The organism is Alteriqipengyuania abyssalis (assembly GCF_019857185.1).
Classification (GTDB): domain Bacteria; phylum Pseudomonadota; class Alphaproteobacteria; order Sphingomonadales; family Sphingomonadaceae; genus Alteriqipengyuania; species Alteriqipengyuania abyssalis.
Genome location: NZ_JAHWXP010000001.1, coordinates 170,264 through 226,442 on the forward strand (window position 1 = coordinate 170,264; position 56,179 = coordinate 226,442).

Sequence of the window (56,179 nt, forward strand, 5' to 3'; positions counted from 1 at the left end):
TCGCAGGGTTAGGAGAGATGGGTATTCCCGATCGTTCTGCACCTCATCTCCATTCGATCTTGGGACAGTCCGGTGATGGCTATCTGGTCCCTATGATCCTCTCAAACGACCGGGCAATTGGCCCGCCTGGGGAATGACCCGCCGAGGGGGATTCTCACATAACTAAGGCCAGTTGGTAGCCCACCGGCATTTTCGCCCTGAATCTCGCTTTTCCCTACGAGGACACAATTGCTCGCGCTCCAAGAATAAGGATTAGAATTCAACCCATTGAACGGAACTCAGGGCCTCCTGAAAAGCCCCGCACACATTGGAACTTGACAGGCACACCGTACGCAGCGGGTGCTGCAATGGAAGGCGCGGATTTGCTTCGCGAATTCGCCAGAAATCGCCGGTGACATCTTCTGTGCCGGATACGGTCCACTTGCTCGCCAGTCCGTGCCGAGTCGGCACAGATCCATGTAGTTTTCTGAAAAGCGATGTGAATTTTTCGTTTTCCTACACCCCTAGCGGCGGCCTAGAGTGGCACTTGCCTTTCGAAGGGTGAGCCAGGTTCTTTGAACACAAGGAACTTGGAAAAATGCAAAGACACCACCGGTTCGTGACCTACGTCACGCCCCTGATCGCCGAATGGATCAGGAAACAATCCGATGAGCGCAGGGTCAGCGCGAGCATCGTCATTGGCGATTGCATTTTCGACGCCTGGCACCGCGCAACTGAAGCCGATCTAAGGACTCCGGCGACCGATCCGGTGCGCCAGAATATCTTCATCACGGTCGCGCTCGACGCCCTGCTCACGCACCATCCGCATGCCGACCTGCGCGAGAAAACGGTCGCTGCCTATCAACGCCGGCTGGAGCGCCTCGGGATCGTTGCACCCCGGCCGCAGGGAGGCGACGATGAAGCATAATCTCGTCAACTTCACCCGCGGCAGCCAGCTTCTTGGCCACTTCGGTTTCATGTTTGCGGCGGGTCTCAAGGGACCGCTTATCGTCACCGTTCTGGTCGCCCTGGGCCTTGTCTACTGGGAAGTGAGCGGAGCGCTCGACGACCACCAGATCTACCTTCTGTGGATGCATGTATATGCTTCGGCCTATGGTTTCATGGAGTTCGATCCCGACAAGCTCGTGAACCTCAAGCTGGCCGATGGCAGCATGGTTGCCTTCCCCATTTCGGTGGTCACCGACTACCCGCCAATGCGCGAGGCAGTCGCGCTCTTTCGGTCGACAGCTGTCGGCGCGCTCTGGCTTGCTGCTCTGATCCTTGCCCCGCTGTTCCTGCTCTTCTGGTGGGTCGCCGAGCGCTTCGGTGAGCGCTCGAAACAGAAGAAGCATGTGCGCGGCGCGGAGCTTGCAACCCTCCCCGAACTGAAGCGCGAGATCGAACGGCACAACCGCGATGCACGTTCGCGCGAATACGGCGAAACCATGGGCTGGAAATGGCGACTTGCCGGGTCCAGTTACCTTCGCGATGCAGGCTTCTATGCTCCTGCGCATCTGGCCCGTGTCAGCTGGCCCTGGCGGCTCGAGCAGAGTCACGCGATGCTGGTCGGCACCACCGGGACGGGCAAGACGGTGGTGCTCACCGAGCTGGCAGACGAGATCCGGCAACGCGGTGAACGCGCGGTCATCTTCGACCTTACCGGTGCCTTCATCGAGACATTCTACGAGCCCGAACGCGACATCATCCTGAACCCGCTCGACGCACGCTGTCCGGCCTGGAGCGTGTTTAACGATTGCACGACCCGCGCCGAATTCCATGCCGCAGCGGAGTCCCTGGTTCCTCATGACGGAGGTGGCGCCGAACAGTTCTGGGTGCTCGCTGCGCGCACGCTGTTCGTCGAGACCTGCCTCAAGCTCGCCGAGGCTGGAAGGGGCACCAATGCCGCGCTCGCGCACGAATTAATGAACGCCGATCTCTCCGACCTGCACCAGCTGCTCGAAGACACGATGGCAGGACCGATCAGCACGCCGAGCGCGGCGCGCATGGCGGAATCGGTGCGCGCGGTCTTCAACGTCAACGCCAAGGCTTTGCAGATGCTGCCCGAGGACGGCGTGCCCTTTTCGGTCCGCGAATGGGTCAACGGAGCGGGCAAACCCGGCTCGATCCTGTTCCTCTCGGCGCGCTACATCGACATGAGCGTGCTCTCGCAGTTGCTTACCCTGTGGCTCGATACATCGATCAACACGCTGATGGCGGGCGAGCGTTCGCGCGACCTCAGACTATGGTTCCTGATCGACGAGCTGGGCGCGCTCCATCGCCTGCCTTCGCTCGAGAAGGGCCTCCAGACCGCGCGCAATTTCGGAGGCGCGATCGTCACCGGCATCCATGCCTTTGCCAAGCTCAAGGACGTCTACGGTGAGAACATGGCGAAGACCCTGTCCTCGCTTGCCCGCACCAAGCTGATCCTCGGCACGGCGGACCGCGAGACCGCCACTTGGTGTTCGGATGTCATCGGCCACCGCGAGGTGCGCGAGATGGAGGAAGGCTACAGCTACGGCTACAACAACGCACGCGACGCGGTCAGCCTGACGCCGCGGCGTCAGGTGGTCCCGCTGCTGCTCCCAGACGAACTGATGAAGCTCAAGAACCTCCACGGCTTCATCAAGTTTCCGGAAGGTTTTCCCGCAGCGCCGGTCGTCCTTCAGCCACGAAATTGGCCCCGGGTAGCGGAAGGCTTTATCGCGCGAGAGATCCCCAAGACGACCAAGAAGACAGCGTCCGCAGGCGGCGAAGCGGGAACCACGACACAGCCAACCGGAGCTTCCGAAACGAGCGACAATGACGGTGATCCGCGCCGGATGAAGGACAAGCACGATCCGTCCAATCGTCCTGCAAAGAGGCCCCGCAAGGACCAGCAAAAGGATCCAAACCGGGGTCGTCGGACAACCAAGGTCGAGCAGGCGCGGCCGGAACAAACCAAGGTGCGAAACCCTCGCGTTCGAGCACAAAGGGACGCGCTTCCAGCCCAATCCCGGCCCGCGCAATCCGAGCTCCTCTTGGCCTCCAAGACCGACGAGGATCGTGACAGGGAGCAGGAAACTGTACAGGCGCGGCGGTCCGACATTCCCGATCCTGCGACCCACCAGCGAGCACAGGACGCTCGCGGCAAGGCCGACCAGAAGATGCAGGAGGAGCAGCAGAAATCGCTCCTGGGCGGCGCCGCGAAGCAAGGACGGAGCGCTGACGAAGGCCAAGACCACGACCATGATCTCGGCGACTACGATCCCGATATGTGACGCCGACCAGGGGAGGGGCGAGAGCTTGCGAAAGGTAATCCTGCCCCATGCTTTCCGTCGCCAATGTCCGTTCGCCATCGGCGGCGGCAAGCTACTTTGCCTCAGACAATTACTACGCCAGTGCCGATGCCGATCGTTCGGGTCAATGGATCGGTGACGCCGCGAAACGCCTCGGTCTTGAGGGGAAGGTCGAGGCCAAGGCGTTCGACGCGCTGCTGCGCGGTGAGCTGCCCGACGGGAGCAGCGTCGGCAATCCCGGCCAGGCGCACAGACCGGGCACCGATCTCACCTTTTCGGTGCCCAAGAGCTGGTCGCTGCTGGCACTCGTCGGGAAGGACGACAGGATCATCGCCGCCTACCGTGAAGCCGTCGTCGAGGCGCTGCACTGGGCCGAAAAGAACGCGGCCGAGACCCGGATCGTCGAGAAGGGCAAGGTGGTCACTCAGGCGACGGGTAATCTCGCTGTCGGCCTGTTCCAGCATGACACCAACCGCAACCAGGAACCCAACCTTCACTTCCACGCGGTGATCGCCAACGTCACGCAGGGGAGGGACGGTAAGTGGCGAACGCTCAAGAACGATCGGCTCTGGCAGCTCAATACCACGCTCAACTCGATCACAATGGCGCGCTTTCGAGTTGCGGTCGAAAAGCTTGGCTACGAGCCGGGTCCGGTGCTCAAGCACGGCAATTTCGAGGCGCGCGGGATCTCGCGCGAGCAGGTCATGGCGTTCTCGACCCGCCGCAAGGAGGTGCTCGAGGCGCGGCGGGGTCCGGGCCTTGAAGCCGGCCGCATCGCTGCGCTCGATACCCGCGCGAGCAAGGAGGTGATCGACGACCGCAAGACCCTCGGCAAACAGTGGAGCGAGGCGGCAAAGTCGATCGGCCTCGACCTCCCACCGCTGGTCGATCGCGCCCGGACCAAGGCGCTCGGGCAAAGCGTGGAAGCGACGCGGATCGGCTCGCTGGCCGAGCGAGGTCGGGCGTGGCTCAGCCGCCTCGCCGCGCATGTAAGGGGCGATCCTGCCGATCCCCTGGTGCCCCCTTCGGTGCTGAAGCAGGACCGCCAGACTATCGCCGCAGCGCAGGCTGTTGCCTCGGCGGTGCGCCACCTCTCGCAGCGCGAGGCGGCGTTCGAGCGGACAGCGCTCTACAAGGCCGCGCTCGATTTCGGGCTGCCGACCACGATTGCCGATGTCGAGAAGCGGACCAGGGCTTTGGTGCGTTCAGGTGACCTGATTGCGGGCAAGGGCGAGCACAAGGATTGGCTTGCTTCGCGCGATGCTGTCGTGACCGAACAACGAATCTTGTCCGAGGTCGCCGCCGGAAAGGGCAACAGTTCGCTGGCGATTGAACCGCAAAAGGCCGTCGCATCTGTCCAGGCGGCCGCGCTCACGGGGCAGGGGTTCCGGCTCAACGAGGGGCAATTGGCAGCGGCGCAGCTGATCCTTACGTCGAAGGATCGCACGGTCGCGGTCCAGGGCATCGCGGGTGCCGGCAAGAGCAGCGTGTTGAAGCCCGTTGCCGAGGTGCTGCGCGATGAAGGACACCCGGTCATCGGACTCGCGATCCAGAACACGCTCGTACAAATGCTCGAACGCGATACCGGGATCGGATCGCAGACACTGGCGCGCTTTCTCGGAGGCTGGACAAAACTGCTCGACGATCCGAGCAGTGTCGCTTTGCGCACCGAAGCGCAGAAGAGCCTCAGGGATCATGTGCTGGTGCTCGACGAGGCCTCGATGGTCTCGAACGAGGACAAGGAAAAGCTCGTTCGCCTTGTCAATCTGGCAGGCGTTCATCGCCTTGTCCTTATGGGGGATCGCAAGCAGCTGGGCGCGGTCGATGCGGGCAAGCCGTTCGCGCTGCTTCAGCGGGCAGGGATCGCGCGGGCACAAATGGCTACGAACCTGCGCGCCCGAGACCCGGTCGTGCGCGAAGCGCAGGCAGCAGCCCAGGTAGGCGACGTGCGCAAGGCACTTCGCCATCTGAAATCGCATACCGTCGAGGCCAGGGGCGATGGTGCGCAGGTCGCTGCTGAAACCTGGCTGGCTCTCGACAAGGAAACGCGCGCGCGGACTTCGATCTACGCTTCGGGACGCGCAATTCGTTCCGCGGTCAACGCGGCGGTCCAGCAGGGCCTACTCGCCAATCGCGAGATCGGTCCTGGCAATATGAAGCTGGAGGTCCTCGACCGCGTGAACGCGACCCGGGAAGAGCTACGACACCTTCCAGCCTACCGGGCGGGCCGGGTGCTCGAGGTCTCCAGGAAGCAGCAGGCCCTCGGCCTTTCCGTAGGTGAGTACCGCGTCATCGGGCAGGACCGGAATGGGAAGCTGGTCGAAATCGAGGACAAGCGTGGCAAGCGGTCGCGGTTCGATCCGGCTCGGATCAAAGCTGGAAAGGGTGACAACAATCTCACTTTGCTCGAGCCGCGCAAACTCGAAATCCACGAGTGCGACCGGATACGGTGGACCCGCAATGATCACCGACGCAGCCTGTTCAACGCCGACCAGGCGAGGGTTGTCGCAATAGTCGGAGGCAAGGTCACCTTCGAAACTTCCAAGGGCGACCAGATCGAGCTCAAGAGGGACGATCCGATGCTCAAGCGGATCGACCTCGCCTATGCACTCAACGCCCATATGGCACAGGGCCTGACATCGGATCGCGGTATCGCGGTGATGGACAGTCGCGAGCGCAACCTGTCGAACCAGAAGACGTTTCTGGTGACGGTCACGAGATTGCGCGATCACCTGACGTTGGTGGTCGACAGTTCGGACAAGCTCGGCGCCGCTGTCGCCCGAAACAAGGGCGAGAAGGCATCCGCCATCGAGGTCACGGAACGGCTCAAGCCGACTAGCAAGAAGGGCAACGAGGCCATTGAGCCGAAACCGGAGGAGGCTAGCAAGGCCGAGAAGGAGCTGACCCTGAGCAAGAGCAAGACGCTGGATTTTGGGATATGAACGGCAAGCTTGCGCCCTCATCTTCGTCATCAAATCCGATTGGTGATATACCAAAAGTGGACGATATTCACCCATAGCTCTCGCGTGTTGCTTTGGCATACCGGTTCGACAACTCTCGCCGCGCGTTAGTGTGCTAATTCCCAAAAAGCTAAGTTTGTTGGGTCGACTTGGCCATCGGAGGTTTGAGGCAAACTAGTGCAAATAGATCGACTTATGGATGAAAAAATGTTCGAATGGCCTTGGCCGGCGGGCGCTGGCGCCGATCATATTCTAAAGCGCCAATGGGAACTCGTCGATTTGCTGTCGAGCAGGTCGCCGATCTTTCTCGACACCAATTTCTGGGTCATGGCGCGCCAAGCGGCATTCGAAGAAAGCGAAGAACCGGAAAAAATTTCTCTCCTCGGCGCGCTGAGGCTGGCGGTGGAGTCCGGAAAATTCTTCTTCCCGATTACAAGCGATCTCATCGCAGAATTCAGCAAGCAAACTCCTGAACGCCTTGAGCGAACGATGCTGCTTGTTGACCGGCTGAGTCTCGGTGTTGTGATGGTGCCGCACCACGAACGTACGGCGATCGAGATGGAAGCGTTCAACGCAAGGGCGTTTCCGGACCATCCGCCAGCTCCACGCCCTCTATGGACCTGTTACGCCTTTGCGCTTGGCTATGAGGATATGTGTCCCCCTAACGTGGAGGCAAACGACGCGCTCTTGGTTGCGCTCGCTCAAGAGGCCTGGATGGGGCAGCCGTCGATGCTCGCGAAGATGGTGCCGCCCGAGCTCTTCGCGTCTCGGTCGGAGAGTGAACGAATGGCGGCATATTTAAATGAGCAGGAAGCGCTCCATGCTCATGAGATCGACAGCCACGCCACCGCATTGCGAATTGAGATTGCGGGTGCGGCGAGCATGCTTACGGGCATCGCTGCCCGCGAATATCGGCGCATGGCGGCGGCAGCCGGACACGACCGTGAGGCAGGCGACATAGAAGACAGCATTAGGGTTGGCAGACGCGTCACTGGCATGCTCGCTCAGGCGCTAGAGAAGGACGAACATCGGCGCGCCTTCGGCAGCCTCTACGTACCCGCAATGCTGCACGCGGCTGTGCGATCGGAAAGGAAACGCAAAATCAAACCTAACGACATCTTCGACTTTCGCCACGCGGCCGCGGCGCTTCCCTACTGCCGCGCCTTCATGACAGACGGCCCGCTGCGTAGTCTGATCACGAGCGGCCATGTCCGTCTCGACCGGCTCTACGGTTGCGAGGTCGTGGCGACGCCCGCCGAGGCGATAGAGCTAATCGGCCGCCTGGCCCTCAGCTGATGTCAAGGCTGCGCTACGCCGAAAATTGCAGTCGTGCAGACCCGGAGGTATCAGGATGTATGACCATACGTACTGGAAAACCTTCCGAGTTCGTTCCATCGGATAAAGCCGCTTTTGTTGAGTTCGTCGCCGCGGCTGGCGAGGTCGATCGGGCCATCCTGCCAAGGTTGGTCGACGATGCAGTGGCGCTGGTCATGCTCTTCGAGCGCGACGAACTGATCGGCACGGCAGCGATCAAAACCCCCTATTCTGCACACCGGCGCGGCGAATTCGCGAAGGCAAACGTCGCGGACAACGCCGACGCGTTTCCACTCGAACTTGGCTGGGTCGTCGTGCACCCCGCGTACCGGAAACGTGGTCACGCGCCCGAATTGGTGCGCGCCGCAGTGGGCCTTGTGGCCAATCAGGGAGTCTATGCAACCACCAAGACGCCGCGGATGCTGACTATCCTGAGCGAATGTGGCTTCAAGTCGCTTGGCAAACCATATCCGTCTTTCCTCAAACCTGATGCGCTCTTGACATTGTTGGTCCGGCTGGCGGGGAGCTAATCACGACAGAAAGGTCAGCGCGCCGCGATAGAGCTGGTCGAGTTCTGCATCGGTAAAAATGCGTTGTGGCTGGTAGTCGAGCTGATCGTTGCGGCGTGCGGCGTCGGGTGTGGCGATATAAAGCCTTTGAGTGGGTTTCATTCGCGGCGCTATGTGGCTTGCGAGCAATTTTGGCGCTCCTGGTGAATAGGCGGTCGTCACTAGCGAGACATCGGCGATATATTCGCCAAACCGAACCCAAGCGTGCCCGTCCCAGTCGAGGTCGGTCTTAAGCCTGCCACCCACTGGAGCGTAGCCGAAGACCGGAGAGCCTGTGATTAACAAGGCGCCGCCAACCAGTGTAGCTGAAGTATGGCCGAGATGGCGTAGCCTGCCAGTATAAAGCGCGCTCATCATCACACAAGCACCCGCCTTTCGCGGAAATGCACGCAGTACATCGTGGCCGACCGACACAAGAGCGTCGAATTGTTCGTCACTCAAATCGGGTGGGCTTTCCGTCGGCATCAGGTCAGCGTAGCCGTGATCCGGTTGAGTGTCGCAACGAAGCTCTGGAGCAATTGACGACCCTGCATGACGGGAGGCGAGCTATCGTCGACTGCAGCGCGCGCCTTGCCGCTCGCGATCTTGCTTGATCCGATGTGCGCATCGGCGAGACGGAGGTCGTATATGCCGAAGAGTGGTGCCATCATTGTTCTTGCGGCGGCGTTGGAGCCGTGATGCGCGGCAAGCTTCTCAAGCGCTTTCAGGGACCCCGGTTTCTTGTCGGTCTTCGGCAGGGCAATTGCGGCAATGATCGCGTCGATGTCGATGCGCTCGATGAATAGCCGGGTTAGTTCTTTCGACAACTCGAGCAATCCGTCCGGCTCGGCGGCAACAAATCGGTGCGCCCGCCGGAGCAGCCCCTGAAGGCAATCGTGCTCACGCAGCAGCCGAGCGCCGTAGCGCGAGGAAAATGCAACATCGAGCGCGTCCATTGCTTGAGGCAGTCCCATCTCCGGCGCGATGGTAGCGGCGGGATTGACTTCCATCTGCGCGGCGAAGAGTTCGCGCGAAACGCCACCGTCCGGCGTGACGTTATGTGCACTCCACAATCGCTGTTCCCATGGTTGCAAGCTCCCGATGTCCTTGGCGAAAACGGTGATCAGTCCAATGTCATTGATTCCAAAATGCACACCATGGTTGGTCGCGCCGAGCGAACCAGTTTCTTCGGTCGCCCAGCGAAGTGTTGCACTGCGATGCCTAAGCAATGCCGAGGCGATCGTCGGCTCGAAATACAACCACGTCATCGCCCCCGCCAATTGATTGGCCGCCGCGCGCGTTCCGTCATTTTCGAGCGCGAAAGTGGTGGTATGCGGATCGGCGTCGCCGCGGACGCGCGTGCTAAGCGTTCCTGGTTCGACCCATTCAGTCCGCCAGAGGGCACCCCTCGTCCAATAGTGATCAGTTGGATCGGGATAATCGGCCGCGACGGTCATGGCTTCGCGCCGATCTCGGTCTTGCTCATCGGCGAGGCGATCAGCGGGCCAGTCGTAAGGCGGCTTGTTTATGGTGACGGCAATTCGCTCGCGATAGCTCGAGCAATACAGCGCCATGCCGCGTGCGGCGAGATAGTCGCGCAGGAATTCCGCTTTGATCTCGATGAGAAATGGCTCGCCATCGTCGTTGCGCTTGAGCCTGACGACCTCGATCCATCCTTCTTCGGGGCGAAACCAGCTATCCCCTTCTTGAATCAGCGCAAGCGCGACGCACAAATCCGGGTGCAGGTGCCAGATATTGCGATTGCCCTGTTCAAGGTGCTGGTCGATCACGAGATTGATGCCGAGCGTCTTGTTCAAGCTTCGGAAGACGTCTGCGGCACTATAGCCCCAACGCTCAACACCCGAGCGGTGCGGATTCACATCGAGATCTCCGGTCCACCCGAGCGTCTCGGCGGCCGCACGGTGTCCGTCTTCGACCGCTGCGGTAGCGATCCCGATCCATTCCTCGAGACGATAAACATCGGGCTGGTCGGTTTCGAAAGAAGCGTCGGTGATCTTTCGCAACGGAATCCAGGACTTGCTCCGCAGCGGCAGAACGTCTCGCAGTTCAAAGTACGATTGAGGTATGGGCACGGTCAGAAACTCCTTGCCGATCCTATACCGGCAAGACCGCCGAATTCACCAAATGGCTCGAGCGCTAGGTCGGGAGCTGCCCTCAATCGAAGTCTGGCCGGTTGCTTTCTCGCCCGCTGCTCACAAAATCGGCTCGCGCACAGCCATAGGCAAGGGATCGGCATGACCCCAAAAGAGTATGATTGCGCGGGCGTACCGCTTGAGATCGTCGACCCGGATGCATAGCGACTCACTGGCGGGGGTGGATCCAGGTGCAAGGTCGACAAAATCGTTCGTCTCGATGGCCCACAAATCGGGGGCGCGCGCCTGGAGGTCGGCGCTTGATCGGCCTTCGCCATGGCGAACGACATTGGCTACCAGATGCAATTCGTGAAGATCCTGCGAAATACCAATCGCATCTAGGTCGATAGACGCGATCTGGGCACACGCGGCGAGAAGCTTTTCGAGCCCTTGAGTGTTTCTTCCGTGCGCAACAGCCCAGCGACTGAGCTGCCGCTCGAAGAGACCATCGAGCGTCAGCGCGAAGGCCTTGGCGGCTTCGTCAGCGGTATGATTGTCGACCTGCGCCGCGCAGTGATCGAGAAACGCATCCATCGAGGCCGCTTCTCCCACGGTCAACACCCCGTGCCGGCGATGACCGGCAAGTGTGGGAACGATCACGCGTTGATAGAAGCGATCGATATTCGCCTGAAACACGCGTGGCATTTGATCGGCTTCAACCATCATGATCTACCGATAATTCATCAGGCCGGAAGCGATCGTAGCTGCCGCTCGACACAATGATACACCGGGGGCGCCCATTGATATCCCCATCGCTGCGCCTGCACCTTGCGAAAGGCCGCTGCGACGGCACCGCTGTCGATTCCGGGCGACAGGGCCTCGATACGGCCGCGTAGCTCGTCGCGCGCGGCTTTCGCCGGCTTGTCGTCAGAGCGGTTGCTGATCGTGCCAAGCGACATTCCGATGCCCAGCGCGTTGCCTTCGACGACGTCCAGAAATGTCGTCGCGGCACGCACGCGAGTCGCGATCCGCTTGGCATGGTCCTCGACGTGGTCCCAGGATTTGCGGTCCTTTGACTTCTTGTTACAGCCGGTACGGATCTTGGCGAGGCTCTGTGCGATCACTGCCCTGTCTGCCTCGTCGAGCAGCTGAAACACGCGCCGCTCGACGATGCGCAGAATGACCTCGAGCTGGTCGGTATCTTCCTGTGCCATCCAGCCGAATTCGCCGTAGAGCAGCTCGACGTAGTCCCACAGAAAAGGCCCGTAATAACCGAGCTCAAGCGATGCGAGCAGGCGTTCGCGATTGACCGTCGCGGGGGGGGAAGATGGATCTGAGGATAGAAATTCCGCATGAGCTGGAGGTTAAGGGCAAGCCCCTCGACGATTTCGTCCCAGAAGATCATCGCCACCGCGAACTTGTCGGCCGCCACGCGTTTCTCCGACAGGAGGCGTACTTCCTGCTGAATCTTCGCGTCGTGATCGGCTGAAGTTGCGATAAAAAGGGTATTGAGCTTGCCTTTGTAGTGTTCGGCATTGGCGATTTCGCTTGCGACGAGGGCGAGCTTGGGCGCCTGCGCGAAGTTCTTGCACTGGATCGCGACCGGGCGGCCGATCTCGTCAGCCCCGTAAATGTCGACCCCTGACTGCTTCTGCCCCGGGCGGCCGTTTTTCTGGAGATTGGGCGATCGCCAGCGCTGCGCCAAGGCCGCGAGGGTCATGCTCTCGAACTCCTGGAAGTCGTCGGGGCGGGGCAGAGTCATCGAAGAGATTGTCGGCATTGGGATCCTATAGCGACGGATCCGCAGCTTTTTCATTTTTTATCATCTTCGCCGGCCTATGAGACGTTCTATGCTTCAGCTCACCAATCGCGACTACGCACATTTCTATTTCGAGGACTTTGATCTCGATGCGCAGCTGATCGCTATCCGCGGCGCACTCGCTGCCGCGCGATCCGCGGCGAGCCAGGAAACCGACGAAATCGAAGCGCTTGCCAAACGCGCAAATGATATCGGCAGCGATCACCTTGTCGGCATGTGGACCGACGAAGTCCATGCCTCCGTCTATCACGATGCAGCGCGGAGTGCCGCCGCTGTCGGCATGCTCGCACCCTTCATCGAGAATCTCTTCGTCGGTATCTTTCGGGGCATCGGCAAGATGAGTGATGACGTGTTGGGGCACGATTCAGCATCTGAACGCTCGGTCCGAGCAGTCGCCGGGTTTTGGGATCCGCACTTCGCCTATGCAAAGAGGGAGATCCGCGACGATCTCGTCACGGGCATTCTTCAACTCTCGGCGGTATCGAAACTCGAACCCCATCTTCCCGCTGATTTGAAGCCTGTGCTCGAGGCTCTCTTTGGTTACCGCAACAAGGTTCTCCATAACGGGTTTGAATGGCCGATCGACGAGCGTGAGTCGTTCGCCAATCGAGTCAAAACTTGGCCTGCTGGCTGGTTCGAGTCTGCGACGAGCAACGGACGGCCTTGGGTTTGGTATTTGTCGGACCCCTTCATCGAACGGGTCGTGGAACTTATCGACGAGGTGCTGGATGCCGCCGGACAGCACGTGCGGCTCCACTTTGCACCAGAGATCGGTTCGAAAGAGAATGACGCTTGAGCCTTTACTGTTTTGACCGTGGCATACCGGCGCAGCAGCTCTGCGTCCGAAGGTCAGATGTGGAGACTAGAGGTCCCGTATGATGGACAGTGCTTGAGGCCAGAATCTAATCGGGCGTGTCGACCTCATGGCCAATTTGCGTGTCATTCTGGTCCGCCCTTAGCTGGATATCGAATTTCAAGTCCTCGTTGCGGAGCAGTGTAAGGCGACTGCACCTTGCGGCATTTGCAGGCCAATCCACAGGCGCATCAAGCTCGGGGGCCCGATCGACAAGGGCGTCGCGAAAGGCTTCAATCCAGCTGCTGGCCGGCATGTCGGGGCGAACAATTGTGACAGCGTCGGCAAGTAGCAGCGAAACGCACCCGGCTTCGCCCTCGATCGAGAGGGTGGTCAAGACGCCTTCGGCTCGCCAGCTGATCGAAAGCGCGATTCGTTCAAGTAGACCGGTGTCGAGATCATCGGATATTGCTCTTGCAAGCGGTTCGGCGACAGCGATCCATTCCGTTTCGCTCGGTGGGTCACCAGGGAGAAGAATTCGCGCAAGGTTGGCTCGCGTGCTCCTTGCGGCAATCCATGAGGTGCTGCTGTCCACCCATTGACGCATCAGGGCTCCTACTTCGCCTTGAGCGACTTCGGCTACTTGCACTGGCCTGCCATCCAGCTCGATAGTTTGATCGGCGACCACTTGCGTCTGAACTGTCGAGAGCGGGGACGCTTTTTCAAGACAAAGGAAAGCGCCAAGCGCAGGTAGACTCCTTTGTTTATGGCGACCCGGTGGCGTGTACGCTTCGGCGAGGTCCTCCTCGGGCGCACCAAGGTACTCTGGGATCAGACGGTTGCCACGATACCAGTCTGTGAGAACGCGTTTCCACATTGAGACTGGCAGCGCACCATCCAGTCGGAACAGTTTGGTGTAGTCGGAATGTTTGCCGGCACGGTCGATCCTGCGCTCAATCCGCTCCAGGTAGGCCTCGCTCGGATAGGCGCGGATAGCGCCGTCGAAGTGGGCTAGGTCACTTTTGGCTAGGTCATATTCTGCATGCGCATAGCGGCACCCGTACATCCCATCGGGTAGTCCCGGGCTCTCATCGTCGATCAGCTCCTCAATCTCGAACGTGCGAATTTCGGAGAGGAGGCCGGGCGTTGAACGAGTTTCGGGGTCTTTCCACCAGATCTGAGTCTTGTCGATGCGCGAGTAGTGGCGATCGCCGTCATTGCTCTTGTGCTCTGCCACGCCTGCCGGAATAGAAGCGATGTCGTCATCGTATTTGGGACCGTGCCAATATTCGAGTTCAATCCGCGAGTGCGAGCTCTCGGGCAACCCAATGACGTCCGGATCCAAGCGCAGGCGGGCAGTCATGCCTTCCAACGCGGCGGCATCAGAGAAACTTCGCAGCACATACGCGTTGAGGCTGTTGCGGAGCGATAAGCTGCGTCGAAAGTAGCGATGCGCGAACAGCAATATGTCGCGTTCGGGCTCGTGAAAAACTCCCGGCTGTACCTCGCGTGTCCGTTCCCGAAGATAGTTGAAGTTGACCAAGCCGTCCTTGTCGACATGCTCGCTGCCGAGCGCAAAGAATTCGGGGAACATTGCGGACGCAAGGCCGGGCTCGATCGCGCCTGCGGCCTCGCCGTGCCAGAGCCGCATTGCCGAGGTTGCATGATTCGCCACCCTGGCTTTGATGCCATCAGCGAAGGGTTCGATCTGGCGGGCCTGGGACCAATTCGCAAAGCCTTGGATTAGCGCGCCGATCCTTTCGTGATCTTCCTCTGTTTCGGGCAGAAACACACGACCGAGTTGGCGCGCCATGTCCCGGGATAAATAGATGCCGCGTGGCTCGCTCCAACCGACTGGTCGGCACAGGTCGTGCGCCAGATTAGCGGGCATTCCATACGGGATATTCGACGCGATTGCGGCAGCGAGCGGGGTTTCCATCGACTCTACCAACGTCGCCAGCGGCAACAACATGTTTTGCCGGTTGACGCCGTCGGTGACGAAAACAGCGACATCGGTCTTCATTTTACTCCCTCTACGAACATCGGAAATGGGTCACCGCTTCAGTCTGACCAAGTCCTGTTGGAGATGCGCAGCGCCCTTGATACCAAGTTCAATCAGAAGGTCTGCCGCCCTGATCACAATCTCCCTATTCTTTCCCACGACCTCATGTTGTTGGACCAACTTGCGCAGCAAGAGGACTAGTAGCTCGCCGTTCGAATTTCGGTGCCAGAAGTCACCGTCCGACTTGCGCACCTGCAAAACGCGCTCGATCCAAGCCAAACCTGGCTGAGGCAGCAGCTGGGCCGAGCGGCGCTCAAGCATCGACAGCATAGCGGTGAAGGCGGTCCTTTCAGTGGCAAACGTTTCGGCTGCGCGCTGAATAGAGGGAAGTAGCGCAGGAAGGTTCGGCCAATCGTCATCGATCACACTGATGAGCCCTTGATGCGGAACACTGAGGAACGCCGAGATCGCCATTCCGCGATCGTGCTGGCGTGCGTCTTCCGGCGTGAAGGCCCAACCCGGCCGTGCGATGGCCCAGTCTATCAACACGGTCCACTTCTCGAGCGTGTCGGCATCGATAGGTGATTTGTCGATCAGGATATTGAGCATGAAACGCTGCAGAGTGCCGTCGACAAGTTCTGCCGCCGCCCGGGATTCGGCAGCGTCGACACGTGCTATCAGTAGCGCGCGCAACTCGTCAGGTGAGATATAAGTAATGAGGTCGCCCAGCCATCGGTATAGTGCGAACAGCCACTCATATGGCGTGTCGCCACGATTCCGTTTCTCGTCGAGAGACACGAGCGCCCAGTCGATCAGCGATGCCGCATGGTCGATCATAGCACCTCGCGTCGTCGAGCCCATGAGTGGCCCCACGGGAATTTGCATCGCGTTCTCGTGGAAGTCCGAACGGTAATATCCATCGCCGCGGCGCGTTCCGGCGGTTGAGGGTGCCGGGTGCGCGCTCGGCATGGTTCCATTCGCCATCATCTGCTCAGCCTCGTCGGCCAGGGCCGACTGCTCCTGCGCTTCGGCTGGCGACCAATGCAGGCTGCGCCCAGTGGCAGCCGTGCGCGCTGCCCGCTGTGTAGCGAGGCAGAATAACCTCCAGAGCATGTCCGATGCACAATCGGATAGAAGCGATGCTGACTTGTACACGGCTTCCACAACTCCCTCGATTGGATCGACAGCGAGTTGCAGAAGCGCGGCTTTCCACTCGTGGCGCGCGGGGACCCGGCGAACGAGTGCAATGTAGGCGTGGGCGGCCATGACTGGTGGGTGGCCGTGAACCTTGGAGCCGCGGTAGGACAATCCGTCCTCCTGCTCGACCATGGTGGCTGCGCGCTGAATAACATTCACTACAGCTTCTTCGACTTCAGGCCAGAGTTCATCGGCGTGGCGAGCCAGGACAGCAGCAGTTCCCGCGACACCAGATTGCGCGTACCTACGCTTCATATCGGCCAGAGGTGCCACTTGATCGAGCAGGTCGCTCTGGTCGAGCGCGATCATCTCCTCGAAGGCTGCTTCAAGGGTGAACTCTTCGCCCGGCTGGCCGCTTTCGATGGCCTTCTGCGCCCAGAGGTCAAGCTTAAGAACACGATTGAGACTTGCCTGTTCTTCCAGAAACGCCTGGTGTTTCTCGTCGTCGACATATGGTGGGCGCATCGAGATGTACGTCTTACCATCCACCACCTGGGTCACGAGGTTGGCAGGATCAGCCTGTTGGCGCAGCGGCTCGAATGCGGCGCGGGTGGCGTTTGCCTCATCGGGATCGTCGCGCTGCTCTGCGGTGTTGTACGGCACCCGTTCAAGGAAAGTCGCAAACCGCTCGCTGTAAGCCGCCTTCACCTCATCGCTGGCAATACCTGCAAACAAGACGGACAGGTCCCGAACCGTATGCTTTCTATGCGGGAGTCGATTGAGTTCTCGCAAGGCGCCCGCGAGTACGGCCCACTTGCCCCAATGGGCGATTTCGTTCGAGAACGATCCCATGTCCCCGACTTGGCGTCCTATGTCCCACTGCCAGAGGGCTGGGTGCGTTCCGATCTCGAGTGCGGCCGGACTTGTCGCCGCAGCGCGGAGGTCGGCCAGGCAAAGTCCGGCGGCTATTCCGAGCACCGCGTTACATCTATTGCCGCGGGCAATGCGCAAACAGAGCTCGTCGAGGGTATCTCCTGCCGCAAGGCGTTCGTGAGCCCACGCATCGAGCGCTAGCAGCGCAGTATCGAGCATGTGGATATGCGATCCGCCTCGAAACCAGCGATAAGTTCCCTCATCGCCCCAGTATTCGTTTTCACCATCGCCAAGGTCGAGCACAATGGGGATGGGTGTGTGCTCTGGTCCGGTCTGCCTTCGCCGCCACGCCTCCATCGCGTGGTTGCAGAGGTCAGTGATCAATCCCAGGCCGATAGCGGAGTGCGTTCGAAGCAGATGCAAAAAGGGCGGTCGAGCCGGTGAGGCTGGATAGAAGTCGTGGTCGTCATCGAAACCTAACGCTTCGGAGCGTTCGATCATGCCTGAACGACGACGCTCGCGTGGCCGATCCAGATCGAGAAGATATGCTCGCTTCAGAAAGGCTGTGACCTCAGCTGGAAGCACGCTGGCAAGGACGACGCTTAATTCGAGGATCTGTTTGCGCACTCGCCCGACCCTCTGGTCGGAGATACTCGCGAGATAGTTCCGCACAATGTCGGGCGCCCCGCCGACGCATCTCAACAAGAGGCAGCGTGCTTCGTCACTGTAATCCGGTGTTCCCCACAACGCCGGACGGCGGCGTTCATCTGTGCTGTCGGTATCGCCAAGCTTTTCCGCAGCCCAAGCGGCGGCTTCCTGAAGCCCGGCATATCGTCCAAACTCGCCTGGGATTGACGACGCCCAAGTGCTCAAAAAGGTGAAAAGCTCCTTGTCTAGAGATGCAGGCATCACGCCCAGACGAGGAATCAGCCAAGCAATCAAACGCATCCAGCTTACAATCTCAGGGCCGGCGGTCTCCGAAGCAAATTGTTCGCGCTGGTCGCTTGTGAGATCAGGGAAGAGCTTCTCGTCCATGAAACGAAGATCACGGACCGTCTCGGTTGTACGCACTGACATGATCAGGCGCGCAAGCAGGCGCGCATCATCGCGCATCAAGATCGCTTCGATCCTGTCCAGCATGTCCGCGCTGCGGACAGACCGTACCGGTGCGGTGAGCACTACGCGACGCCACGTTGTCTGAAGTTCGTCGTCGTCGACGGCGTCAAGCAATGCGGCCCATTCGCTTCCGGTCTCAGACCGCTCAAGCAGATCGGCAGCAAAGAGCTGTAGCGGGCGCGCTAGTTGCGGGTGTTGACCGCCATCGTGGAGCGCCTGAGCAATCTCACTCCGACGCCCGCGCAGGACTTTTGCGAGGATCCACTCCTCGAAGATGTCGTGTGAGAAGGCGACAGACACACCGAGTTCGACGTTCCGCAGCACGCCAGCTTGCGAGAGTTCGTGAAGGGCCACCGGCTCAAAGCCACGGATTGAGAGCGCAACACCCGGCCCGAGAAGAAGTGCCTCACCCAGTGACAACAATGCGTTGCGTCGACCTTGGGCAGGCGCGAAATCCGCTCTGTCTGCACCACCGTGCTCCCACCAGAGATCGACCAAGTCGACCTCCGAACGTACTTCAGCACCGGAGCGCACTGGTAATCGCGACAGTGCATCAAGGAAGAATGGCCTACGCAGAACGGCATCATAGCTGCGAGTGTCAACGAGTAATGGTCGCAGCAGCGGCAACGCAGCGGCTGCCTCGTTCGCCTCATCATCGTCAAACCCTTCGACACGGATTGTCTTAGAGGGGAGCGAAGCGATGTCGGGTTCGAGCCAAGCGTCGACCCGCTGTGCGTTCTCTTCGCGCATCGTCATGACCACGCGCCAGTCTATGAGATCCGGTGTGTCGACAATGGCTTTCAACAGATCGTTGATTGTGACTTGGGCGGCGGCATCCATTTTGTCGGCGCCGTCAATGAACAGGGTACGCGCGCCGCCAAGTCCGAATTGGCGGAGAAGCGAGGCGATCGGCATTGGTCTGCCAAACTTGGCTGCGTGAGCGGCCCAACCGCCACCGGTTACTCGGAGGTCGCGCAGCAGGAGGATCGGCGCGCCAGCCGGCTCTTCGGATGCCAGGCGCTTTAGCAAAGCGGATTTGCCGGTGCCGTGTTGTCCCACAATGCGAAGCACCCGCGCCTCGCCTAACGAGCTTAGCAAGGTCTCGTGAAGCTCGTCGCGGTTGATAGACTTTCCGCGGATGGTTTCGCGGATGCTGGCAGCAGCAGCCCGCGATTCAGCGTCGAGTGCACCGATCAGCTCAGCATGAGCTCGGTCAGAGCCCAGGGCAAAGCCTTCGGTCTTTAGCTCGTGGACGACGCCCGTGCGGTCGGTCCCGCCGCCGTTCGGAAGGATACGGCTCGCCATCGCAGCAAGGCTGCTCCAGATACGGCGAGCTTCAGCATTGCTCCCAGCGACCGACGTCAACTGGTCGATCGAGGCAAGGAGGTCCCGGGAAGCTTCCTCCTTGTCGAGGTCGAAAGGGATGACGTCTAGGCATCGCATGAAGTTGACGACGTCGTCGTCGGAGGCCGTCGCGTCATAGTTCTTCACAATTTCATCGAGAACCGCTTGGAACTCGCGCTGCTCTTTGTTGGCTCCGTTCTCATTTGCAAGGCGTGTGCGGTACTGGCCTGCATCGGGAGCATGACGAGCGCGGGCTAACAAGGGCTGGATACTTCGTTCGAGCTTTGTGGTGGTCTGACTAACTGCGATACCGATACGCCGTGTCGCAGGATCAAAGCCCACTTGTCGGAAGGTGTCCCATGCCCTTGGCACCACGTCTAACCACTTCTCATCACTTCTGGTGAAAGAGAGCGTCGTGGTAATTTGAAGGTCCAGTCTCGTACGGGTGCCATCGGCAAGGCGCGCTTCGATCACCAAATCGTCCAGCGGTGCATCGATTTCAAACTGCTGAGTTTTTATGGATACAACCGTTCCTAGCACGCCCCGCGCGCCGCCTTCCGCGACCATGGCGGCAAGGTAATGGCTGGCTACACGGGGTTCGAGGTGGGTGCCGCCCCCTCCTGTGACGTAAACGGACAAGTTAAAGGCCCTGTTTTGTTTGGTTCTTGTGTACTCTCGCGTGGGGGAGCTGGGATCACTTCTACCCAGGCCCGCATCATCAATGTTCGCGATCGCGCGGCGGGAAGGGGTCCTTGCGCCCGATAGTATCCTTGCTGCGGATCTGTCCGTCGCGGCCCTTTATCGTCAGATCGCCGCCACCGGAATTAAGCAAACGCTGCTTGCCGGCTGTCGCCGCTTCGGCCTGGGTGTCGTAAGCAAAGCCGCGCGAAGCAGAATTGCGCTTGTCGATCCATTTCTGGTCGCTCGCGCGGCGATACACCATGCGGTCATTGTCACTCATAGGTCACCTCCTTCGATCTCGATGTCGGAATGGATCACGGATGGCTCGACGAAGACGCCGAGTTGATCGCGCAGCTGGTTGTAGATGTCGGCGCCGTCGTCGATTCCGCTGAGCGAGAGGACGAAGACGGCGTTGAGCGCCGGCACTTCGTCGGCGCTCGCATAACCATAGACATAGTGATCGCGGGTGTAGACGCGGGCGTAGATGCGCAGCGTATCGCCATCGACCTGATGGCCGCGGGCCGAGAAATCCTTGTGATGATGGCGCACGGTGCACCATTTGTAATGGTCGGCGCGGGCGACATGCTCGCGGATCCGGTCGGTGTCCATCGAGCCGAGGAGATTGGTGAAACCGTCGCCGCGCGGATATTGGACTGCAGTGTTGATCCGGGCACTGAAATAATTGGGCCCGGCAAATTCATCGACCATCGGATGCGGATTGAGGATAGCAGTCAGACGGCCTTGGCCGCGCAGCCGCCCATTGTGCAGCAAGGCGGGTGGGATTGGCAGCTCCCAGTAGTAGGACGCGCGGTCGCGCAACTCGGCTTCCCACTGCAGCGTGACCGTGCCGGGCTGGCACTCCCAGGGCAGGGTAACGAGATCGGGCGTTCCGAAACCCGTCGCCGGATCATAGGCGCCGCCATCTGCGCTATGGATCAGCAGCGCGCGCACGAGATCGGGATTGGGGTGGCGAAGGCGTTCCATCGTGTGCGCGGCGAGCGGCGAGGTCAGCGCCGTGGCAAAGCTCGATCCGGAAATGATTGCCCCGCCGAGCGCTCGGACATGCGAGAAATGCGAGACATCGGGCTTGAGCATGCCGCAGGGTCCGGGACCGGCGAGACTGACCGGACATTTGTCGCCAGGCGTGCCGGTCTCGGTATGGAGCCGTCCGCCGACGGTGAGCGCGGCTTCGCAATCGGCGGGACGCTTGAGCCGGTCGGCGGGCACGTTGCCGATCGAGTTGACCAGCAGGACATCGTGGCGGCGGGCCAATTCCGCCAGCGCATGGCCGAGATAGGAGACATCGTCGTCGCTGCAGGGAAGGTCCTGGTTGAAGGAGAGGTTCCAGACCTTGGTTTCGGGATGCGCGCCGATCACCGCGTCGAGATAGTCGATCAGATCCTCTTCGGTGGGGCCGCGATGACCGCGCTTGGCAATGGCCGCGGCGGTCCCGACGCGGCAGGTCAACGCCGGAAGCGTGAGATTGTTGTTCCAGTCATAGCCCTGAACGATCAGCGAGGTGACACGATTGCCGTGCATCACATCGGCCGCGGCGCCCGCGACCAGTGGCGGCGCACGCCAGGCCTCGGCGGGCAGGTAAGAGCTTGCATCGAGGCCGCCATCCACGACGCCGACGATCGGGGCATTGGCCAGATTGGCGGGCAAGGGGCGGTCGGGCTCGCGGCCTTCGCCGGGCTGGGTCGTTACGATCGGCATGACCGGATCGAGGCGTACGACGGTGCCAGATGCAACCAGCCGGGCGAGCGCCTCGCGCGAGGGGACCAATACCGACGTCCTCGCCCGGCGACGCTGGCGATACTCGCGCAAGGCCCGACCGACCCGGTCGGTCGGAATGGCGCGCAGCGCATGCGCAACAGCACGGTCGCCGACAGCATCCGCCGCGGTGGCCAGGTCGGGCAATTGCGGGCGTGTGGGGGCAATGATTCCGTCGCGCAGCCCGGCAAATTGAAGCAGCAACTGTTCGGCGGCATCGCCCGTTCGGAATGGCGTCAGCCAGAGGAAGAAAGCACGACCGCCTTCCTGCTCGACCGCCTGCTCCCAAAGCGAGTCGATCGAGCGATCCTGCAACACGTCCGACTGATCGTAGAAGCGCACCATTTCCACGCGCGAGATGTCGACCTCGTCGCGAACCGTGCCGAAATTGCGGATAAAGGCCGAGAAGCGGGGCAGGGCGGCCAGTTCGAGTTCAACGAGATAGCCTTGCGCATGCGGCGCGATCAGACGGGCACCATGCGATGGTTGGAACAGGTCGGACGGTGTCCAAGTCGGCGCCAGTGAGTCCTCGAACATCGCGGCATAGGCCACGGCACGGCCGCCGAAATGCGGATGCCGGGCCCCTTGCTCGGCCATGTCGGCGACGGCCTCCGACAGTCGAGCGCGCTGGGTTGCAAGCCGCTCGGTCTTGATCCCGGCAGCTGACTTGCCGCGACCGGTGATCGCTTCCGGGCGCGGTTCCTTGGTGAAACGAAGGACCGGGTTGAGCAGAGGTCGGCGGGGATCACTCGCCATCTTTTTCCTCCCGCAGATAGCGATGGACCATTTGCCGGCTCACCCCCAGCATCTGGGCGATCTCGGTCTGGGGCAGGTCGCCCTTGTCGACAAGCATGCGCGCCAGGCGCTTGCGCTCCTCGGGTGAGAGTTCGTGACCGGCTGGAAGGCGGGGGACACCATCCGAAGCCGCATCGATCGCTAGCAGGATGTGAGGCAGGTTGGGGGGCTGCTTGTTGATGATCGAACGGCGCCTTGCGGCGAGCGAAAGACCCTCGATCTCCGCGCCGCTCATGGCCGCCGACAAACGCGCCAGCAGCCTTGCATGCGATGCCTCGGCGTCGCGGTCCTGATAGAGAAAATGCAGCCACATGGCGGCGCGAACATCCTCGTCGGGCGCGCGCAGTTCGACCTTGTAGGGAAAGCGGCGCCAGATTGCCGGATCGAGCAGGTGAGGGTGGTTGGTCGCACCAATCACGATCACATCATCCGTCAGTGAATCAAGACCTTGAAGGACAGTGTTAACGACCCGCTTGAGCTCGCCGAGTTCGTGGCGGTCGTCGCGCAGCTTGGCGATGGCGTCCATCTCATCGAGGAACAGCACGGCTTCCTTGGTCGGGATGAAGTCGAACATAGACCGGATATTCTTCGATGTTTCGCCCAGCCGCGAGGATATGACCGAATCTAGGCGCGCGACGTAAAAGGGGCGCGCAAGCTTGGCCGCGATATGGCCGGCAAGCAGCGATTTGCCCGTACCCGGAGCGCCGTAGAGTAGCACGCCGAGGCGCGAGGAAACGCCTTCCTCGGAAAGCATCGAGATATTGGCCGCATCTTCCAGAAATTGCTCGATTGTGTGGCTTGACTCTTCGTTCAGGAACAGCGGTGTCGTCGGCCATTGTTCTTCCTCGACGAGCGGCAGGCGCGAGCCGGCGTCGCGGGGAAGGGCTTCGACATAGCCCGATGCCTGGAGCGGAACCCCGCGCTTGCGCAGCAGCGCCTGGAGCGCCTTGGCGGCCTCCGGATCCTTCTCTTCGGCCAACTTGCGGGCGAGCTGTCCGCCGATTCGACGCACGGTTGTGTAATCCGCGGAAATCGCGGCTTCGAAGAGCTTGAAGAGAGTCGGGGCGTCAACGTTCATGCGGCATCTGTAACCCTGAATTGGGTTATGTGTCAACCTAGAACGTGAAAGTGTAAACCTTGGCCATTGCTCGTCCAAGTCGCTTCTAGTTGAACTTCCGCGTGCAGGAAAGCGGCTCGAGCGCTCATTTCATCGCTTTCGGCCCTCGCTGAAAAATATCGCGAATACTACTTGTGCCTACAAGCTGGCGGTATTCATTCGTTCAACCTGGCAGCTGTCGTTCTGCTATCGGCCCAGTTCTTGCCGCTACAATGCCCGGCCAAACCAGATGACGCGGCCCACCACGTGAACCTCCGACCGATCCATGTCGTGCCATGTAGGGTAGGCCGGATTGTCGCTGGCAATGGTGATCTGCCTGCCGCCCGGCTTGATCGCGATCCGCTTCACGACGAGGGTATCATCAGAGCGAAGAACGTAGATCCCGTCGCGCAGTCGCGAGCCGTGATCTGACGAATCGACGAGGACTTCATCTCCGTCGCTAAGAGTGGGTTCCATCGAGTCACCCTTGACGCCGACGATCGACAAGCTGGCGCTCTTCGCCGACGTCAGGTGCCGCAGCCAGCGCTCATCGAACCCGAAACGAGTATGTGCGGTCTCACTAGCAGCTACGGCGCCAAAGCCAGCAGAAGCTTCGACATCGAGAACGGGTATCTCGACCATGCCGTCGGAGACCGGATTGGCGGGACCGCCGAGCACTTGCTCATCGACGCCGAAGAAGCAGGCGAGTGTCTTTCGATCCTCGTCATCGAGCTTTCGCGGTGAACCGCGCTTGATGAATTGCTGGACGTAGGCCGGGTTGCGGCCGAGCAGCCGCGATATCGACGCGTAGCCATATCCGCCCTTGAGGATCAGCCGGTCGAGCTCTTCCCTCACATGTTCCATTCGCCTGTCCTTCGAATCTTGATCGTAGGAATCTTCCTAGACTCGCGGATGCAATCCTACTAAGAACATAACAAGAACACAAGGGATTTGCGAGTCGGAGCGAAAGGGACATGACCTTGCTGGAACGGATCGAAAAGCATCTGAAAGATCATCATATTTCGGCAACGCGCTTCGGACGGCGCGCGGTCGGCGATCCGCGATTCGTGCTCGACCTCAGGATGGGGCGAAGACCGCGCCGCAGAACTATCGAAAGGCTTGAAGCCTATTTGAAGTCCGTCGAGGCTAACGCTCCCGACTGTATCAAGAGGAATGGGACGTGCGCTCGCCTAGCTGCTCATAACGATTTGCAACGTCCTGCCAGAGCTTTGCCCCTTCCTCCTCGCCGGTCCGGGTCAGCTGATCGATCTTCGACACAATGAATTCATGCCCGGCATCGCCGTGGTGCTTCTCGACCCATAACGCGATGCCCCAAAGTTCCTGGTCGCGTGTGAGCGTCAAAAGAGCGCCCCGATGCCGAAAACAAGCATGAGAACGATCGGAATACCCAGAAGCCATGCCTCGAGCTTCAGTTTCCATTCCGGCTCGCTTTGCGAAAACGGATCGTCGCTGTCGGGCCAGTCGCGCATCAGCACCAGGGCTCCCTACGTCCGGACCAGGTTCGCGCAAGGCCTTCTGCGACTAGCTGGTTGCCGATCGATCGGCCATCGCGCAGCAGGACACGCAGCTTGCGACCGTACTGGTCTTCATCCCTGCTTCCAATCGTCACCGCTTCGAAGTCGCCTTGGTTGAGCAGGACAACCAGCCGGTCGCGGGCCTTGATGCCAAGTTCGTACTCGTCGTCGCACTTCGGCTGCGAGATTTCCGGTGCGTCGATATCCGCGATCCTGATCTTTACGCCCTCGAGCCAGATTGTGTCGCCGTCGACGACGCAGGTGCGTCTGACCATGCCGCAGACCGCAAAGCTGTGCGTGGTTCGCGCTTCGGCGCTCGCCGACCCAAAGGGCCAATAGATACCAACCAGGCCTCCAAGAATGCCAACGAGCAGACCGCCAGCTACAAGAAGGGCGAGGCTTCTTCTTCCGGCGCGCTTGCCCGGGTCACGTCCGGTCCGGAACTCGAGGACATTATCGCGGGGTGGTCTTTTGGCCATTCCACCTTCTTTCATTTCCGGACCTTCACGCCAAGACGACGTGCTCGCTTTTCCGATTATTTTCAGCTATTTTCTCGGCAACGCGAGGGGCGGCCCAGAGGGGAGGGTGCTGGTCTGCTTCCGAAGGAGAATGAGCAATGAGCGATCCAGACAATACTCCCACCGGCGGAAAGCAGGACTGGGAAGGCTTTCGCGAAGTCGACCGGGCCATCGCCGAGAACCGCCTTACTTCCTACACCTGGAAAAAGATCTGGGCTGATCCTTGGGAGCGGCGCGGAATTTACCTGTTTGCCGCGTTGTTCCTAGCGTTCGTTGTCTACGTGATCATCTATGATGGCTTGATCTGAGCTACCATTCCTTCACGTCATCGGCCGCTTCGGCCGAGGCTCCCTTGGCATCGCGGGTCTTGCCGTCGAGGTGATCTTTCACGGTCCCGACTCGCCGTTCCCCTTGCTGCTGGACCCGATCGACATCGCGGGCGATGTCCTCGCGATCGCTTGAGGGGGCGCCAAGGCTCCCTGGTACCCCGCCAAGCCATACCGATCCCCGCACGCCATCTGCGCCACCCACCGCGGGTCGAGCGACGGGCGCAAAGGGTGGCAGAACCAGGTCGTCCGCGATATCGGCGTTGAGCTGGTCCGCATAGCTTTCGACGAACCGCGCCTGGAGCTGCTGGCCTCGCGCACTCATCTGGAAGTCGATGTCGTCGAAGCGCACTGGCCCATAGTAATCCCGATTGGCGTCGATCTCGGCCATGCCCCATTCGCGATAGGCTTGGCTGAGATTGAGCGTGCCTGCGGCATTGGCACTCTCGAACCAACTTGCCTGGCTCTCGAGCCGGCTGGCGATCTCCTCGGCGCGGCGCGCTTCGCGGGTATAGCTCTGCGCTTCGGTGATCGACTTGGTGATGCCGCCCGAGCTGCTCGAAACCAGCGCTTCGGAGCTTGAGCTCGTCTCGCGCAGGAAACCCTCGCGCGTGCTCGACCAGCTGCGACTGTCCGAGATCTGGCGCAGCGCGCCCGTTATGCGCGAGCGGTCCTCGGAGGCGATGCCGATATCGCTATCGGTCCAGCTCTGGTTACGACCGCCGCCGAGCCCTAGTGTTCCCTTGGTTCCCTTTCGCTCTACCTTTCCTTCGATCCCTGCGTTTCCGTTCAGGAACCACGACACAGTGATGTCGTCGGCGGCACGGCGCGACAGCCCGAATTGCTGCTGGAGTGTCTTCGATGCGTTGTCGACTTCGCTGAAGGCGCTGCCGATGCTGTCGCTGGTCGAGGTCCCACTGACGCTCTCGTTCGAGCGCGAGCGGGTGTAGGCATCGTGCAATTCGCTGAACCGGGTGACCGCCGAGCTGGTTGACTGCTGGGCAAGGTTGGAAAAGGTCTCGCTTTGCCCTCGGCTCTGGCTCGCCATGGTCGCGAGCCTGCTCGAGAAATCCTGCCCGAGCGTCGGCGTGAACGGGTAACTCGAGGTCGGCACCGTCGCGAACTCGGCTTGCGGAAAGTTCGTCGTCTGCGTACCATTGTCGGCAAACCCGCGTGATTGCGCTGCGCCATAGGCGATGTTTGGCGCGAGGCTCGCCTGGGCGAACTGGCGCGAGAACACGTTCGAGTTCTCGAAACTGGTGTTGCCGAACGAGAGATTGCCCGTGCTCGCCTCGCGTGCGGCTTCCTCGGCCGCGTTCTGGCTCGGGTTGAGGTAGCTTGTCGCCTGTCCAGAGATCGCCATCGCCCCGCGCGCGACCCCGCCTGCAAGGAAGGGAATAGAAGCGACGAGATAACCGGCCAGGATACCGATATCGTTGTTGACGTCGGTCATCCCGGAAAAGGTTGCAAGCGTGAGGCCGCTCGCACCGCCGGCTGCCGCAACATCGCCCGCGCCTTTTAGCATCAGGATCATGTGGAGGATGACGAAGAGTGGCCCCCACGCCGCAAGGTAGAAGAAGCCGGTGACATAGCCGCGCAGCGCGATCGGGCCGGTCCGCGGCATCAGGAATAGCGGGAAGAGCACCGGGAAGAGCGCGTAGAAGACCACCATCAGCACGACATTGAGGATCGGCACCCATTTCATCGCATTGTGCGCGATCGAGGAATAGGTCCGCTCGGTCTGGATATCGGCGCGGGTCTGGGCGAACACATCGACGCTCGACGCGCCGCTCGCTCCGGCAAAGCCGTGCATTGCCTGGTTCATCGCGTTGATGGTCAAGACCTGGCGAAAAATGCTGCTCGCGTCCTTCGAGACCCCGGTAAGATATTGGTAAGCCACCGGCAGATCGGCGATGAGCTTGGCCTTGGCAAGCGCTTCGGTTTGCTTAGGGTAGAGCTGGCGGCCGGCAACGAGCGTCATTTCGTCGATCATGCCCGCCCACTGGTTCGAGAGCGCGGTGTAGGCCTCGCGGCAGGTGACGATCGAGGCGGAAACGCTGTCATCGGCTTCGCGGGTGAGGAACTTCTGCGCGCGCGCCGCGCTCCCGGGCGCAATGGTCGCCCAGATGTCATTGCTCTCGGAAAGTTCCTTCATCGAGTAGCGACCGAGCAGCAGATCGTAGAAAACGCATTGGCGAACGTGTTCGTCGAAATTGGCGGCAAACTCGGGATCGGCGATGCGCAGCGAGCGTGTCGCTTCGAGCAGGCGCGCGCCATAGATCATCCCGTTCTTCGAATAGTTGAGATCGTCGGGAAGCCCGAACACGGTCTCGGCCGAACGCGTCAGATAGTCGCCCGCCTGGCTGGTGAAGCTCGCCATCAGCGCGAGCCCGAGTGGTACATTTGCGACGGTTGCCGGAGCAAGGCTCGGATTGACGCGGTCGGTTACCTGGACGTCCATCCGCGGCACCATCAGGCACATGTAGATGAGCGTCGCGCCAAGGAACCAGTTGAGCCAGGCGCGCCAGTCCTGGTTGAACGCCACCACGATGACCGCGAGCGCGAACCCCATCACCAGCGCGACCTGGATCAGGCTCTTGTAGCCACCTGCACCGGTCCATGCGGCGACGGCGTTGAGGACATTGACGATGTACTCGCCGCCGCCAGTTGTGAAGATCTCGACCATGTGCGCGCCTCAGGGGACGATCGAGCGCGACTGGAGTCCGCGCGACCAGTCGAGCGCGGCGGACATCGAGGGCGACATCGAAGCGGCGAGCGCGTTCTCGATCATCGCGGTCTTCTCGATGATCTGCATGATCGCCGAGACCTTGGCCTGTCCGGTCGCCTGCCGCTGGACGAGGCCAGAGCGCACCTCGGCGACCTGGCCGCGCCAGATTGCGAGCTTGGCTTCGTCGGCGGCGATGAAGCTCGCCATAGAGCGCCCGGCTTCGGACACGATCCGGTCGAGAATCGCATAGAGGAGATCGATGCTGGCGATCTCGGCGAGCGTGTCGCGGTCGTCGGTGGGCATACCGCGACCGTAGGCGGCCTGGACCGTGAGGATCTTGTACAAGGGGACCGAGGCAACCTGCAGCAGCTCCTTCTCCGCATTGCCGATCGCGGTATCGGCCCGGATTGCATCGACCATATTGCCGATGAGGAGCGCGACGCGGGGGCGGATCGCCTTGGCGTTGGAAAGGCTCATCTGCTCGAATGTCGGATTGAGGCAGAGATCGGTCTCGTCGCAGCGGAACACGCGCACGGTCTGGCCCTGTGTCCCGTCGAGTAGCGCGCTCACCAGCGTCGACGAGGCATCGCCTGCAAACGGCACAAACTTGCCTGCTTCATCGTCTTTTGGCGGAACGTAGATCACCGTGCCGATCAGCGTCATGGCGTATTCGACAAGCTCGCGGTCGAATGTCCCGCCGGGATTGAAGAAGGCGCTCTTCTTGAGGACATGCCAAGTGTAATTGCGTGGCACACCGGGATTGACGTCGGCATAGTCGGCGCCGGCACCTTCATTGGTCGAGGCGCGCTGGCCGCGTGTGCCGCAGCCGTGCTTCGCCGCAGCATAGTCGGTGAAGATGCCCTCGGAATTGCCGATCGCTTCGCAGATCGCCTTGTCGGCGAGATCACCCTTGGGCCACAGGCCGCCGACCAGCCCCTGCGCCATTTCGCAGGAGTTGATCGAGAGGTTGTTCATGAGTTGCGCCTTTTGGCTGAACTCCTGCATGATCTTGTTGCATTCGGGGCAAACGGTGTCGATCGCGAGGCTGAAGGCGAATCCGACCGCGTTGTTGGCGACGGCCTTCAGGAGCGCGACCATCTCGCTTGCATTGATGAAGGAAAAGGACCCGGCGAAGATGTCGATGCCGCCGCACCCCGCGCGGGCGCGCGGCAGCTGGAGGTTGGCGATGTTGGTCGTCTTCTGCGGGAAGCGTGTCCAGACATTGCCGAGGCTGTAATAGCCCGCCGATTGGCCTTCGAAAGCGGTCGGGCCGGTGACGTTTGCCGCCGCGCCCATGTCGTCCATGAACCGGTCCATGCTGTCGCCGACGTTGGCGGCAACCGGTGATGCGACCGTGCTGGCAGCGGCGAGGGTCAGCGCTGCATTTCGAATGCTAGTAATCATGTCCGGCTTCCTTCGAGGTGAGGAGGTAGATGCGCTCCTGGAGCTCGTCGGCCGAAAGCACGCCGTAGCCAATCGGGATCGGCCGTTTGGTCACGCTGTCCCACAGCACGAGTGCGGGGGTGGCCTTGCCTTCAAGGCCAAGCCTGGCGCGCTGGTTGGTCTCGACCTTGTAGTCAGGGAAATGGCGCGAGGGCCCGCCGTCGGTCGAAATGGCGCGCACGGTAATCCGCCAGCGGTCGGCGACGCTTTTGACGATCGGGCTCATCACTTCGCAGGGTGCGCAAGTCGAGCTGTAGAAATAGAACAGGCCGTAGCGCTGCGAGAGCCTTGCCATGACGCTATCGCGCTCGGCGCTGCGGGCATCCTGCCATTGCTTCTTGGCGAGCGCGCCGACGGGACGTTCAAGCGTGTAATCGAGTTCGGGGTCCTGCCAGATCGCGCGCTGCCAGACATCGGAGAAGAGCGAGGCGCGGTCGAGCTGCGCGCGCTGGAAGCGGATATAGGCCGCGACATTCGCTTCGGTGGGATAGAGGATCGCGCGCGCCTTCAATTCGCGTAGCTCGGACGTGATCGCATCGAGTTCCTGCGTCGCCGCGACCGGCTCGATTTCGGGCGATTGCGGTTCCTCTGCGGGCACAGGTTTGACGCAGTAGAACCAGTAGCCGAGCCTGCGCTCTTCGCAGTAGAGCGCGTCTGCAGCGGTGGTCGATGCAGTTTCCTGTCGCTCCTGGGCCTGGGCCAAGGTGGTGGGGAGAGCGGCGAGGCCGAGCGCAAGCGCCGTGAGGTGATAGAGATGGGTCATTGGCCGCCCCTTGCGTAATAGTCGTCGATCTTCTGCTGGATGAGGATGGAGGTCTCGAGCTCGTCGGGCAGCCGCGCGGCATCGGTGAACTCGGCATAGACCTCGCTGAAATCCATACGGCTGAGGTCGAGCCTGGCGAATTCGTCGAGGGTGAACCCCTCGCACTGTTCCTCCTTGGGCTTGTCCCACGGCTTTGGGAGCTGCTTGCGGCCCTGTTCCTGGAGGATGCGGGAGAGTTTGCTCTCGAAGCAGCAATAGACCTTCTTCTTGGTCAGGCAGACGCCGAGGAACTTGTCCGAGCAGTAGGTCCCGACATAGGCGCACAGCCCCTGCGCATCGCGCTGGTGGAGCAGCACTTCCTCGCGGTCGCAGCCAAGCGCGACCAGCAGGCTGATGCCCGGAATAAGCGGGAAACCCTTGCCCTTGCAGCAATTGAGCACGCCGAAGACCTTGGACGAGCAGGTGTTGCGCGTGCCGCGGAACAGCGTCAGCGTATTCGGATCGAACTGGCCGCGCGCCTCGTCCATCGCATGTAGCGCCACCGCAGCATCTTTGAACTCGTCGTTTGCGGTGCGCTCGATCGTCTCGCAGCTGCCATCGATGCAATAGACATCGCCGTCGCAAACATACTGAGTGTTGCTGTCTGTCGCTGGCAGCGGGCATTCGTAGATGCGCTCCCAGGTCTCGCAAGGCGTCTCATCGGTGAGGCATTCCTCGCGCAGGAACCGGCAGGTGCCCTGGCTCTCGATGTCCGAGCAGTCGGTCGCCGCCTCGCGCGCGGTGCAGGTGTAGCTGCGCTGCCATTCCCAGCATGGACGGGTGACTGAGACACCGTTCACGATACGGGTCTGCGGATCGGCGTCGGTGCAGATCTCCGTATCGAGCGTGCAATCTCCATTGTCGCCAAAGCCCGTGCACTGGCTCTCGTCGGGCGTTGTCGTGACCGTCGTCGCAGTGGTGACCATGTAGGGTGTTTGCCCTGACACTTGCTCGTCGCAGGTGAGTTCGGTGATCGGGTCGCCCGGCTCGGAACACCACGGCCGGCCACCCGAGGAACTCCACTGCAGGCAGGTATCGCGCCGTCCCGTCACGCGGCAGAAATAGCCGTCGAACCCGGCGCATTCGGGCTCGCCCGAGCCGTTGAAATCGCCGAAGCGGTTGCAGAGGTAATGATACTGCGGACGCTGGCTCACCGTCGTAACCAGCGGTACCGCGCACTGTCCCGCCGACTGGTCGATCCTTGTGCCGGTGTTGCAGGTCGCGGTGTAGGTCCCGGCCGAGCTCGAACCAGGAGGCAGCGGGACACAGGTGCCCTGGCCCCCCGAGATCGCCATGCCGCTGGTGTAGTCGAGCGGAGCCTCGTTGATCGCCAGGCTGCGCGCGATGACATCCTCGATCTCGCCCGGATCGAACCGCGCGCGATTGGCCACACTGTCGCGCATCGCGCGGTACCCCTGGTGGCCGCTCGCCGCTGCTGCCGCATTGCTCTCGATCCGGTCCGGATCCTGGGCGAGGGTCTCGAGCCCCCGGACCGCGTTGCGATCGTAGTTGGGGAGGCTGGAAGCGTTCGGCTGTTGCTGCGCTGCCTGCTGGGCTTCGCCGCGCAGGCTCTCGGCAAAGGCCTTGCCGTCGGCCTTCGCGTCCTGCTGCTGGGCTGCCGCACTCACGCTGAGGAGGAGCGCGGCGAAAGCGGTCACGGCGAGCTTGACCGGGTGTCTCATGGGCGCTGCTCCCTCAGGCGGGCGAGGTGGAGGCGGGCAAGCTGCGCGCCCGGGCCGCCGCCAGTGGCAAAGGTCTCGAGCGCGTCCTCGACGCTGACATTGCCAGCGAGCCGGTCGTGCGGCGGTAAAGTGTCGCTGCAATCAAACCCGTCGCAGGGGCTGAAATCGCTCGCGACCATCACGAAGCTTGGTGCGACGGCGATATCGAAGGCACGGAAGAGACGCGGATCGATGCCAAGCGCGCCGGCTTCGCTGCCATCGCGCCAGATCGCCGCGAGCCGCTTCTTGAAGGCGGCGCTGTCGCCTTGCGGAAATCCGCGCAGCACGGTGACTCCGCCGGCGCGGGTGACGTCGCGGACCAGCGCCTTCAAGGACGGCTCGGGCATCGACAGCGACGCAAAGGCGATGAAGCGCGGGGCCTCGCCAATGGCTGCGACTTCCGCATCAGCCTTGGCGCGGATCATGCCATCGAGATCGAGCGGACCGGCGCCGGCACTCGCCTGTGCTTCCTTCGCATAGGCGGCGCGGTTGTCGAGCGCCGCCTGCTGCGTTGTGCGTGCGTCCTCGGCCAGCGCGTCGGCCCTGGTCCTGACCGAGGTCGCGAGTGCTTCGGCATCCTGGGCATGCTCGCTCGCGCGCGCCCGAACTTCGGCGAGATCGAGATCGGGAGGAGCATCCTGCGCCGACGCGGCAGCGAAGGCAGCGGCGGTCGCCAGGCTGATGAGGACGAGGAGAGGGAAGGCGTTTCTCATAGCGCGCAGCAATTCCTCTTGCGCCAGACGAGGTATCCCATGTCTTCGCCGATGGCGGGGATGACCTGTCCGGGGGACTGGAAGGTGGTCGAGGCACCGACGGGCGGGCAGGCGTAGCGGCCCTTGGTCGCTGGATTGGGGTTGGTGGCCTGGAAGCGGTATTGCTGCTTCCTCATCACCGGCATGAGGTATTTGCCGCACAGGCCCTTGGAGCCCATCGTGCCCCACGAGACCAGTTCGCGGTGGAGCTTGTAGGCGAAGCGCGAGAGCACGAGCCGCGAGGCCTGGACGTGGCCTATGCTGGCCGAGACATTGCCGTTCATCGGGTACATCGAGCCTTGGCAGCCCGCGCACCAGAACATCTCGTCGAGCGGCAGGTTAGCGGTCGATGCAGCGCAATCCGCCGCGCAGGCAGCAAGCGCCAGCGGGTTGGCGAAGAGCACGGCCTCGGGGTTGATGGTCGCGGTGAGTTCGCTGTCCTGCCACAGCGGATCGATCTCGGAGATATAGAGGATGTCGATCGATCCCGGCTCGAGGCACAGGAAATCGGCGACGATTTCCATCCAGTAGATCAGCGGATAGGCGTACCAGTGGACGTGCCAGCTCGAGTAGTACTGGCTGGCGCCGCCCACCGCCGAGGGACCCGAGATCGAGCGGAACCCGATATCGAAGCCGGGATCGAGCTTCATTCCGCCGAGGTTGACAAAGCACCATGGCTTCATGCTGACATCGGCGAGCCGCACCGGCTCCCAGAACCCCATCGCGATGCCGGGCCGAAGACCGCACAGGCACAGCGGGAAATCGGGGTTGTCGGGATCGGGACGATTGCTCGGCCAGATGTCGAGCCCGCCGACCGAGATCGGGAACAGGCACGACCAGCAGATGTCGGTGATCGGATTGACGAACTGCCCGGTGCATTTGCCCGGCCCGGCATCGGCTGAGGCGGGTGAGGCAAGAGCGAGCGACAATGCCGCTGTAACGAGGATCAGGGAAGCGCGGATGCTGCTCATGGCTGGGCCTTTCGGGGCGGAAGCGCGATCTCGCTTATCTCGAGCTGACGCCCGTTCTGGCGCACCCGCGCGGGGACGGCCTTGATGCCGAATTTCTCGGTAAGCTTGCCGCCCTGGTCGAAATAGAAGCGGCGCTGGCGCGCTTTCATCAGCTCAAGCGGCGCGCCTTTCACTAGGATCAGCTTGGCATTGGCCTCTTGCCTCAGCGCCCAGGCGATCTGCGAGGGATCGTCGCCGTCGAGGAACAGGAGGTCTGAGCGCAGCTTGACGCTGTCGAGCGGATTGACCCGCGTTCCGGCCGCATGGATGAGCTCGCCTTTGGCCCCGCGGATATCGGCGGCTAGCGTGATCGTTGGATCGAAGGGCCAGCTACGGCTTTCCTGCGCGCGGATCAGGCCGGCAACCGGATCGGGCCGGTTGACCCGCGCAATGGTCCGGCGCTTCAATTCCTGGTTGAGCCGCGCTGTCACACCCGACTTTTCCATTGTGGTGAGGCGCGAATGGATCTGCTCGAGCAGGTCGCGCTCGATCACCGGAAACACCGCGCCGCGCTGGCCGTAGTCGCGCGCCTGCAAGCTGACCGGGAGCGCAGCGAGGAGAAGCGCGCCAAGCGGGAGGAGCGAGCGCATCACAGGATCGCCCTCCCGCTGCCGAGGATCTGGCTGCGACACACGAACCCGATTTCTGCGTAGCGGCTGTCGAGCCCGCGTGGATGGCCGGTGCCGGTGTAATAGCAGCTCTCGGGGATCACACCTTGCGGACCCCGCGTGAGCGGAACGCCGAGTCGGGTGACCTTGAGCAGGCTCGCGACTTTCCTGCCGTTGATGAAGACCGCGTCGCCCTCATGGCGCACGACATCGCCCGGCATGCCCAGCACGCGCTTGCCGAACATCTGCGGTCCTCGACCGAAATGTCTTTCGACAAGTTCGCTTTGTGGCGGCTCGAAGAAAATAAGGCTGCCGCGCTGGATCGGAGCCTTCTTGTCGAGCCAGAATGCCCAGTTGGGGAGGCTCGGGCTCGCATTGATGAGGAAAGCATGGTCCTTGCTGAAGGCATCGAGCGGCGCCCAGGCGAGCGGCAGCAGGACAAGCCCCGAAAGCAGCAGCGGACGGCGCAGCGAGAGGGGAAGGATCATGGCTGCTTCTCCCCGGCGAGCTTGTCCGCGATGCGCCGCTCGAGTTCGGGGGTTGCGTCTTCGGCAGCACCTGCGAGCACGGCTTCGGCGACGAGCACCACGCGGCCGTCGCGGCCCATCTCGGCAACTGCTGCCTCGGCGGCCTTGAGATAGGCCAGACTTGCCGCCTGGACGACCGCAGGATCGGCATCGGCGCGCGCGGCCTCCTCGACGAAGGTGCCTATGGTCTCGGCGAGCCGGACGGTGACGATCCGCTGCTTGGGGGCGCTAATGACCTGCTGGGTAAGCCATGCGCCCCACAGCAGCGCGGCAACGAGCACCGCGACGGCAAGAAGTTTCGGGCCCAGCTGGCGAAGCGGGAGGTTCAGTCTATCCATGGCGGGGAGCTCCTTCGGAGAGGCGGCGGTCGAGGCGGCGCAGGAAGGCCGGCAGGCGCAGCAGGGCGAGGCCGCCAGTGGCGATGAGGAAGGCGATCTGGAGGTCCTGCGCAAAGAAGCGCTGTGCGATCGGTTCGGCGGTGCGGTAGTGGTCAGCGAGATTGCCGAACTGTGCGAACAGCGCCGTGAGGTCCCAGCCGGCGATGAGCAGAAACACGAACAGCGGCAGGCCGAGGACCAGCAACAGCGTGCTCACAGCGAAGCCTGCCGCTTCGATGAGGACGAGGCAGGTGCCCTGGAACAGCGCGAGCCAGTTTACGGCGCGATGCTTTTCGCGGGCGCGTCTGACAGTCGGAAGCGGCACGCGGTCGACGAGCGTGGTGGTCTCGAGCACCATCATGCGCCTCCTTCCACGCCGGCGACGAGCGCAACCGCGCGTTCCAGCGGCATGCCGTTTTCGACATGGCGGCGGATCGCGGCATAGGTGTCGGGATCGGAGGAGAAGATCGTCGCGGACAGCGGATCGAGGACAAGCCGCCCGACGGCTTCGACCTCGGGGCCTTTCAGGTAGATCTCACTGTATTCACTGCCCGAGCGCTTGAGGCTGCGGATCAGCGTCTCGGTGCGGTCGTCCATGTCGAGCCGCGCTTCCTTGCGGAAATCGGCGATGGTCTCGGGCTTCTGCTGGAGCACCAGCATCCAGTCGCTGTTTTCGAGCGCGGCGCGCGCGCCATCGGACTTGTAATAGTCATTCAATGACTGGGTGGCGGTCGCAAGCGCGCCGCCATATTTGCGCGCGGTGCGGGCATAGGTCTCGACAAACTCGCCCATCGAACCGCCCTTGAGCATCGCCCAGGCCTCATCGATCAGCAGCAGTTTTTTGGTCGAACGCGACGAGCGCGTCATCGCTTGGCCGGTCATGAACATGATCGCCGAGAGCACGACGCTGCGCAGTTCCTCCCGAGATGCGAGATCGCTCATCTCGAACACGGTAAAGTCGTCCTCGAGCGCGAAACTCGCCTTGCCAGAGAAGAACCCGGCATAGCTGCCGCCGCGGCAGAAGGGCGCGATCGCGGTTGCCAAATCCTTGCCCGCCTCGTTTGCGCTCTGATGGAGTGCATGGGCGACATCGTCGATCGCTCCGCCACTGCCGAGCGCTTCCCAGACCTGCGTCACCGCGCGGTCGATGAGCCCGCGCTCGGTGTCCGAAGGCGCGGCGCTCGGCCGCGCCATCTGGCCGACGATCGCCTTGATCATCGCGAAGCAGTCGAGGCGGTAATCCTCGTCTTGATGCGCGCGGGCGTCGTCGACCATGGAAAAGGGGTTGAGCGAAAAGCCCGAGGCGAGCGTGAACTCGACGAAGCGCCCGCCCTGCAGTTTGACCGAATGCTCGAAACTGCGCCCGTCGTCGATCACCACGACCTTGGCGCCCGCTCCCCGCAGCGCAGCGCAGAGTTCCTGCAGCAGGACCGACTTGCCCGAGCCGGACTTGCCACAGATCGCGATGTTGTGATTGCCGGCCGTGTTCTCGAAGGGCGACCAGAAGAAGGGTTGGCCGCGTCGTCCGAGAAGGAGCAAGTGCGGGATCGTCCCGCCGAGATACTCGCCCTGCAGGGGGGCGATATTGGCCGCGGTGGTCGAGAGCATGGTGCGAAAGCGCTTGAGCCGCGCAAGGTCGTGGACCAGCCCGTCGGCAAGGCTCAGCGGGAAGGCGGCGACCAGGCCCTGTAGCTGGAGGAACCGCTCGTCGGCGAGGTCCCAACCGGCGGCCTTGTAGATCGCCTTGACCGTGCGCTCGTGCGCATCGCCTTCGCCCAAGGGCGAGATGGTGGTGAGGCCGTAGAAGAGCTTGACCAGCTTCTTGCCTGCCTGGAGTTCGGCCTGGACGTGCTTCCACTCGGCCGATTGCTCGGAAAGCCTGGGCAGGAAGCGCGCGCTCCTGGTCTCCGACAGGCTGGTGGTGCGCATGAACTTGTAGCCCACGCGCGCAGATGCCGCTTCCTGGTCGGGATAGTGCAGGCACAGCATGGTCGCGGCAGGGCAGGGAAAGCGCAGCTTGTCGGTGAACATGTCGCCGATCAGCCGCGCGCATTCCCACGGCGCCCAGCGTTCGGGCGTTGAACGCACGCCGTAATGGCGCACATCGAAGCGATCGGGATAGCAGCTGCCCATCTGTGGAATACCGTCGCGGCTGCGTCCGGTCTCACGAAAGCGCTCGGTCCTGAGGATCAGCCGGTCGTCCTCGACCTCGAGTTCGATATCGCGGCGGATCGCCTGCACGTCGAGCGTGTCTTCACGGTTCCAGTGGGTGAGGTCGGGTTCGCGCGCGGTTGTCGGCGAGGTCAGCTCGTCGATCAGCGCGAGAAGTCCGGCCGGTTCGAGACGGTTCGAGACAAGACCCAGCGAATTGAGCATCCCTGCCATCCCGTCGCGGCATTCGGTGAGCTCGGCGTCGGTGACGCTTCCGGGCACGGGAACGCCGAGCGACAGTACAAGGCGGACATGGCGCGCATGAAACGGCGCATGCGCCGAGCCCGACTGCCACACGAGGTCGTAGAGGCGGTTGGTCCGCGCCTTGGCGATTGCTTCGTAGATCCCGCCTTGTTCGTAGCGCGGGCCGAACCAGGGGCCGACGATCGCGCCGATCCGGGGGGAAGCGAAGTTCAGGACCTGGAGGCAGGCGCCTTGTGGCAGGCTCTCGGAGAAGAACTGTCCAAGGATTTCGCCGGTACGCTCATCCGCACCGATCAGCGGGGTCACTTCGAGGACGAAGCCCTTCGAGTGCGCGTTGCGGTAGAGACCCGGGCCTTCGTCGTAGACGCGGTAGGGGAGCCAGTCCGAGAGCATGTCGAGCGCGAATTGCGGACGGGCATGTTCGGCCTGCCGCGCATCGCCGAACAGGCCAGAGAGCAGCGCGTCACGCGCCGAGGCAAGCGAGAGGGTCATTGGCGCTCTCCTTCGGGACCACCAGGCGAAAGGGGGTGGGGCACCCGACCGGGGGAGGGGGGACGGCCAGGTGCCCCGGTGTCCGGCGCCGAAACGCCGGGCTGCGCTTCCGGGGCCTGGGAGGGGATAACCAGGACCTCGGGCAGCTGCAGGGGAAGGGGATCAATGACAGGCGCACTCTCATTGTCTGTCGGTGGCGGCGCAGTGATGGCATCGTCGCCCGCGCGTCCGAGCGCGCGGAGCACCTCGACGGTCGAGCGCGGGGCATGCCAGCTTTCGGCGGGATGATCGGGCAGCGCGATATGGACCACGCGCGCCTCGTGGTCCCGGCCCGCCGCGTCGCGATAGGCGGCGATGACAATCCGCAGCGACCGGGCATCCGCCTGGCGCGGGCCAGCGAGCGTAGCAAGCGGAGTGCTCTTGGTGACCGGTGTCGAGCCGTTGCCAGCTTCGCCGAGCGCCGCGCTGTCGATCAGCGTGGTGGGCGCGCAGCTGCCCTCGGGAGCGCGGCAGTCGAAGTCGCCTTTGACATTGCCGCCGAGCGTGGCGCAACCGGCGATGCCCGCGGCAAGGCTCGCAGCCGCGAATGCCCTCAAGTGTCGCGCGCTCATTGGCCTGCTCCGGGACGCTGGTTGGCGAAGCGGTGAAGCGTCTGGGCGTCGCGGTAGCCGTGCAGCACCGCGCCATCGCTTGCGCGCACGATCACCGGGGTTCCGGCAAAGCCGTTGGCCTCGGCAAAGGCCTCGTTGGCGTCGAGTGCGTGGATGGCCTTGCAATTGGCGGGACGCCGCACGTGCTTGCCGGTATAGGCAGCGTGAAGCGCCGCGACCGGATTGCTGGCGCAGAGGACGCTTTCGGACAGGCGTCGGCTCGCCGCGCCGAAGATCGAGATCGGTCTCTCCTCGACCATTACGCCCGCCTGCTCGAGTGCGCCGGTGAGCTTCTTGCAGTAGCCGCACTGGAAATCGGAGAAGACCACCAGCCGCGGACCCTTGGGATTGCCCCAGCGGATCGCGCCCTCACGAGGGAGCCGCGAGAGGTCGACCTTTGTCTTGCCCGGTGCGGGCGCGGCTTCGCTGTGCGCGGTTTCGGTACGGCCCGCTGCGCGCGCAGCTCCGGCGGCGAGCAAATCAGGATTGAGCTCGAGCAGGCGCGCCGCGGTGACGTCGCGCCGTTCTTCGAGATCGTAGAGCCGTCCCACGAAGAGATAGCGCGCGGCTTCGTCGGTGTAGAACAGCGTCTCGCCCGAGACGACCTCGCACCACGGCGCGAAGCTTGTGCAGTCGAGCGCGTCGATCGGAGTTTTCGGGAGCCTGAGCTTGAGCGCCTGGACGACATCGCGGGCGATGGCGGCCTGCGCCGGCATGGCGGTCAGCACGGCAACGCCGCTGGTAAGGAGGGCGGCAGCGCTGGCGGCGGCGAGCGAGATGTGCGCGGCGCGGGCCTTCAGGCCCGGCCGGTGGTGGGAAAAGTTCATTGGTCTGTGCTCCTGACATGGACGCCGTCGAGGAAGACAATCTCGACCTGGATGCCGGTCGGCATCTCGACGACGGGTTGGTATTGTTCTGCGCGTTCGATGAGGTATTTGCTGACCGTGTCGGCGGCTTCGCCCGCGCCTTGGCCGAAGCCGCCGGCAAGGATGTCGGTCGGCGAGAGCGCCTCGCGTTTGCCGTCGCTGCCGACTTGGCCGGCAAAGATGCCGTTGGCGTTGGCCGAAAAGCCGCGTCCGAACCCGCCGACGATCCCGGCGAGCAGCGCCTGGCTGACGAGGCTGCCTTCGCGGCTGACGACGCGGCCGCGCACGCCCGACTTTCCGGCAAAGGCGATGAACCCCTTGACCTCGCTCACCGCGAAACGCCCGCCGGGCTGGGCGCAGGTCATGCGAACGAGCTTGACGTAGACCTTCTCGGCCGAGAGATCGCCGCGCGCCGCGCCATTGACGAGGCATCCGGTGAGGTCGGTCGTCAGTAGGCGGTTGCCCTTCAGCACCGAGCGCGCGGGGCCGGTGATGCGCAGCACCACGGGCAGCGGATCGCTCTGGCTCGTCACCCCGGTCGAGGCATCGACCCCGACGATCACCGTCGCCGGCGCGTAGCTGTTGGGCGGAAGGTAGTCGCGGCTGTCCTCAAGCAGCAGGGGCGGCACATTGGCGTCGACCTTCTTGCCTGCCGTGCCGGGCTTCTCCCCGCTGAAGCTCAAGAGGCTCGCCTTCGGCTCGGCCATGGGGCCAGCACCGGGGTCGAGGGCGGCCGCTGCAACGCCAGGTGCGCGTGGATCGAGCGGAGCAACCGGCGCGACCGGGGGATTGGCGCGCTGGGACTCGAGTTCGGAGCGCAAAGCGGCGTTCTCGGCCGAAATCGCGTCGATCGCCGCCTGGCCGTCGCTCAGCATCCGCGCGTTCTCGCCGCGCAGCGTCTCGAGTTCCTGCTCGATCGAGGCCTTGGGGAGCTGGCTCTCCTGCAGATCCTTGATCGCGCGGCCCTGCGCATCGAGCCGGTTGCCATAGGTGGCGACGAATTCGCGCTGCGAGAGGTTGCGATTGACCAGCGCACCGGTCTCGATCGTGGTCGAACCCGCGCCCTCGCCATCCTCCGCGTCGTCGCCGCCGAAGATGAACATCGAACCGGCAATGAGCGCGACCCCGCCGATGCCTGCGAGGAGCAGCTTCTGGCGCTGCGCGACGGTCTTGTTCAGGTCGCGCCGGGCTTCGGAGCGGCTTTCGTCTCGCGGCTGCTCTGCGGTAGCGGCGCCGGTATCGGTGTCGGCCATTATTCGAGCCCTCCCTTGGCAAAGACGAGGAAGGCCTGAGTGGTCTCACCGGGGGCGAGCGTGTCGCGGCCAAAGGCAAAGGCGAGCGCGCCTGCGGGAGCCTCGCGTTCGCTGGAGAGGTCGATAGGTGCCGGGCCAAGATTGCGCAGCGTGAAGGCCTGGCCGGTGAGCTCGGCGCCCTCGTATTCGGCGACCTGCTGGACCTCGAGGCTGTCGGTGCGGCGCGGGCGCGAGAGCTCGGCGCGCGCCCGGAAACCGGGGAGCACGGCATCGCTCGCCATCGCCTCGATCAGGCGGATCGCAGCCTCGTCGCGGGTCGGGGCTTGGCCCTCCCACTCGGCAGCGTCGGGCCTCGCAAGCGCGGGGTTGGTGACGAAGAGCTGGCTCGCTTCCTCGCCCTCGACCTTGCAGGCAAACTTGTAGACATGGCCCGCGCTGCTGGTGGCAAAGAAGCTGACCTTCGCGCTCGCATATTGCAGCGGCACCGAGACATAGATGTCGCCGCGGACCGGCTCGTGGGTCACCTCGAAATCGTTGTAGGGAAAGCCGCTCGCCATCTTTGAGACATTGGCGAAGCCGTCTTCGATGAGCGCGATGCGCGTGAGTGCGCCGCGGGCGAGCACGCAATCGATAGTCGCGCCGTCGGCAGCTTCGACGAACTGGTCTGCCCGGGCTGGCGTAGCGAAAGCGCAGGTCAGGGCGGCGAGCGCAATACTTGTCGCTGCTGCCGGGAAGGGACGGGCAAGGAGACTCATAGGTCTTCCTCCTCGTTGGGGTTGGGAAGCTGGCGGAAACCTGCAAGGCCGAGACTGAGGCCGCGGCGGTTCCAGTTGAATTCGAAGCTGCGCTCCTGGCTCGCGATCACCTGTGCACCGACGAAGGTCTTGAGCGTGCCCGTGACGGTCGAGGTCAGAGTCTTTGGATCGACGCGCATCGAGGCGATGACGAAGGCCTGACTGATGTCCGAGCCGCGCTGCTCGTCGACGATCTTGACGAGCTCGGCCTTGAGATGTCCGCGCGCTGCCGGATCGGCGACCTTGAGGATCTGCTCCATCCAGTAGTCGAGGCTTTCGGGCGCGCGGTTAAGGAGCATCAGCGCGGTGTCGCGGGTGACGAGCTCGAGATAGTGCGCTTCGATCCCGCCGCTGCTGAGCGCGATCCGTTCCGACGTGATCGGCAAAAGCACGAGCGTTTCGTCGCGCGTCGCTGCCGCGCCGACCGCGAGCACGGTGGTGAGACCGAGCACGGCCGCAAGCGCCGCAAAGCGGTTGCGCTGTTTCAGATGCCGCTGCGCTTCCTCGTAGGCGAATTCGTGTTTCATGGATGTGCTCCCTCAGCCTGCGAGCAGGCGGCAATGGGAGGGCGGCGTGGCTTTTAGCCCGAGGAAACTCCCCGGCAGGTACCAGTAGGCAGCATGCACCAGTTTCGACCCGGCACCTGATGCCTTCGCCTTTCGAAGGGCGAACCAGGTGAGCCCGGACAGGGCTGTGCCGATGATGATGTGCTGCGCGAGGATGCCCCAGGCGAAGGGGACGAGGAGCCCCGCGAACTCGTCGATGGTCCAGAAACCGATGAGTTCCGCATCGTCGAGCCGCCGTGGAACGAGGTATCTGTCGGCCATGCCGCCCTCCCGTCGCTAACCGCGGCTCAGATGACCGCAGTGACGACCGAGGTGACGATAGGCACGCCCGTGCCGACGCCGATTCCGACGCCCACCGGCACCGCGACCTGACCGAGAGCAAACCGTCCCGAAGCGAGCGCGATCAGGCCACCGGCAAGGCTGAGGACCGTGATGATCTTGCCGCCCGAGCCTTCGAGGAAGTCGGTGAATTTCTGCAGCGCAGGGTCGAAGGTGGTGTCGGCGCCGGCATAGGCGACACCGGCGCAAGCGAGCGCGATCGCGGCAGGTAGAATATAGTCGCGGGCACGAATGCCCTTGGCGGGTTGGCGGGGAAGGGTAATTGCCTTGGTCATCGAGGAACTCCGTTTCGAACATGTGCAGCGATGTGTTCGCTGTATGTTCTTTCCTCGATTCCAAGGCCGGGTGTAGGAAACCAGAAACTGCCGCGCGCCGCATTCCGACCAAGAGAAATCGTCGATTTTGGATGAGTTGACCGGGTTTCGCGCGACCGGTGCTGCTCCCGCAGCCGCGACTACCGATTGTTGCGCCATCGATACCGCAATCTGAGATCGAGGGACCGGAATCTGCGCGAATCACATCGTCCGACGATGTGTCGATTTCCTATAAGTTCCTCATTTGTTCTTTTTACTTTCCTACAGTTTGACGCGTCGCATAGCCTGCTGTCGATTCGCTTGAGACAACCGGAAGCAGGTGCCATGACGCAAAGCAGACAGGACAAATGGGGAGAGGCATCGCGTGGCCTCGCTGCTTTTCTCGACCATGCCGTAGGAGAGAGTGGCCAATCCCGGCGGACGATTGCCGCGCAGACGAATATCAACAAGGATGCGCTCCGACGCATTCTTGCCGGGACACGGCCCGCCACGCTACAAGAGGCGCTCACCATACTCGACGCGTGCGGACACGCGCCTCGGACCTCCCTTATGCTGGCTCTCGCAGGCTATTCACAGCAGACGGTTGATTGGCAGAGCTCCGCTGTGCTGCAGTTTCTTGAAACCTTCATCAGCGAGCTGCCGGTCGCGTTGGATCAGGCCTTGGGTGAGCGGCTGCTCGATGTGAGACCTCGCTGGGCGAAGGGGGCCGCGCACCGCACCGCCGGTCTCCTGTCGGACCATCTCGCACAACTGGAGAGGCAGGATGAACAGAGCTTTGCTCTCTGAAACGGCGACCGAAGACCACACGGATGCGGAAGCGGGTGCTGGCGAGGCAGCGCCCGACCGGCTCATCCGTCTTCCCGAGGTCATGGCGCGCGTGGGACTGCGCCGAACTGCAATCTATCAGCGGATGCGCGAAGGTCGCTTTCCGCAGTCTCGCTCGCTTGGTCCGCGTTGCACAGTCTGGCTCGAAGCGGAAATCGACCGCTGGATCGAGCAAGTTTGTAGTCGAGAATGATTCTGCAAACCGAACTGCATTCCGCACCTTTTTTGCAAGCTGTCGAGCCGGCCCAAGAAGGACCGGCCCGCAGCGTGATGATGGAGGCTTTGGCGATCGTCCGGTTCCTCGTTCACCCTCTGCTTTTGGCATAAACGGGGAAGTGACGGACAGCGCCGTAATTTTCCAAGGGTTTCATGGATTTCAGGACTGTCAGTTCAGCATCGCTGATAACGAAATCGACGTCAGAGTTCGGCCGCATGTGCGCAGGCGTCACAGTCTTGGGAAGCGGCAGAAGTCCGAGCTGGAGCAGATATCGGATGGCCAGTTGAGGAACCGAAACGTCTTACTTCTCAGCGAGTTCAGCGATCTCCACACTGTCCAAGATTTCACCATGACCGAAGGGCGAAAAGGCCTCGGTCAGTATGTTTCGCTCCCGTGCATACGCGATCAGGTCGAACGGCGTGTGTAGCCGCATGCGTGCGCATGTGTTCGCCTGAAACCGTGGCATTTTTGGGGTATCGATGGGGGTATTTTCGGCCTCCTCGGAATCGGGCAATACCCCCACCTATGAACTTGCGGCGAGAAAAGATTTTCATCCAACTGCAACGGCTTGTCGAAGCGATTCCAAGAACGGATAAATCAAAAGGTCCCAAGATCACCGCTGCGTTCGAGTCCCGCCTGAGGACTCGAACAGACGTGCCCGACTTTGGGGCAGGGGAGGACACAACCTTTTCATTCCTAGGATGACCGCTTTGCGCCCCAAGTCGGACGTGCAGGTAAGGAAAATCGACCCCGAGAGCGGACATATCAGTCTTCCCAAGAGATAACCCCATCCACAGAGCGCCAGTTAGCGGGGCGGATGAGTTTTTCGTGTGCGATACGGACTGACTGTATTTCCGCCACGATCTCGCGTCTCCAGTAGTCGAGAAAATCGAACAGCACCGGAAAGTCCGGTGCTGCGTCGTATTCTTGCCACGCGAAGGTTTGTATGATGGACGGAAGATCGGGCATGAAATAGCATATTTCCGCAGTGGTCAGCCCGTAGCCATCAAGCTGCACAAGAAAGGCCCGATCCGTCATTGCGACCTCGTTGGGCGATTGTGCTCGTCGAGTGACTTCATGGCATCAAAGATATCATCAATCCCCACAGGCTTTCCCAATTCGGGCGGCTTTCGCGTTCCGGGCTGGCTCTCGACCGCGTTGCGGTCGGATGCCCAGGAGGCAAGTATCGCCCGCTTTACCTCGGGTTCAAGTGAGGGATGATGGGCAACATCAAAGGGATGCAAATAACGAGAGACAGGTTGCGACATGATCGATCCTCCTTTGTTTTGCGTCGCGTTTTGCCATTTTGCGCTTTCAACATTTGAAGGGCGTTCGCTGACACTTAGCGAACTCCGAGGCAGCCTTGCGGTGATGCCTCTGAGTAACGCTTAGCCGCACATTAGCGCGGCAGCAGCGTCCGGGTCGCTGGAAAGCTGTTCCGCCTCAGCGTGCTGCGCTTCAATTCACGCAGTGCCGAAATCCGGCGCTCGGTCGCGGGATGGGTCGAGAACAGCTCGCCCACATGCGTCGGAACGATGTAGAGTTGGGCGGCAGCTGGGTTCCGCTCGGTCACCGGGTTCGGCACCTGGCGCGCCGCGTGAGAAATCTTGCGCAGCGCCGAGGCTAGTGCATCGGGATCTCCGCAAATCTCAGCTCCCGCTCGGTCCGCACCGAACTCGCGCGTCCGACTGATTGCCATTTGCACGATCATCGCCGCGAACGGAGCGAGCAGTATCGCTCCAATCAGCGCCAGCGGGTTATTCCGGCTATCACTCGAGAAGATCATGCCGAAGTTCGCCAGCATGGAAATCGCACCAGCGATGGTCGCCACCATCGTCATGATGAGCGTATCGCGGTTCTGGATATGGCCGAGTTCGTGCGCCATTACCGCTGCGACTTCATCGCGCGACAACATGTCCAGCAAGCCCGTCGTAGCCGCGACCGCCGCGTTTTCAGGATTGCGGCCTGTTGCGAACGCGTTGGGATGTGGGCTGTCGATCACATAGACTTTCGGCATGGGAAGACCGGCGCGCTGAGCCAGGATCGCGACGATGCTGTAGAAATCGGGCGAGGTCCTCGCGTTCACCTCGCGCGCCTTGTGCATCGACAAAACGATCTTGTCTGCCTTCCAATAAGTCACGAAATTCATCGCGCCCGCGATAATGAGCGCAATGAGAGCGCCGCCGGTCCCGCCAATCATGTAGCCTGTGCCCATGAACAGCGCGGTCAGGGCAGCGAGCAGAATGAAAGTTCTCATAATGTTCACTGTTTATCCTCCAACCTGGAGAAACTTCCCAAAAACTAGTGAACAGGTCTTTCGTTTCAATATCTCTGATACACACGAATGAATCATGTGAATGGGGCGCCAATCCATGACAATTCATGCGTCGCCGAGCTGTGCAAATTTCTCGCCGAGAGGTTCTTGAAGCCGCTTCCGCCGGAACTAGATCGCGAAAATCTCCTGCCGAAAATGGGGGAGATTTCCGTGTTCATATCGCTTTGTAATGGAGGTTATGCATGCACTTTAAACCTTTGCACGATCGCGTGCTGGTTCGTCGCCTTGAGGCGGAAGAGAAGACCGCTGGCGGCATTATCATTCCCGACACTGCCAAAGAAAAGCCGATGGAAGGCGAAGTTGTCGCCGTTGGCCCGGGTGCGCGTGACGATGCCGGGAAGCTGGTGGAACTCGCCGTCAAGGCGGGCGACCGCATCCTGTTCGGCAAGTGGTCCGGCACCGAAGTGCGGATCGAAGGCGAGGACCTGCTCATCATGAAGGAGAGCGACATCCTCGGCATCATCGAAACCACCGCCGAGCTCAAGAAGGCGGCGTAAGCAACCAACCCGATCTTCGGTTCAATCGAAGGAAGAGAAAGGAGCAGGCCAGATGGCTGCGAAAGAAGTAAAATTTGCGTCGGATGCGCGTGATCGCATGCTCCGCGGCGTGGATACGCTTGCAAATGCGGTCAAGGTAACTCTCGGCCCCAAGGGCCGCAACGTGGTGATCGAGAAGAGCTTCGGTGCCCCTCGTATCACCAAGGACGGCGTCACCGTCGCCAAGGAAATCGAACTCAAGGACAAGTTCGAAAACATGGGCGCACAGATGCTGCGCGAAGTCGCCAGCAAGCAGAACGACAAGGCGGGTGACGGCACCACCACCGCCACCGTTCTCGCTCAAGCGATCGTTCGCGAAGGCGCGAAGGCTGTTGCTGCGGGCATGAACCCGATGGACCTTAAGCGCGGGATTGATCTTGCGGTTGGCACTGTCGTCAAGGACATCGAAAGCCACGCCAAGACGGTATCCGCCAACAGCGAAATCGCACAGGTCGCGACCATTTCCGCCAATGGCGACGAAACCGTCGGTCGCATCCTTGCCGAAGCCATGGACAAAGTCGGCAACGAAGGCGTGATCACGGTCGAGGAAGCCAAGAGCCTCGAAACCGAGCTCGAAACGGTCGAGGGCATGCAGTTCGACCGCGGCTACCTCTCGCCCTATTTCGTAACCAATGCCGAGAAGCTGAAGGTGGAACTCGAGGATCCGTACATCCTCATTCACGAGAAGAAGCTGTCGAACCTGCAGGCGCTGATCCCGCTACTCGAACAGGTCGTGCAGTCGGGCAAGCCGTTGCTGATCATCGCCGAGGACGTCGAAGGCGAAGCCCTAGCAACCCTCGTTGTCAACAAGCTGCGTGGCGGCCTGAAGGTCGCGGCAGTTAAGGCACCCGGCTTCGGCGATCGCCGCAAAGCCATGCTGGAGGATATTGCAATCCTTACCGCCGGCAATGTGGTCAGCGAGGAACTCGGCACCAAGCTGGAAAACGTCACCATCGGCATGCTCGGCCGGGCCAAGAAGGTCATCATCGACAAGGACAACACGACCATCGTCGATGGTGCCGGCAACAAGGCCGACATCGACGCCCGTGTCAGCCAGATCCGTGCCCAGATCGAGACCACGACCAGCGACTACGACCGCGAAAAGCTGCAGGAACGCGTGGCCAAGCTGGCTGGCGGCGTGGCCGTCATCCGCGTCGGCGGTGCGACAGAGGTCGAGGTCAAGGAGCGCAAGGACCGCGTCGACGATGCGCTGCACGCGACCCGTGCGGCTGTCGAGGAAGGCATCCTGCCGGGCGGCGGTATAGCCTTGCTCCGCGCGCTCAAGTCGCTCGAAGGCCTTAAGGCCGCCAACGACGACCAGCAGTCGGGTATCGACATTGTGCGCCGTGCGCTGCGCGCCCCGGCTCGCCAGATTGCCGAGAACGCGGGTGAGGACGGTGCCTATATCGTCGGCAAGCTGCTCGAAGGCGACGACTATAACCACGGCTTCAACGCCGCGACCGGCGAATATGAAGACCTGGTGAAGTCGGGTGTGATCGATCCGGCGAAGGTCGTTCGAACGGCGCTGCAGGATGCGGCATCGGTCGCCTCACTGCTCATCACGACCGAGGCGCTCGTGGCCGAACTTCCGAAGGAAGATGCACCGGCACCGATGCCGACAATGGACTACTGAACCGCCAGAATTCAGTCTTGGCAGACTGGCAGGCGCGCTCGAAAGGGCGCGCCTGCTTTTCTTTCAAGCATCTGAATTAAAGGCATAAAAATCTGCATTTCGACTCTTGAAACCGCTTTTGACCTTACTAAATCAGAAATTGCCGGATGCCATAATGGGTCTGGTTGGACATTAGAGCGTCAGCTCTTTCGTTCGCTGACGCCTCTCGTGCCCAGATTGCTCAACAAGGAGGATTTGGAAATGAGAACTGCATTCGATTTTACCCCCTACCGGCGCTCCACCGTCGGTTTTGACCGTCTGTTCGACGCACTCGAGCGAAGCTCTCGCGTCGATACGCAGGACGGCTATCCACCTTTCGATATCGCCCGAACAGGCGAAGAAAGCTATCGCATCACGCTCGCGGTGGCCGGCTTCAGTCCGGACGAGATCGACATCACCGCTCAGCAGAACCAGCTCATCATCTCCGGCGAAAAAGCCGAGAAGGATGAAGACGGCGTCGAGGTGATCCATCGCGGGATTGCGACGCGCGCGTTCGAGCGCCGGTTCCAGCTGGCCGACTATGTCGAAGTCCAGGATGCGAGCTACGAGAACGGGATGCTGACGCTTTCGCTCGAGCGCGTCGTTCCCGAAGCGATGAAGCCGCGCAAGATCGAAATCGGTGCAAGCGGCAACGACAACGCGCCGCAGATCACCGACGGCAAGTCGAAGGACAAGGCCGAGAAGAAAGCGGCCTAAGTCTGGATCTTCGAGCAAATCCTCGCCGGGTCGGGTGCACCAGTACTCGGGCCGGACGGGGAGGCATGGCTGGCCGGGTCGACCGGTCGGGCGACGAGTGGTGTGCGATAGACAATAAATCAGCGACCTCCGCCCTCATTGGATGACCCTGTCCGCCATGCAGCTCGAAAGAGCGTCGCACGAACGACGCTCCCTTGCAGCGAACGAAAGGAGGATAATCATGCTGCGCAAATCGAAATTCTTGGCGGCGACCGCCGCTCTTTCACTGGCCTTCCCGACTGCCGCGTGCGCTCAGGAGGCTGAGACCCAAATCGAACCGGTCAAAACCACCGAGGAAGTGGAGGCCGATGTCCAGGCGCAAACCGATGAGACACTCTCCGAGCGCCGCGCCGAGCTTCTCGCGGAAGCGACTGAAGCGTTGAGCGAGACGCAGAAAGCGATCACGGCTCTCGAAAAAGAGAACACCCAGGAAGCGCTCGATGCCCTCGCGGTCGCGACCGGTAAGCTCGAACTCATTCTGGCACGCGATCCCGGCCTGTCGCTCGCGCCGGTCGATGTCTCGATCGTCGAGCGCGACGTTCTGACCACGCCCGAAGCGGTGAGGGAGCTGCGTGACGAGATCGAAGAATTAACCGACGAAGGACGCCTACAGGAAGCGCGCCGCCTGATCGCCGGTCTCGCTAGCGAAATCGTGATCCGCACTGCCAACCTGCCGCTGCTCACCTACCCCGACGCCATCAAGCTCGCCGCGGCGCAGCTTGATCGCGGAGAGGAGGAGCTTGCGCTGAGCACGCTGAATACCGCGCTGTCCACGATCGTTGTGACTGAGGCGACAGTGCCTCTGCCGATGCTCCGCGCCGAAGCCAGTGTCGATGCAGCGCGCGAGCTTTTGGATGAAGCTGGCGGAGTGACGTCTCTTTCTGGCGAACAAAAGGAACAGGTTGCTACCCATCTCGGTGCCGCGCGCACCCAACTCGAAATGGCCGAAGCGCTCGGCTACGAAGCGGGCGACGCACGCGATGACCTCGACGACGATATCGAACAGCTCGAAGAGCAGATCGACGCGGGCGAGGAATCCGATAGCCTGTTCGACTCCATCAAGCGGCAGTTCAATTCGTTGAAGGACCGTCTGACGACGTAACCAGGGACGGTGCGGTCGGCGTGGTCCGGTCGCACCCGACCTTCGAAAGGAGGATGTGATGCTTTTTTCGACGACGACACCCAGCGATCTCGCTCGTGCCGATCTCCATGCAGCGGGCGCCCATGCATACGTCCCGGCAAGAAACTGGGGATGGTTCATGCTGCGCGCCACGCTGTGTCTCGCTCTGGCGATCGCGGCCTTCGTATTTCCGACCAGCGCGGTCTTCGCCTTCACCCTCGTGTTCGCGGCGTTTGCAGCGGTTGATGGAGTTTTCTCGTTCATCACCGGGATCAAGGGCGCGCGATCGAAGGAGGACCGTTGGGGAATGTACATTCTGCGCGGGCTCCTCGGGCTTGGTGCCGGCGTCATCATCGCATTGATGCCGTTCGCAGCGACCTTCGCTTACGCGCTGGCTACGATTGCGCTTGTTGCGGGGTGGGCGATCCTGACCGGCGGTCTTGAAGTGTATGCGGCTATTCGCCTGCGCCGCGAGATCGAGAATGAATGGCTGCTGGCGACCAGCGGCGCGCTCTCGATCCTGCTCGGTATCGGCGTGTTGGTGCTGATCGCACTGAACATCGAGACGACGATCATCGCAGCAGGTTATCTGATAGGTGGCTACGCGCTGTGCGCTGCTATCGTCTTGGGAGCGCTTGGTTTCCGGTTGCGCGAATATCAGCGCAGCCGGGATCAAACCGACAAGGACGAACCAAGTGGCGACAGCAATGTTGCTTCGCCCGCCTGAACGAAAGTGCGATGGCTCGACTTCAGTTTGCCGGCACTGATTGTGTCGGCATCTAACGAGGGGTGTTCGCACGACCCCCGGCGGCATCCCTCACCCTCGTTTGTAACGCAAAGTGAAAGGAGAAGAAGATGAATGTACGTGACTTGATTCCATGGTCTCGCAACGAAGAGCGTCTTCCGGTCGCTCGGCGGGACGAACGCAGCGATCCGGTCTCGACGCTGCGAAGCGATATCGACCGGCTGTTCGATCAGGCCTTCGGTTCGTTCGGCCTGCCCAGTTTCGCATCGACGCCAAGCTGGCCAAACATCGAAGTCCGCCGCAAGGACGGCGAACTGCTCGTCACAGCGGAAGTCCCGGGCATGTCGGAAGACGACATCGAGCTCTCGCTTGATGACGGTATGCTGGTCATTCGCGGGGAGCGACGCTCCGAGGACGGCGATGAGGCAAGCGGGTATTCCGAACGCTTCTACGGCCAATTCGAACGCCGGATGAGCCTGCCGCAGGGCATCCAGGAGGACAAGGTGAGCGCGGAGTTCCGCGACGGCGTCCTCAGGATCCATCTGCCGCATGATGAGCAGATGTCGCTCTCGGGGCGGCGTATTCCGATCAATCAGGAAACGCGCCACTAAGAGGCCTGAAGTGGAGCGACCGGGAAATCCGGTCGCTCCTTCCTCAACTCAAGGGCTTCGAATTGCCGGTTTGGTCTAGCGCACCTGGTAATCCCAATCCTGTCTTTCGGCAAAGGCAACGGCGCTTTCGCGGTTCGGGAAGTTCAGGCGGACATGCCGGAAAGGATCATCGTTACGTGTCCAACCGGTAAGCGGATCGGCACTCAAGGGGCGCGAAGCAGGAAATTCGAGCACCCATGGCCGTTTGCGGGAACCGCCTTGCATCACGGATTTGGGCTCTCGATAGATGCGCGCCGCCGGGATCTCGCTGACTGTAAGATTGGTGCCCGGTTGTTTCTGGTGACGGGGCGGAAGATTGTGCCCCAAGCCTGTCTTATCGGTGCGTGTCATCCTCTTGTCTCTGGAGCGTTTCAGGTCCCATGATTTGACGCGCTAGGCACTGAAATTGTTCCCATGAGCGGTGCAGGATCGACAATAGTAAAGCAACAAAATCGAATGACAGCAGTGAGTGCCTTTGTAGAAAGCAACTCAGCCTGGATCGGGCTGGCGATACTGGCGCTCGTCTTCGCTGCATTCCTATCCGAGCGACTGGCGCCGGTGACAATAGCTCTGACCGGAGCGAGCGTGATGCTCGCATTCGGTTATCTGCCACGCAGCGAGCTTCAAGCGGTGTTCGGCAACCCTGCACCGGTGACGATCGGCGCGATGTTCGTCCTCTCCGCCGCGCTCGTCCGCACCGGCGTCATCGAAGCGCTTGCCAGTATCGCCACGCGGCGCGCCGAGCGCACACCCAAACGTTCGATCACCGAGCTTCTTGGCGGTACCTTTTTCGCTTCGGCGCTCGTGAACAACACACCGGTAGTCATCGTCCTTGCTCCCATCGTGCGGCGGATTGCCGCTGTCGCCGGATCGAGCGCGCAGCGACTGCTTATTCCGCTCTCCTATCTCTCGATCATGGGCGGGTCTCTGACCCTTTTGGGAAGCTCGACCAACCTTATCGTGGACGGGGTTGCGCAGCGCGCGGGAGAGGCGCCGTTCGGAATATTCGAACTGACCGGTATCGGGCTCATCGCTGCGGGAGCTGGGATCAGCACCTTGCTCCTCCTCGGTCGTTGGCTTCTTCCCGATAACGACGGGCCAATGGATCGCTCTGGCGCTCGGCCGATCGAGGAGCGGTATCTGACCCGCATTCAGATAGGCGCGGCTAGCCCTTGGGTCGGACGGAGCCTTAAGAGTATTGGTGGGTTGCAGCGCTCCGGAGTTCGGCTGCTCGCCGTCAGAAGAAGTGGCCACCTCACTCGCAATCCCGATCCGACGTTCGAACTGGCCGCAGGCGATGAACTGGTTGTCGCTGCGGACCAGGCCGAACTGCTGGGGTTGAGCGAGGAACTCGGTGCCGATCTCGGTCTTGCCAAGCGCGAAATTGCCAATTCGCCCGACGATCGGGTCGTAGAAGCATCCATCGGGCCATCGCACCCTGCGATCGGCCAGCAGCTGACCGACATTCCGTTTCTCAATCGGAGCGGCGCGCGAGTTCTTGGGGTTTCACGTCCGCGGCATCTACCCGGCCCCACGCTCGAAACCGTGCGCGTCCGCCCCGCTGACCAACTCCTGATCCGCTGCCCGCCGGAAGCCGCGGCAGACATTCGCGACAACGTCAATCTCATCGATATCGATGAACCCGATATTCGCCCTTATCGTCGGTACAAGGCGCCGATTGCGATCGCGACCATGTTCGCGATCATCGCTCTCGCCGCTCTACAGGTCGCGCCCATCGACCTGCTCGCCATTCTCGGGGTCACACTCGTTCTTTTCACGCGCTGCATCGATCCGGAAGAGGCCTGGCACGCTATCGAAGGTAACGTGATCGTTCTCATCTTCGGAATGCTGGCGATCGGTCTCGGACTGCAAGGAGCCGGCACCGTCGACCTGATCGTCGACGCCGTCGAACCCGCGCTCGCCATTCTCCCGATCTTCCTGATGCTGATCCTCGTCTATGCGCTCACCTCGTTTCTGACCGAGGTGGTCACCAACAACGCGGTTGCCGTTATCATGACGCCCATCGTCATCGACCTCGCAAACAGCGTCGGGGTGGATACCCGCGCCCTGCTTCTTGTGGTCATGTTCGGCGCCTCGGCGAGCTTCGCCACTCCGATCGGGTACCAGACCAACACGATCGTTTATGCGACGGGCGGATACCGGTTCGTCGACTTCCTCAAGATCGGCCTGCCCATGAATATCGTCGTGGGCCTCGCCACATGCATCGCCATCTGGTGGATTTACGTGTGAGAGCCTGTCGATGACCGATCTGCTCACCATCGTCACAGTGCTTCTTGCGGCAAGTCTCATCGTCACACTTGTGCTGCAGCGGATCGGGGCGCCCACGCTCATCGGATACATATTGGTTGGGCTCCTGATCGGTCCAACCGGGATTGGCCTGCTCGAAGCGAGCCCGCAGCTCGAGCTGCTTGCAGAGATCGGCATCGTCTTTCTCATGTTCAATGTGGGCCTGGAATTCTCGTTGCCGGTTCTTCTGGCCTCGCGCCGCGCAGTGCTGGGGCTCGGCGGCCTGCAGGTGCTTTGTACCAGCGTGATCGTTGCCGGATTGGCATTAGCCGCAGGGGTTTCGTTCCTGGCAGCCGTTCTTCTTGGAGGCGCGGTCGCGATGTCATCGACAGCGATCACGATCCGCCAGCTCACCGACCAGGGCGAACTCGATACTCGCCACGGGCGAGCATCGGTCGGGACCCTCCTGTTTCAGGACCTGGCGACCTTACCATTCCTTGTCCTCGTTGCGGCGCTGGGCGTGGTCGGGAGCAGCCACGACGCCGGGGCCGATATCGCAACCTATGGACTGTCTACACCCGCGCAATCGATGACCGATATCGATGCGAGGGTCTGGAGCGAGCTGGGTGCAAGGCTTGGCATCGCGGTGCTCGCGTTCGGCGCAGCACTCGTTATTGGCCGACGCCTACTGTTGAGAATTGTGTCGCTGGTCCATCGCACCGGTTCGCGCGAACTCTTCATGCTTGCCATGCTCACCATTGTCATCGGAGCTGCCTGGGCGGCGCATGAGATCGGTTTATCGCCGCCCCTGGGCGCTTTTCTCGCAGGAATGATCCTTGGTGAGACCCGTTTCAAGGACGACGCCGAGACCGATATCGCGCCGTTTCGTGCAGTGCTGCTCGGCCTGTTCTTTGTCTCGGTGGGGCTGCGCGTCGATCTTTCGGTCCTCGTTCCCAATGCCGGTCTGGTTGCCGGCTTCGTTACCGCGCTTATCGTTGGTAAAGGTCTAATCGTCTTTGCACTCGCACGCCTGCTGCGAGAGCCTACCGAAGTGGCCGCGCGAACCGGCGCGATATTGGCGCATGGTGGCGAGTTTGGTTTGCTGATCCTGACACTGGCACTTTCGCAGAACGTCATCTCGGAAAAGATCGGTCAGCCCCTGCTCGGTGCAATCGTCATTTCGATGATCTTCGCGGCATTTCTTATCAACGCGAATGGACGCCTTTTCGGCTCGGCAAGTCAGGGATAACTATTTTCGAAGGGCTGCAAAGAGGAATGAACCGAGGGTTCTAAAACGTCTACAGTTTAGGTCGTACGCTCAATGTCAGCTATCGCGCACCGTCGCCTCAAACCGGACCGTCCGTTTCCGGCCCAATCCTTGCCGTTGCAGGGGAGGGTGCGAGCATTCACCGGCCGCACCGAAGAACGGTTCGGCGCTCCAGATTAACGCTTTAACGAAAATG

At 61.8% G+C, this 56,179-nt stretch carries 54 protein-coding genes; 18 read left to right on the top strand and 36 right to left on the bottom strand.

Going from position 1 to position 56,179, the window contains the following annotated elements; all coding sequences use genetic code 11:
• Nucleotides 1-598: 598 nt before the first annotated feature.
• From KYN89_RS00805 to KYN89_RS00825, 5 genes are all read left to right on the top strand, one after another.
• Nucleotides 599-907 (top strand): hypothetical protein, encoded by a 309-nt coding sequence (locus KYN89_RS00805; RefSeq protein WP_346727166.1) that lies wholly within the window; start codon nt 599-601, stop codon nt 905-907.
• A complete protein-coding gene (locus KYN89_RS00810; protein ID WP_222823362.1) occupies nt 897-3,236 on the top strand; it encodes a type IV secretion system DNA-binding domain-containing protein in 2,340 nt (779 codons plus the stop codon). Before KYN89_RS00805 ends, KYN89_RS00810 begins: the two co-directional genes overlap by 11 nt.
• Before the next feature lie 47 nt (nt 3,237-3,283).
• On the top strand, nt 3,284-6,196 hold the full coding sequence (gene mobF, locus KYN89_RS00815; protein WP_222823363.1) for a MobF family relaxase: 2,913 nt from the start codon (nt 3,284-3,286) through the stop codon (nt 6,194-6,196).
• Nucleotides 6,197-6,409: 213 nt separating this feature from the next.
• Nucleotides 6,410-7,510 (top strand): hypothetical protein, encoded by a 1,101-nt coding sequence (locus KYN89_RS00820; RefSeq protein ID WP_222823364.1) that lies wholly within the window; start codon nt 6,410-6,412, stop codon nt 7,508-7,510.
• A gap of 59 nt (nt 7,511-7,569) precedes the next feature.
• Nucleotides 7,570-8,058: a GNAT family N-acetyltransferase gene (locus KYN89_RS00825; protein ID WP_222823365.1), complete on the top strand. Its 489-nt coding sequence runs from the start codon at nt 7,570-7,572 to the stop codon at nt 8,056-8,058.
• Here the strand turns inward: KYN89_RS00825 and KYN89_RS00830 are convergent, their stop codons facing one another.
• From KYN89_RS00830 to KYN89_RS00850, 5 genes are all read right to left on the bottom strand, one after another.
• The gene (locus tag KYN89_RS00830; protein ID WP_222823366.1) at nt 8,059-8,562 is read right to left on the bottom strand and encodes a hypothetical protein; all 504 of its coding nucleotides are present in this window, start codon (nt 8,560-8,562) and stop codon (nt 8,059-8,061) included.
• A complete protein-coding gene (locus KYN89_RS00835) occupies nt 8,562-10,169 on the bottom strand; it encodes a hypothetical protein (RefSeq protein WP_222823367.1) in 1,608 nt (535 codons plus the stop codon). The genes KYN89_RS00830 and KYN89_RS00835 overlap by 1 nt, the downstream gene beginning before the upstream one ends.
• Before the next feature lie 120 nt (nt 10,170-10,289).
• Nucleotides 10,290-10,895 (bottom strand): hypothetical protein, encoded by a 606-nt coding sequence (locus KYN89_RS00840; RefSeq protein ID WP_222823368.1) that lies wholly within the window; start codon nt 10,893-10,895, stop codon nt 10,290-10,292.
• Nucleotides 10,896-10,912: 17 nt separating this feature from the next.
• Entirely contained in the window at nt 10,913-11,326 is a 414-nt protein-coding gene (locus tag KYN89_RS00845) for a hypothetical protein (RefSeq protein WP_222823369.1), read from the bottom strand.
• The gene (locus tag KYN89_RS00850; RefSeq protein ID WP_222823370.1) at nt 11,290-11,949 is read right to left on the bottom strand and encodes a hypothetical protein; all 660 of its coding nucleotides are present in this window, start codon (nt 11,947-11,949) and stop codon (nt 11,290-11,292) included. The genes KYN89_RS00845 and KYN89_RS00850 overlap by 37 nt, the downstream gene beginning before the upstream one ends.
• 70 nt (nt 11,950-12,019) lie before the next feature.
• On the opposite strand from KYN89_RS00850, the gene KYN89_RS00855 reads away from it, so the two are divergent.
• Nucleotides 12,020-12,784 (top strand): hypothetical protein, encoded by a 765-nt coding sequence (locus KYN89_RS00855; protein WP_222823371.1) that lies wholly within the window; start codon nt 12,020-12,022, stop codon nt 12,782-12,784.
• Between the two features lie 106 nt (nt 12,785-12,890).
• Here KYN89_RS00855 and KYN89_RS00860 read toward each other — a convergent pair whose 3' ends face one another.
• The 9 genes from KYN89_RS00860 to KYN89_RS15465 form a co-directional block, all read right to left on the bottom strand.
• Entirely contained in the window at nt 12,891-14,804 is a 1,914-nt protein-coding gene (locus tag KYN89_RS00860; RefSeq protein WP_222823372.1) for a hypothetical protein, read from the bottom strand.
• Nucleotides 14,805-14,834: 30 nt separating this feature from the next.
• Complete coding sequence (locus KYN89_RS00865; RefSeq protein ID WP_222823373.1) at nt 14,835-19,892, bottom strand: NACHT domain-containing protein; 5,058 nt, start codon at nt 19,890-19,892, stop codon at nt 14,835-14,837.
• A 79-nt stretch (nt 19,893-19,971) separates the two neighbouring features.
• Nucleotides 19,972-20,214 carry a DUF2188 domain-containing protein gene (locus KYN89_RS00870; protein WP_222823374.1) on the bottom strand — a complete coding sequence of 81 codons (243 nt, stop codon included), beginning with the start codon at nt 20,212-20,214 and terminating at the stop codon, nt 19,972-19,974.
• Nucleotides 20,211-22,463, bottom strand: coding sequence for a S8 family peptidase (locus KYN89_RS00875; RefSeq protein WP_222823375.1), 2,253 nt, complete (start codon nt 22,461-22,463; stop codon nt 20,211-20,213). The genes KYN89_RS00870 and KYN89_RS00875 overlap by 4 nt, the downstream gene beginning before the upstream one ends.
• Nucleotides 22,453-23,580 (bottom strand): AAA family ATPase, encoded by a 1,128-nt coding sequence (locus KYN89_RS00880; protein WP_222823376.1) that lies wholly within the window; start codon nt 23,578-23,580, stop codon nt 22,453-22,455. Before KYN89_RS00880 ends, KYN89_RS00875 begins: the two co-directional genes overlap by 11 nt.
• Before the next feature lie 246 nt (nt 23,581-23,826).
• Complete coding sequence (locus tag KYN89_RS00885) at nt 23,827-24,462, bottom strand: S24 family peptidase (protein ID WP_222823377.1); 636 nt, start codon at nt 24,460-24,462, stop codon at nt 23,827-23,829.
• A 300-nt stretch (nt 24,463-24,762) separates the two neighbouring features.
• Nucleotides 24,763-24,960, bottom strand: coding sequence for a DUF6961 family protein (locus KYN89_RS00890; RefSeq protein WP_222823378.1), 198 nt, complete (start codon nt 24,958-24,960; stop codon nt 24,763-24,765).
• Complete coding sequence (locus tag KYN89_RS00895) at nt 24,957-25,094, bottom strand: hypothetical protein (RefSeq protein WP_222823379.1); 138 nt, start codon at nt 25,092-25,094, stop codon at nt 24,957-24,959. Before KYN89_RS00895 ends, KYN89_RS00890 begins: the two co-directional genes overlap by 4 nt.
• Nucleotides 25,088-25,408: a thermonuclease family protein gene (locus tag KYN89_RS15465; RefSeq protein ID WP_222823380.1), complete on the bottom strand. Its 321-nt coding sequence runs from the start codon at nt 25,406-25,408 to the stop codon at nt 25,088-25,090. The genes KYN89_RS00895 and KYN89_RS15465 overlap by 7 nt, the downstream gene beginning before the upstream one ends.
• Nucleotides 25,409-25,749: 341 nt before the next feature.
• Between KYN89_RS15465 and KYN89_RS00905 the strand changes: the two genes are divergently transcribed.
• On the top strand, nt 25,750-25,959 hold the full coding sequence (locus tag KYN89_RS00905) for a hypothetical protein (protein ID WP_222823381.1): 210 nt from the start codon (nt 25,750-25,752) through the stop codon (nt 25,957-25,959).
• A 1-nt stretch (nt 25,960) separates the two neighbouring features.
• On the opposite strand, the gene KYN89_RS00910 is transcribed toward KYN89_RS00905, so the two are convergent.
• Genes KYN89_RS00910 through KYN89_RS00995 form a run of 18 tightly spaced genes read right to left on the bottom strand, consistent with a single transcriptional unit; the run spans nt 25,961 to nt 43,595 of the window.
• Entirely contained in the window at nt 25,961-28,663 is a 2,703-nt protein-coding gene (locus tag KYN89_RS00910) for a conjugal transfer protein TraG N-terminal domain-containing protein (RefSeq protein WP_222823382.1), read from the bottom strand.
• Between the two features lie 9 nt (nt 28,664-28,672).
• Nucleotides 28,673-30,109: a conjugal transfer protein TraH gene (locus tag KYN89_RS00915; RefSeq protein ID WP_222823383.1), complete on the bottom strand. Its 1,437-nt coding sequence runs from the start codon at nt 30,107-30,109 to the stop codon at nt 28,673-28,675.
• Nucleotides 30,099-30,911 carry a conjugal transfer protein TraF gene (locus KYN89_RS00920; protein WP_222823384.1) on the bottom strand — a complete coding sequence of 271 codons (813 nt, stop codon included), beginning with the start codon at nt 30,909-30,911 and terminating at the stop codon, nt 30,099-30,101. Before KYN89_RS00920 ends, KYN89_RS00915 begins: the two co-directional genes overlap by 11 nt.
• Complete coding sequence (locus tag KYN89_RS00925) at nt 30,908-32,632, bottom strand: conjugal transfer protein TraN (RefSeq protein WP_222823385.1); 1,725 nt, start codon at nt 32,630-32,632, stop codon at nt 30,908-30,910. The genes KYN89_RS00920 and KYN89_RS00925 overlap by 4 nt, the downstream gene beginning before the upstream one ends.
• On the bottom strand, nt 32,629-33,384 hold the full coding sequence (trbC, locus tag KYN89_RS00930; RefSeq protein ID WP_222823386.1) for a type-F conjugative transfer system pilin assembly protein TrbC: 756 nt from the start codon (nt 33,382-33,384) through the stop codon (nt 32,629-32,631). Before trbC ends, KYN89_RS00925 begins: the two co-directional genes overlap by 4 nt.
• Entirely contained in the window at nt 33,381-34,394 is a 1,014-nt protein-coding gene (gene traU, locus KYN89_RS00935; protein ID WP_222823387.1) for a conjugal transfer pilus assembly protein TraU, read from the bottom strand. The genes trbC and traU overlap by 4 nt, the downstream gene beginning before the upstream one ends.
• Nucleotides 34,391-35,023: a type-F conjugative transfer system protein TraW gene (gene traW / locus KYN89_RS00940; RefSeq protein WP_222823388.1), complete on the bottom strand. Its 633-nt coding sequence runs from the start codon at nt 35,021-35,023 to the stop codon at nt 34,391-34,393. The genes traU and traW overlap by 4 nt, the downstream gene beginning before the upstream one ends.
• The gene (locus tag KYN89_RS00945) at nt 35,023-35,529 is read right to left on the bottom strand and encodes a S26 family signal peptidase (RefSeq protein WP_222823389.1); all 507 of its coding nucleotides are present in this window, start codon (nt 35,527-35,529) and stop codon (nt 35,023-35,025) included. The genes traW and KYN89_RS00945 overlap by 1 nt, the downstream gene beginning before the upstream one ends.
• Nucleotides 35,526-35,906, bottom strand: coding sequence for a TrbI F-type domain-containing protein (locus KYN89_RS00950; RefSeq protein ID WP_222823390.1), 381 nt, complete (start codon nt 35,904-35,906; stop codon nt 35,526-35,528). Before KYN89_RS00950 ends, KYN89_RS00945 begins: the two co-directional genes overlap by 4 nt.
• On the bottom strand, nt 35,899-36,306 hold the full coding sequence (locus KYN89_RS00955; RefSeq protein WP_222823391.1) for a hypothetical protein: 408 nt from the start codon (nt 36,304-36,306) through the stop codon (nt 35,899-35,901). Before KYN89_RS00955 ends, KYN89_RS00950 begins: the two co-directional genes overlap by 8 nt.
• Entirely contained in the window at nt 36,303-38,852 is a 2,550-nt protein-coding gene (gene traC, locus KYN89_RS00960) for a type IV secretion system protein TraC (protein ID WP_222823392.1), read from the bottom strand. Before traC ends, KYN89_RS00955 begins: the two co-directional genes overlap by 4 nt.
• A complete protein-coding gene (locus KYN89_RS00965; RefSeq protein ID WP_222823393.1) occupies nt 38,849-39,463 on the bottom strand; it encodes a hypothetical protein in 615 nt (204 codons plus the stop codon). Before KYN89_RS00965 ends, traC begins: the two co-directional genes overlap by 4 nt.
• Entirely contained in the window at nt 39,460-40,329 is an 870-nt protein-coding gene (locus KYN89_RS00970) for a DsbC family protein (protein WP_222823394.1), read from the bottom strand. Before KYN89_RS00970 ends, KYN89_RS00965 begins: the two co-directional genes overlap by 4 nt.
• Entirely contained in the window at nt 40,326-41,621 is a 1,296-nt protein-coding gene (locus KYN89_RS00975) for a TraB/VirB10 family protein (RefSeq protein WP_222823395.1), read from the bottom strand. Before KYN89_RS00975 ends, KYN89_RS00970 begins: the two co-directional genes overlap by 4 nt.
• Entirely contained in the window at nt 41,621-42,376 is a 756-nt protein-coding gene (locus tag KYN89_RS00980; protein WP_222823396.1) for a type-F conjugative transfer system secretin TraK, read from the bottom strand. Before KYN89_RS00980 ends, KYN89_RS00975 begins: the two co-directional genes overlap by 1 nt.
• Nucleotides 42,373-42,942, bottom strand: coding sequence for a type IV conjugative transfer system protein TraE (locus KYN89_RS00985; protein WP_222823397.1), 570 nt, complete (start codon nt 42,940-42,942; stop codon nt 42,373-42,375). The genes KYN89_RS00980 and KYN89_RS00985 overlap by 4 nt, the downstream gene beginning before the upstream one ends.
• 12 nt (nt 42,943-42,954) lie before the next feature.
• Nucleotides 42,955-43,242, bottom strand: coding sequence for a type IV conjugative transfer system protein TraL (traL, locus tag KYN89_RS00990; RefSeq protein WP_222823398.1), 288 nt, complete (start codon nt 43,240-43,242; stop codon nt 42,955-42,957).
• 26 nt (nt 43,243-43,268) lie between these two features.
• Nucleotides 43,269-43,595: a hypothetical protein gene (locus tag KYN89_RS00995; RefSeq protein WP_222823399.1), complete on the bottom strand. Its 327-nt coding sequence runs from the start codon at nt 43,593-43,595 to the stop codon at nt 43,269-43,271.
• Nucleotides 43,596-43,958: 363 nt separating this feature from the next.
• Here KYN89_RS00995 and KYN89_RS01000 point away from each other — a divergent pair, with 363 nt between their 5' ends.
• From KYN89_RS01000 to KYN89_RS01010, 3 genes are read left to right on the top strand one after another with little or no spacing between them, the layout of a single operon-like run.
• Nucleotides 43,959-44,420: a hypothetical protein gene (locus KYN89_RS01000; protein ID WP_222823400.1), complete on the top strand. Its 462-nt coding sequence runs from the start codon at nt 43,959-43,961 to the stop codon at nt 44,418-44,420.
• On the top strand, nt 44,398-44,652 hold the full coding sequence (locus KYN89_RS01005) for a helix-turn-helix transcriptional regulator (protein WP_187336392.1): 255 nt from the start codon (nt 44,398-44,400) through the stop codon (nt 44,650-44,652). Before KYN89_RS01000 ends, KYN89_RS01005 begins: the two co-directional genes overlap by 23 nt.
• Nucleotides 44,649-44,786 (top strand): hypothetical protein, encoded by a 138-nt coding sequence (locus KYN89_RS01010; RefSeq protein ID WP_222823401.1) that lies wholly within the window; start codon nt 44,649-44,651, stop codon nt 44,784-44,786. The genes KYN89_RS01005 and KYN89_RS01010 overlap by 4 nt, the downstream gene beginning before the upstream one ends.
• Nucleotides 44,787-45,441: 655 nt before the next feature.
• Here KYN89_RS01010 and KYN89_RS01015 read toward each other — a convergent pair.
• From KYN89_RS01015 to htpX, 3 genes are all read right to left on the bottom strand, one after another.
• Nucleotides 45,442-45,714 carry an usg protein gene (locus tag KYN89_RS01015; protein WP_222823402.1) on the bottom strand — a complete coding sequence of 91 codons (273 nt, stop codon included), beginning with the start codon at nt 45,712-45,714 and terminating at the stop codon, nt 45,442-45,444.
• The gene (locus KYN89_RS01020; RefSeq protein ID WP_222823403.1) at nt 45,711-45,944 is read right to left on the bottom strand and encodes a hypothetical protein; all 234 of its coding nucleotides are present in this window, start codon (nt 45,942-45,944) and stop codon (nt 45,711-45,713) included. Before KYN89_RS01020 ends, KYN89_RS01015 begins: the two co-directional genes overlap by 4 nt.
• 131 nt (nt 45,945-46,075) lie before the next feature.
• The gene (htpX, locus tag KYN89_RS01025; protein ID WP_222823404.1) at nt 46,076-46,942 is read right to left on the bottom strand and encodes a zinc metalloprotease HtpX; all 867 of its coding nucleotides are present in this window, start codon (nt 46,940-46,942) and stop codon (nt 46,076-46,078) included.
• A gap of 251 nt (nt 46,943-47,193) precedes the next feature.
• Between htpX and groES the strand changes: the two genes are divergently transcribed.
• The 6 genes from groES to KYN89_RS01055 all read left to right on the top strand — a co-directional run bounded on the left by groES (nt 47,194) and on the right by KYN89_RS01055 (nt 52,430).
• On the top strand, nt 47,194-47,508 hold the full coding sequence (gene groES / locus KYN89_RS01030; RefSeq protein ID WP_160659394.1) for a co-chaperone GroES: 315 nt from the start codon (nt 47,194-47,196) through the stop codon (nt 47,506-47,508).
• A gap of 52 nt (nt 47,509-47,560) precedes the next feature.
• Nucleotides 47,561-49,180, top strand: coding sequence for a chaperonin GroEL (gene groL, locus KYN89_RS01035; RefSeq protein ID WP_222823405.1), 1,620 nt, complete (start codon nt 47,561-47,563; stop codon nt 49,178-49,180).
• A gap of 240 nt (nt 49,181-49,420) precedes the next feature.
• Entirely contained in the window at nt 49,421-49,915 is a 495-nt protein-coding gene (locus tag KYN89_RS01040; RefSeq protein ID WP_190788892.1) for an Hsp20 family protein, read from the top strand.
• Nucleotides 49,916-50,135: 220 nt separating this feature from the next.
• Complete coding sequence (locus KYN89_RS01045) at nt 50,136-51,056, top strand: YfdX family protein (RefSeq protein WP_222823406.1); 921 nt, start codon at nt 50,136-50,138, stop codon at nt 51,054-51,056.
• Between the two features lie 58 nt (nt 51,057-51,114).
• The gene (locus tag KYN89_RS01050) at nt 51,115-51,801 is read left to right on the top strand and encodes an HdeD family acid-resistance protein (protein ID WP_222823407.1); all 687 of its coding nucleotides are present in this window, start codon (nt 51,115-51,117) and stop codon (nt 51,799-51,801) included.
• 128 nt (nt 51,802-51,929) lie between these two features.
• Nucleotides 51,930-52,430, top strand: a complete 501-nt coding sequence (locus KYN89_RS01055) for an Hsp20/alpha crystallin family protein (RefSeq protein ID WP_160659391.1) — start codon at nt 51,930-51,932, stop codon at nt 52,428-52,430.
• A gap of 75 nt (nt 52,431-52,505) precedes the next feature.
• On the opposite strand, the gene KYN89_RS01060 is transcribed toward KYN89_RS01055, so the two are convergent.
• Nucleotides 52,506-52,820 (bottom strand): NADH dehydrogenase ubiquinone Fe-S protein 4, encoded by a 315-nt coding sequence (locus KYN89_RS01060; RefSeq protein WP_222823408.1) that lies wholly within the window; start codon nt 52,818-52,820, stop codon nt 52,506-52,508.
• A 105-nt stretch (nt 52,821-52,925) separates the two neighbouring features.
• Between KYN89_RS01060 and KYN89_RS01065 the strand changes: the two genes are divergently transcribed.
• Both KYN89_RS01065 and KYN89_RS01070 read left to right on the top strand, forming a co-directional pair.
• Complete coding sequence (locus tag KYN89_RS01065) at nt 52,926-54,719, top strand: SLC13 family permease (RefSeq protein ID WP_222823409.1); 1,794 nt, start codon at nt 52,926-52,928, stop codon at nt 54,717-54,719.
• A 10-nt stretch (nt 54,720-54,729) separates the two neighbouring features.
• The gene (locus KYN89_RS01070; protein ID WP_222823410.1) at nt 54,730-55,965 is read left to right on the top strand and encodes a cation:proton antiporter domain-containing protein; all 1,236 of its coding nucleotides are present in this window, start codon (nt 54,730-54,732) and stop codon (nt 55,963-55,965) included.
• Nucleotides 55,966-56,179: the final 214 nt, after the last annotated feature.

What these genes read in the sequence shown, in the direction of transcription:
- KYN89_RS00810 (WP_222823362.1), top strand. Translation starts at nt 897, where the DNA reads ATGAAGCATAATCTCGTCAACTTCACCCGCGGCAGCCAGCTTCTTGGC.
- mobF (WP_222823363.1), top strand. Translation starts at nt 3,284, where the DNA reads ATGCTTTCCGTCGCCAATGTCCGTTCGCCATCGGCGGCGGCAAGCTAC.
- KYN89_RS00820 (WP_222823364.1), top strand. Translation starts at nt 6,410, where the DNA reads ATGGATGAAAAAATGTTCGAATGGCCTTGGCCGGCGGGCGCTGGCGCC.
- KYN89_RS00825 (WP_222823365.1), top strand. Translation starts at nt 7,570, where the DNA reads ATGACCATACGTACTGGAAAACCTTCCGAGTTCGTTCCATCGGATAAA.
- KYN89_RS00830 (WP_222823366.1), bottom strand. Translation starts at nt 8,562, where the DNA reads ATGCCGACGGAAAGCCCACCCGATTTGAGTGACGAACAATTCGACGCT.
- KYN89_RS00840 (WP_222823368.1), bottom strand. Translation starts at nt 10,895, where the DNA reads ATGATGGTTGAAGCCGATCAAATGCCACGCGTGTTTCAGGCGAATATC.
- KYN89_RS00850 (WP_222823370.1), bottom strand. Translation starts at nt 11,949, where the DNA reads ATGCCGACAATCTCTTCGATGACTCTGCCCCGCCCCGACGACTTCCAG.
- KYN89_RS00855 (WP_222823371.1), top strand. Translation starts at nt 12,020, where the DNA reads ATGCTTCAGCTCACCAATCGCGACTACGCACATTTCTATTTCGAGGAC.
- KYN89_RS00860 (WP_222823372.1), bottom strand. Translation starts at nt 14,804, where the DNA reads ATGAAGACCGATGTCGCTGTTTTCGTCACCGACGGCGTCAACCGGCAA.
- KYN89_RS00870 (WP_222823374.1), bottom strand. Translation starts at nt 20,214, where the DNA reads ATGAGTGACAATGACCGCATGGTGTATCGCCGCGCGAGCGACCAGAAA.
- KYN89_RS00875 (WP_222823375.1), bottom strand. Translation starts at nt 22,463, where the DNA reads ATGGCGAGTGATCCCCGCCGACCTCTGCTCAACCCGGTCCTTCGTTTC.
- KYN89_RS00880 (WP_222823376.1), bottom strand. Translation starts at nt 23,580, where the DNA reads ATGAACGTTGACGCCCCGACTCTCTTCAAGCTCTTCGAAGCCGCGATT.
- KYN89_RS00885 (WP_222823377.1), bottom strand. Translation starts at nt 24,462, where the DNA reads ATGGAACATGTGAGGGAAGAGCTCGACCGGCTGATCCTCAAGGGCGGA.
- KYN89_RS15465 (WP_222823380.1), bottom strand. Translation starts at nt 25,408, where the DNA reads ATGGTCAGACGCACCTGCGTCGTCGACGGCGACACAATCTGGCTCGAG.
- KYN89_RS00905 (WP_222823381.1), top strand. Translation starts at nt 25,750, where the DNA reads ATGAGCGATCCAGACAATACTCCCACCGGCGGAAAGCAGGACTGGGAA.
- KYN89_RS00910 (WP_222823382.1), bottom strand. Translation starts at nt 28,663, where the DNA reads ATGGTCGAGATCTTCACAACTGGCGGCGGCGAGTACATCGTCAATGTC.
- KYN89_RS00915 (WP_222823383.1), bottom strand. Translation starts at nt 30,109, where the DNA reads ATGATTACTAGCATTCGAAATGCAGCGCTGACCCTCGCCGCTGCCAGC.
- KYN89_RS00920 (WP_222823384.1), bottom strand. Translation starts at nt 30,911, where the DNA reads ATGACCCATCTCTATCACCTCACGGCGCTTGCGCTCGGCCTCGCCGCT.
- KYN89_RS00925 (WP_222823385.1), bottom strand. Translation starts at nt 32,632, where the DNA reads ATGAGACACCCGGTCAAGCTCGCCGTGACCGCTTTCGCCGCGCTCCTC.
- trbC (WP_222823386.1), bottom strand. Translation starts at nt 33,384, where the DNA reads ATGAGAAACGCCTTCCCTCTCCTCGTCCTCATCAGCCTGGCGACCGCC.
- traU (WP_222823387.1), bottom strand. Translation starts at nt 34,394, where the DNA reads ATGAGCAGCATCCGCGCTTCCCTGATCCTCGTTACAGCGGCATTGTCG.
- traW (WP_222823388.1), bottom strand. Translation starts at nt 35,023, where the DNA reads ATGCGCTCGCTCCTCCCGCTTGGCGCGCTTCTCCTCGCTGCGCTCCCG.
- KYN89_RS00945 (WP_222823389.1), bottom strand. Translation starts at nt 35,529, where the DNA reads ATGATCCTTCCCCTCTCGCTGCGCCGTCCGCTGCTGCTTTCGGGGCTT.
- KYN89_RS00950 (WP_222823390.1), bottom strand. Translation starts at nt 35,906, where the DNA reads ATGGATAGACTGAACCTCCCGCTTCGCCAGCTGGGCCCGAAACTTCTT.
- KYN89_RS00955 (WP_222823391.1), bottom strand. Translation starts at nt 36,306, where the DNA reads ATGATGGTGCTCGAGACCACCACGCTCGTCGACCGCGTGCCGCTTCCG.
- traC (WP_222823392.1), bottom strand. Translation starts at nt 38,852, where the DNA reads ATGACCCTCTCGCTTGCCTCGGCGCGTGACGCGCTGCTCTCTGGCCTG.
- KYN89_RS00965 (WP_222823393.1), bottom strand. Translation starts at nt 39,463, where the DNA reads ATGAGCGCGCGACACTTGAGGGCATTCGCGGCTGCGAGCCTTGCCGCG.
- KYN89_RS00970 (WP_222823394.1), bottom strand. Translation starts at nt 40,329, where the DNA reads ATGAACTTTTCCCACCACCGGCCGGGCCTGAAGGCCCGCGCCGCGCAC.
- KYN89_RS00975 (WP_222823395.1), bottom strand. Translation starts at nt 41,621, where the DNA reads ATGGCCGACACCGATACCGGCGCCGCTACCGCAGAGCAGCCGCGAGAC.
- KYN89_RS00980 (WP_222823396.1), bottom strand. Translation starts at nt 42,376, where the DNA reads ATGAGTCTCCTTGCCCGTCCCTTCCCGGCAGCAGCGACAAGTATTGCG.
- KYN89_RS00985 (WP_222823397.1), bottom strand. Translation starts at nt 42,942, where the DNA reads ATGAAACACGAATTCGCCTACGAGGAAGCGCAGCGGCATCTGAAACAG.
- traL (WP_222823398.1), bottom strand. Translation starts at nt 43,242, where the DNA reads ATGGCCGACAGATACCTCGTTCCACGGCGGCTCGACGATGCGGAACTC.
- KYN89_RS00995 (WP_222823399.1), bottom strand. Translation starts at nt 43,595, where the DNA reads ATGACCAAGGCAATTACCCTTCCCCGCCAACCCGCCAAGGGCATTCGT.
- KYN89_RS01000 (WP_222823400.1), top strand. Translation starts at nt 43,959, where the DNA reads ATGACGCAAAGCAGACAGGACAAATGGGGAGAGGCATCGCGTGGCCTC.
- KYN89_RS01005 (WP_187336392.1), top strand. Translation starts at nt 44,398, where the DNA reads ATGAACAGAGCTTTGCTCTCTGAAACGGCGACCGAAGACCACACGGAT.
- KYN89_RS01010 (WP_222823401.1), top strand. Translation starts at nt 44,649, where the DNA reads ATGATTCTGCAAACCGAACTGCATTCCGCACCTTTTTTGCAAGCTGTC.
- KYN89_RS01015 (WP_222823402.1), bottom strand. Translation starts at nt 45,714, where the DNA reads ATGACGGATCGGGCCTTTCTTGTGCAGCTTGATGGCTACGGGCTGACC.
- KYN89_RS01020 (WP_222823403.1), bottom strand. Translation starts at nt 45,944, where the DNA reads ATGTCGCAACCTGTCTCTCGTTATTTGCATCCCTTTGATGTTGCCCAT.
- groES (WP_160659394.1), top strand. Translation starts at nt 47,194, where the DNA reads ATGCACTTTAAACCTTTGCACGATCGCGTGCTGGTTCGTCGCCTTGAG.
- groL (WP_222823405.1), top strand. Translation starts at nt 47,561, where the DNA reads ATGGCTGCGAAAGAAGTAAAATTTGCGTCGGATGCGCGTGATCGCATG.
- KYN89_RS01040 (WP_190788892.1), top strand. Translation starts at nt 49,421, where the DNA reads ATGAGAACTGCATTCGATTTTACCCCCTACCGGCGCTCCACCGTCGGT.
- KYN89_RS01045 (WP_222823406.1), top strand. Translation starts at nt 50,136, where the DNA reads ATGCTGCGCAAATCGAAATTCTTGGCGGCGACCGCCGCTCTTTCACTG.
- KYN89_RS01050 (WP_222823407.1), top strand. Translation starts at nt 51,115, where the DNA reads ATGCTTTTTTCGACGACGACACCCAGCGATCTCGCTCGTGCCGATCTC.
- KYN89_RS01055 (WP_160659391.1), top strand. Translation starts at nt 51,930, where the DNA reads ATGAATGTACGTGACTTGATTCCATGGTCTCGCAACGAAGAGCGTCTT.
- KYN89_RS01060 (WP_222823408.1), bottom strand. Translation starts at nt 52,820, where the DNA reads ATGACACGCACCGATAAGACAGGCTTGGGGCACAATCTTCCGCCCCGT.
- KYN89_RS01065 (WP_222823409.1), top strand. Translation starts at nt 52,926, where the DNA reads ATGACAGCAGTGAGTGCCTTTGTAGAAAGCAACTCAGCCTGGATCGGG.
- KYN89_RS01070 (WP_222823410.1), top strand. Translation starts at nt 54,730, where the DNA reads ATGACCGATCTGCTCACCATCGTCACAGTGCTTCTTGCGGCAAGTCTC.